42 protein-coding genes (1 of these 42 running past the window's edge) are annotated in these 48,253 nt (G+C 49.7%); all 42 read left to right on the top strand.

Going from position 1 to position 48,253, the window contains the following annotated elements:
* Positions 1 to 307 precede the first annotated feature (307 nt).
* Complete coding sequence (locus tag V8F51_RS23940; protein ID WP_337103022.1) at positions 308 to 4,621, top strand: PolC-type DNA polymerase III; 4,314 nt, start codon at positions 308 to 310, stop codon at positions 4,619 to 4,621.
* Between the two features lie 272 nt (positions 4,622 to 4,893).
* The gene (gene rimP, locus V8F51_RS23935; RefSeq protein ID WP_337103021.1) at positions 4,894 to 5,355 is read left to right on the top strand and encodes a ribosome maturation factor RimP; all 462 of its coding nucleotides are present in this window, start codon (positions 4,894 to 4,896) and stop codon (positions 5,353 to 5,355) included.
* A 42-nt stretch (positions 5,356 to 5,397) separates the two neighbouring features.
* A complete protein-coding gene (gene nusA / locus V8F51_RS23930) occupies positions 5,398 to 6,495 on the top strand; it encodes a transcription termination factor NusA (RefSeq protein ID WP_337103020.1) in 1,098 nt (365 codons plus the stop codon).
* Positions 6,496 to 6,543: 48 nt separating this feature from the next.
* The gene (gene rnpM, locus V8F51_RS23925; protein ID WP_337103019.1) at positions 6,544 to 6,858 is read left to right on the top strand and encodes an RNase P modulator RnpM; all 315 of its coding nucleotides are present in this window, start codon (positions 6,544 to 6,546) and stop codon (positions 6,856 to 6,858) included.
* Entirely contained in the window at positions 6,845 to 7,177 is a 333-nt protein-coding gene (locus V8F51_RS23920) for a L7Ae/L30e/S12e/Gadd45 family ribosomal protein (protein ID WP_337103018.1), read from the top strand. Before rnpM ends, V8F51_RS23920 begins: the two co-directional genes overlap by 14 nt.
* Complete coding sequence (gene infB, locus V8F51_RS23915; RefSeq protein WP_337103017.1) at positions 7,167 to 9,920, top strand: translation initiation factor IF-2; 2,754 nt, start codon at positions 7,167 to 7,169, stop codon at positions 9,918 to 9,920. The genes V8F51_RS23920 and infB overlap by 11 nt, the downstream gene beginning before the upstream one ends.
* A gap of 7 nt (positions 9,921 to 9,927) precedes the next feature.
* Positions 9,928 to 10,284, top strand: coding sequence for a 30S ribosome-binding factor RbfA (rbfA, locus tag V8F51_RS23910; protein WP_337103016.1), 357 nt, complete (start codon positions 9,928 to 9,930; stop codon positions 10,282 to 10,284).
* On the top strand, positions 10,281 to 11,270 hold the full coding sequence (locus tag V8F51_RS23905) for a DHH family phosphoesterase (RefSeq protein ID WP_337103015.1): 990 nt from the start codon (positions 10,281 to 10,283) through the stop codon (positions 11,268 to 11,270). Before rbfA ends, V8F51_RS23905 begins: the two co-directional genes overlap by 4 nt.
* Before the next feature lie 3 nt (positions 11,271 to 11,273).
* Positions 11,274 to 12,200 (top strand): tRNA pseudouridine(55) synthase TruB, encoded by a 927-nt coding sequence (truB, locus tag V8F51_RS23900; RefSeq protein WP_337103014.1) that lies wholly within the window; start codon positions 11,274 to 11,276, stop codon positions 12,198 to 12,200.
* A gap of 35 nt (positions 12,201 to 12,235) precedes the next feature.
* Positions 12,236 to 13,180 carry a bifunctional riboflavin kinase/FAD synthetase gene (locus V8F51_RS23895; RefSeq protein ID WP_337103013.1) on the top strand — a complete coding sequence of 315 codons (945 nt, stop codon included), beginning with the start codon at positions 12,236 to 12,238 and terminating at the stop codon, positions 13,178 to 13,180.
* 167 nt (positions 13,181 to 13,347) lie between these two features.
* Complete coding sequence (gene rpsO / locus V8F51_RS23890) at positions 13,348 to 13,617, top strand: 30S ribosomal protein S15 (protein ID WP_307204092.1); 270 nt, start codon at positions 13,348 to 13,350, stop codon at positions 13,615 to 13,617.
* A 135-nt stretch (positions 13,618 to 13,752) separates the two neighbouring features.
* On the top strand, positions 13,753 to 15,849 hold the full coding sequence (gene pnp / locus V8F51_RS23885) for a polyribonucleotide nucleotidyltransferase (protein ID WP_337103012.1): 2,097 nt from the start codon (positions 13,753 to 13,755) through the stop codon (positions 15,847 to 15,849).
* 188 nt (positions 15,850 to 16,037) lie between these two features.
* Positions 16,038 to 17,045 carry a polysaccharide deacetylase family protein gene (locus V8F51_RS23880; protein WP_337103011.1) on the top strand — a complete coding sequence of 336 codons (1,008 nt, stop codon included), beginning with the start codon at positions 16,038 to 16,040 and terminating at the stop codon, positions 17,043 to 17,045.
* A gap of 36 nt (positions 17,046 to 17,081) precedes the next feature.
* Positions 17,082 to 18,350, top strand: a complete 1,269-nt coding sequence (locus V8F51_RS23875; protein ID WP_337103010.1) for a M16 family metallopeptidase — start codon at positions 17,082 to 17,084, stop codon at positions 18,348 to 18,350.
* A complete protein-coding gene (dut, locus tag V8F51_RS23870) occupies positions 18,331 to 18,777 on the top strand; it encodes a dUTP diphosphatase (protein WP_337103009.1) in 447 nt (148 codons plus the stop codon). The genes V8F51_RS23875 and dut overlap by 20 nt, the downstream gene beginning before the upstream one ends.
* A gap of 123 nt (positions 18,778 to 18,900) precedes the next feature.
* Positions 18,901 to 19,800 carry a dipicolinate synthase subunit DpsA gene (gene dpsA, locus V8F51_RS23865; protein WP_337103008.1) on the top strand — a complete coding sequence of 300 codons (900 nt, stop codon included), beginning with the start codon at positions 18,901 to 18,903 and terminating at the stop codon, positions 19,798 to 19,800.
* Positions 19,797 to 20,387 carry a dipicolinate synthase subunit B gene (locus V8F51_RS23860; protein ID WP_337103007.1) on the top strand — a complete coding sequence of 197 codons (591 nt, stop codon included), beginning with the start codon at positions 19,797 to 19,799 and terminating at the stop codon, positions 20,385 to 20,387. Before dpsA ends, V8F51_RS23860 begins: the two co-directional genes overlap by 4 nt.
* Positions 20,388 to 20,573: 186 nt before the next feature.
* On the top strand, positions 20,574 to 21,803 hold the full coding sequence (gene dapG, locus V8F51_RS23855) for an aspartate kinase (protein WP_337103006.1): 1,230 nt from the start codon (positions 20,574 to 20,576) through the stop codon (positions 21,801 to 21,803).
* Between the two features lie 146 nt (positions 21,804 to 21,949).
* On the top strand, positions 21,950 to 22,825 hold the full coding sequence (gene dapA, locus V8F51_RS23850) for a 4-hydroxy-tetrahydrodipicolinate synthase (protein WP_337103005.1): 876 nt from the start codon (positions 21,950 to 21,952) through the stop codon (positions 22,823 to 22,825).
* 512 nt (positions 22,826 to 23,337) lie between these two features.
* On the top strand, positions 23,338 to 25,017 hold the full coding sequence (locus V8F51_RS23845; RefSeq protein ID WP_337103004.1) for a ribonuclease J: 1,680 nt from the start codon (positions 23,338 to 23,340) through the stop codon (positions 25,015 to 25,017).
* A gap of 198 nt (positions 25,018 to 25,215) precedes the next feature.
* Positions 25,216 to 25,986 carry a ClpP family protease gene (locus tag V8F51_RS23840; protein ID WP_442956479.1) on the top strand — a complete coding sequence of 257 codons (771 nt, stop codon included), beginning with the start codon at positions 25,216 to 25,218 and terminating at the stop codon, positions 25,984 to 25,986.
* The gene (locus V8F51_RS23835; RefSeq protein ID WP_337103003.1) at positions 25,983 to 26,201 is read left to right on the top strand and encodes a YlzJ-like family protein; all 219 of its coding nucleotides are present in this window, start codon (positions 25,983 to 25,985) and stop codon (positions 26,199 to 26,201) included. The genes V8F51_RS23840 and V8F51_RS23835 overlap by 4 nt, the downstream gene beginning before the upstream one ends.
* Before the next feature lie 76 nt (positions 26,202 to 26,277).
* Complete coding sequence (locus V8F51_RS23830) at positions 26,278 to 29,001, top strand: FtsK/SpoIIIE family DNA translocase (RefSeq protein WP_337103002.1); 2,724 nt, start codon at positions 26,278 to 26,280, stop codon at positions 28,999 to 29,001.
* A 119-nt stretch (positions 29,002 to 29,120) separates the two neighbouring features.
* Positions 29,121 to 29,918 (top strand): spore cortex-lytic enzyme, encoded by a 798-nt coding sequence (gene sleB / locus V8F51_RS23825; protein WP_337103001.1) that lies wholly within the window; start codon positions 29,121 to 29,123, stop codon positions 29,916 to 29,918.
* Positions 29,919 to 30,090: 172 nt separating this feature from the next.
* Positions 30,091 to 31,365, top strand: coding sequence for an EF-P 5-aminopentanol modification-associated protein YfmF (yfmF, locus tag V8F51_RS23820; protein ID WP_337103000.1), 1,275 nt, complete (start codon positions 30,091 to 30,093; stop codon positions 31,363 to 31,365).
* Positions 31,366 to 31,369: 4 nt separating this feature from the next.
* On the top strand, positions 31,370 to 32,656 hold the full coding sequence (gene yfmH / locus V8F51_RS23815; RefSeq protein ID WP_337102999.1) for an EF-P 5-aminopentanol modification-associated protein YfmH: 1,287 nt from the start codon (positions 31,370 to 31,372) through the stop codon (positions 32,654 to 32,656).
* 14 nt (positions 32,657 to 32,670) lie between these two features.
* The gene (ymfI, locus tag V8F51_RS23810) at positions 32,671 to 33,399 is read left to right on the top strand and encodes an elongation factor P 5-aminopentanone reductase (RefSeq protein ID WP_337103030.1); all 729 of its coding nucleotides are present in this window, start codon (positions 32,671 to 32,673) and stop codon (positions 33,397 to 33,399) included.
* Positions 33,400 to 33,510: 111 nt separating this feature from the next.
* A complete protein-coding gene (locus tag V8F51_RS23805) occupies positions 33,511 to 33,762 on the top strand; it encodes a DUF3243 domain-containing protein (protein WP_337102998.1) in 252 nt (83 codons plus the stop codon).
* Between the two features lie 203 nt (positions 33,763 to 33,965).
* Positions 33,966 to 34,733 carry a DUF3388 domain-containing protein gene (locus V8F51_RS23800; protein ID WP_337102997.1) on the top strand — a complete coding sequence of 256 codons (768 nt, stop codon included), beginning with the start codon at positions 33,966 to 33,968 and terminating at the stop codon, positions 34,731 to 34,733.
* A 25-nt stretch (positions 34,734 to 34,758) separates the two neighbouring features.
* A complete protein-coding gene (locus V8F51_RS23795) occupies positions 34,759 to 35,685 on the top strand; it encodes a helix-turn-helix domain-containing protein (RefSeq protein ID WP_337102996.1) in 927 nt (308 codons plus the stop codon).
* A 23-nt stretch (positions 35,686 to 35,708) separates the two neighbouring features.
* On the top strand, positions 35,709 to 36,200 hold the full coding sequence (locus tag V8F51_RS23790) for a YajQ family cyclic di-GMP-binding protein (RefSeq protein ID WP_337102995.1): 492 nt from the start codon (positions 35,709 to 35,711) through the stop codon (positions 36,198 to 36,200).
* Between the two features lie 251 nt (positions 36,201 to 36,451).
* Positions 36,452 to 37,027 carry a CDP-diacylglycerol--glycerol-3-phosphate 3-phosphatidyltransferase gene (gene pgsA, locus V8F51_RS23785; protein WP_337102994.1) on the top strand — a complete coding sequence of 192 codons (576 nt, stop codon included), beginning with the start codon at positions 36,452 to 36,454 and terminating at the stop codon, positions 37,025 to 37,027.
* A 91-nt stretch (positions 37,028 to 37,118) separates the two neighbouring features.
* Positions 37,119 to 38,369 (top strand): competence/damage-inducible protein A, encoded by a 1,251-nt coding sequence (locus V8F51_RS23780; protein WP_337102993.1) that lies wholly within the window; start codon positions 37,119 to 37,121, stop codon positions 38,367 to 38,369.
* Positions 38,370 to 38,624: 255 nt separating this feature from the next.
* Positions 38,625 to 39,695, top strand: a complete 1,071-nt coding sequence (gene recA / locus V8F51_RS23775) for a recombinase RecA (RefSeq protein WP_337102992.1) — start codon at positions 38,625 to 38,627, stop codon at positions 39,693 to 39,695.
* A 131-nt stretch (positions 39,696 to 39,826) separates the two neighbouring features.
* Positions 39,827 to 40,516: a RecX family transcriptional regulator gene (locus V8F51_RS23770; protein WP_337102991.1), complete on the top strand. Its 690-nt coding sequence runs from the start codon at positions 39,827 to 39,829 to the stop codon at positions 40,514 to 40,516.
* A 212-nt stretch (positions 40,517 to 40,728) separates the two neighbouring features.
* Positions 40,729 to 42,270 carry a ribonuclease Y gene (rny, locus tag V8F51_RS23765; protein WP_337102990.1) on the top strand — a complete coding sequence of 514 codons (1,542 nt, stop codon included), beginning with the start codon at positions 40,729 to 40,731 and terminating at the stop codon, positions 42,268 to 42,270.
* A 91-nt stretch (positions 42,271 to 42,361) separates the two neighbouring features.
* The gene (locus tag V8F51_RS23760; RefSeq protein ID WP_337102989.1) at positions 42,362 to 43,162 is read left to right on the top strand and encodes a TIGR00282 family metallophosphoesterase; all 801 of its coding nucleotides are present in this window, start codon (positions 42,362 to 42,364) and stop codon (positions 43,160 to 43,162) included.
* 136 nt (positions 43,163 to 43,298) lie between these two features.
* A complete protein-coding gene (locus V8F51_RS23755) occupies positions 43,299 to 43,559 on the top strand; it encodes a stage V sporulation protein S (protein ID WP_006036664.1) in 261 nt (86 codons plus the stop codon).
* A 129-nt stretch (positions 43,560 to 43,688) separates the two neighbouring features.
* Positions 43,689 to 44,624 carry a dipeptidase gene (locus V8F51_RS23750; protein ID WP_337102988.1) on the top strand — a complete coding sequence of 312 codons (936 nt, stop codon included), beginning with the start codon at positions 43,689 to 43,691 and terminating at the stop codon, positions 44,622 to 44,624.
* A gap of 402 nt (positions 44,625 to 45,026) precedes the next feature.
* Positions 45,027 to 46,784 carry a 2-oxoacid:acceptor oxidoreductase subunit alpha gene (locus V8F51_RS23745; protein ID WP_337103029.1) on the top strand — a complete coding sequence of 586 codons (1,758 nt, stop codon included), beginning with the start codon at positions 45,027 to 45,029 and terminating at the stop codon, positions 46,782 to 46,784.
* Entirely contained in the window at positions 46,762 to 47,628 is an 867-nt protein-coding gene (locus tag V8F51_RS23740; RefSeq protein ID WP_337102987.1) for a 2-oxoacid:ferredoxin oxidoreductase subunit beta, read from the top strand. The genes V8F51_RS23745 and V8F51_RS23740 overlap by 23 nt, the downstream gene beginning before the upstream one ends.
* A 94-nt stretch (positions 47,629 to 47,722) precedes the next feature.
* Positions 47,723 to 48,253 carry the 5' portion of a phosphate propanoyltransferase gene (pduL, locus tag V8F51_RS23735; RefSeq protein WP_337103028.1) on the top strand. 42 nt of this gene lie beyond the right edge of the window, so only the first 531 of its 573 coding nucleotides appear in the window; it begins with the start codon at positions 47,723 to 47,725; its stop codon lies off the right edge, out of view.

The following is a 48,253-nucleotide window of genomic DNA, read 5'->3' as shown; positions in this document are numbered from 1 at the left end:
TTCAATCTGCCATACTTTCTCTATATTTCTCCGGAATGAAACGCGCAGCGCCGCCAATGGACGGCGCTGCGCGTTTCACCTTGACGTATAGGAAAGTATATAATTTTCTCATACTTTTTCTATACGTTTCGACGAAACGATGACGTCTATAGAAAGGACGCCGTTAGGCGTTTCTTCTTAAAGTATAGGAGTATATCGTTTCACTATTATACTTACGCCTATACTTCTCCGGAATGAAACGCGCTGCACCGTCAAAAGACGGCGAAAGCCGTTTCACCTTGGGATTGGATCATAAGGAGTGATAAACATGAGCCAAACCGGTGACAAGCGGCAGCGCTTCGAGCTGTTATTGCAGCAAGCAGGACTGCCGCAGGAACTTATACAATCTTATTTTCAAGACGGCTATATTGATCAAGTAATCGTAAGCAACAGCAATCGGGAATGGACGTTTTGCATCCGCAAAACGTCCATGGTGCCTTTACAGGCGTATAATGGCTTCTGCCAAGCTGCGAAAATGAAATTCGAGCATATTGCCGCCGTTTCTTTTCAGCTTATCTATGACCCCATTGTCGAGACGGAATCGATTTTACAGCAATACTGGGGCTTGTTCATGGAATGGGCGCAGCGCGAGATTGCATCGGTTAACGGATGGCTGCAGAAGGCAACGATTGATGTAGAGGGAGACCTGCTTACGCTGTCGCTGCTCGATACAACGGGGCTGGAGCTGGCGCGCAAGAAGAGACTTGATGAGGAGATCGTCCGTTTCTACGAAACGAGCTTTCACCGCACATGCAAAGTGAAGATGATCGTGAGCGAATCCCGCCAAGAAATATTGGACGAGTTCAATCTGAAGCTTGTTGAAGAAGAACGTGAAGTTGTGCAGCAGCTGATGGCCAGCTCGCAATCGGAATACTCATCTTCAGGTGACGACGAGGAATCCGTTAAGCTTGCTGTCGGCTACGACATTCGCGAAGAAGCTGTGCCGCTTATGAACATACAAGAGGAAGAGAAGAAAATAACGGTACAAGGCGCGGTGTTCGGGCTTGATATGAAGGAGCTTCGCAACGGCAGCACGTTGTTTACGTTCAACGTAACGGACTTCACGGATTCCATTGCGATGAAGATGTTCGCGAAGACGAAGGATGACGTGAAAGTGCTGAGTCAACTCGCTAATGGCAAATGGGTGAAGGCGCGCGGCAGGATCGAATACGACCGCTTCATGCAAGAGCCTGAGCTTGTCATGATGCCGAATGACCTGCACGAGATTGGTTCTCCGCCGGAACGCAAGGACAAGGCCGAGGAGAAACGTGTCGAATTCCATCTTCATACGACGATGAGTGTCATGGATGCTGTAACGCCGATCGGCGATTACGTGAAGACGGCTGCGAAATGGGGACATAAGGCAATCGCCGTTACGGATCATAGCAATGTCCAATGTTATCCCGACGCGTTCAAAGCGTCTAAGAAGCATGGCATTAAAGTTATGTTTGGTTTGGAAGCGAACGTTGTCAATGACGCTGTGCCGATGGTATTGCAATCAAGAAGCGAAGCTCTCACAACTGCTACTTACATCGTATTCGATATTGAGACGACAGGCTTGTCTGTTATTAATAATAAGATTATTGAGCTTGCCGGAGTGAAAATGCGGGAAGGGAAAGAAATAGACCGTTTCTCGACCTTCATTAATCCGCATGAGAAAATACCTTACAATATCCAGCAGCTTACGAATATTAACGATGATATGGTGAAGGATGCGCCGGAGCTGGAACCGAAGCTGCGCGAGTTCATTGCGTTTATCGGCGATGACGTATTAGTCGCGCATAACGCGCGATTCGATATAGGCTTCATTCAGGCATCCTGCAAAGCATTCGGTATGCCTGAAGTGATGAATCCAGTGCTCGATACGCTTGAATTGGCTAGATTCATTCATCCGACGCTTAAGAACCACCGACTGAACACACTCTCCGACAAATATAAGATCAGCTTGGAAAACCATCACCGGGCCATCGATGACTCGATTGCGCTTGGCGGGGTTCTGTTCGGCTTGATTGGTGACGCGGCGGAGCGCAATATTACCGATCTTCACCAGCTTAACGATTATGTAGGTATGGACCTATCTAATTCACGTCCATTCCATTGCAATATTTACGCACTTAATGCAGTAGGCAAAAAAAATCTGTACAAGCTCATTTCGATGTCCCATACGCAGTATTTCAAGCGCGTCCCTACGATTCCGAAGAGCAAGCTCGTCGAGCTGCGGGAAGGACTATTAGTCATCTCCGGCTGCGAGAAGGGCGAATTTTTCGAGACGGTGCTTAACAAGTCGGAAGAAGAGGCAACCGAGGTTGCCCGCTTCTATGATGTGCTGGAAATTCAGCCCATCGACTTCTACATGCATTTAGTTGAGAAAGGCTTGGTCGGAAGCCGGGCGGAGATCGAGCAAGCGCATCGCCGCATATGCCAGATTGGCGATGAGCTTGGCAAACCGGTTATAGCAACAGGGAATGTGCATTACTTGAACCCGCGAGATAAGATGTACAGGGACATTACGATAAATGGCATTACAGGTTTTAGTCCGCTCAAGGCACAGCGCAAGCCGGATGCACACTTCCGTACGACCGAAGAGATGCTGGAGGAGTTCGCGTTCCTTGGGGAAGCTCGCGCACGCCAAGTTGTCGTAACGAACACGTCTGAACTCGCCGATCGGTTCGAATCGTATGATTTGTTCCCAAGCGAGCTGTTCACGCCGATAATTGAAGGTGCTGACGAAGAAATTCGGAATACTTGCTATTCGACTGCTAAGGGGTTTTACGGAGAAGATCTACCGCAGGTTGTAATCGACCGTCTGGAGAAGGAGTTAGTTCCGATTATTAAGTTCGGCTTCTCTGCCAACTATCTCATTTCCGAGAAGCTGGTGAAAAAGTCGAATGCGGACGGTTATCTCGTAGGGTCAAGGGGGTCGGTCGGCTCTTCGGTCGTGGCGACGTTCCTCGGCATTTCCGAAGTTAATCCGCTTCCTGCTCACTATATGTGTAAAAACCAGGATTGTCGCCACAGTGAATGGTTCTTAGACGGAAGCGTGCCGAGTGGATTTGACTTGCCGGCTAAGATGTGCCCGAAATGCGACCAGCCGATGAAGGGTGAAGGACAAGATATCCCGTTCGAGACATTCCTAGGCTTCAAGGGAGATAAAGTTCCCGATATCGATCTTAACTTCTCTGGCGAATACCAACCCGTTGCCCATAACTACACGAAAGTTCTGTTCAGCGAGAAGGCCGTATTCCGAGCAGGAACGATCGGTACTGTGGCGGAGAAGACAGCCTACGGTTTCGCGAAGAAATATGAGGAAGAGAATAACAAGAAGTGGCGCGGGGCGGAGCTTGCAAGGCTCGCCAGCGGCTGTACGGGCGTTAAGCGAAGCACTGGACAACATCCCGGCGGTATCGTTGTTGTTCCCGATTATATTGAGGTCGAGGACGTAACTCCCGTGCAATATCCTGCGGATGATCAGAATGCCGAGTGGAAGACGACGCACTTTGACTATCACGCCTTCGAGAGCAATCTGCTCAAGCTCGATATACTCGGACATGACGATCCGACCATGATGCGGATGCTTCAGGACTTGACCGGAGTCGACCCGACGACGATTCCGATGAACGACCCGAAAGTCATGAGCATGTTCAACTCCACGGCGTCGCTCGAAGTCGCACCAGAAAAGATTCGCTCCTCAGTGGCAACTTACGGAGTGCCGGAGATGGGGACGAAGTTCGTTCGTCAGATGCTTCAGGAAACACAGCCGTCTTCATTCGCCGACTTGCTGCAAATATCAGGTCTGTCGCATGGTACGGGCGTATGGCTTGGCAATGCGCAAGAGCTGATTAAGAACGGAACCTGCAACATCAAGACCGTAATCGGTTGTCGTGACGATATTATGTTGTATCTGATCTACAAAGCCGGCATGGATGCCGGACTAGCGTTCAAAATTACCGAGAGCGTTCGTAAAGGTAAAGGGTTAACGCCGGAATGGATCGAAGAAATGAAGCGCTGCAAAGTGCCAGCCTGGTATATTGATTCCTGTCTGCGCATCGAGTATATGTTCCCGAAGGCGCATGCTGCGGCTTATGTTATTTCGGCTGTGCGTACCGCCTTCTTCAAGCTCTATTATCCGATTCATTATTACGCGACCTACTTTACGGTTCGTGCCGACGACTTCGATTTGGAGCTGCTCTGCCAAGGCTATGACGCCATACTGGCTAAGTTGATTGAGATCGAAGCCAAAGGGTTCAATGCGCTTCCGAAAGAGAAAAATATGGTGTCGCAGCTCGAGATGTCGCTCGAGATGACGGCCCGCGGTTTCTCGTTCAAGCCGATTGATCTATATCGATCGGATGCAACGAAATTCCAGGTGGAAGGCGATTCTCTTATACCTCCATTTGCAGCGATTGCTGGTATCGGCGAGAATGCGGCGCGCAATATTGCTGCTTCGAGAGAAGATGGCGAATTCCTGTCAATCGAGGATTTCCAAATGAAATCGAAAGCAACAAAAACGATTGTCGAGGTGCTCGGATCTATGGGTTGTTTCCGCGGCCTGCCTGAATCTAACCAGCTTTCCTTGTTCTAAAATATAAGACTTTATAAGCTTCAAACTTATAACGAGTCTTATATTTCACCGCGAAACGATTGCTTCCACACCTGAGGACAGCGCAGCCGTTTACGCTTGGTTTGAAAAAGGACTTGAAAACATTTCTTGTCACTCTATAGCGGTTATGTTATAATTTTTGTGGCAATGATGATGATAAAGGCTCTAATGCAGAAGAGTGGGGAAACCCACTCTTTACGTTTTGTATTCGGCAAAACAGGCATACCGCGTAAAATACAGGAGGTCAAGTCAATTTGAGCACATCCAAAATCAAAACCGTTGTTGAGGAAATGATTTCACCATTTCTTGACAGCCTAGGATTTGAACTGGTCGATATTGAATACGTGAAGGAGGGCAGCAACTGGTTTCTCCGGATTTTCGTAGATAAGGAGGGCGGAATCGACATTGACGATTGCGGCCGAATTAGCGAACACGTAAGCGAGCAGTTGGATAAAAATGATCCGATTACGGATGCTTATTTCCTCGAGGTGTCCTCCCCTGGTGCGGAGCGCCCGCTCAAGAAGCCGGAGGATGTGCGTAAAGCCGTCGGGAAACACGTTTACATAACGACATACGAACCGATCAGCGGCGCTAAGGAGTTTGAAGGGCTGCTGCTTTCGTTTGACGGCGATAACGCCGTTGTTGCTGTGGGGAAAAAAGAGCATAGTATTCCATATTCGAAGGTTGCAAGCGCTCGTTTGGCAATCGTGTTCTAACATTCGTTTTTTTTCTATTTTGAAAGGGGGAACTCCATTCCAATGAGCATGGATTTTATTGAAGCGTTACAGGAAATCGAAAGAGACAAAGGCATTACGAAGGATGTGCTGTTAGAGGCTATCGAGGCAGCGCTTATTTCCAGCTACAAACGCAATTTTAATACCGCACAAAACGTAAGGGTTGATATTAACCGCCATACCGGCGTTATCAAAGTATATGCCCGCAAGACCGTCGTCGAGGAAGTTCTTGACCCGCGACTGGAAATTTCGGTTGAAGCTTCCCGCGAGATTAACGCGCATTACCAGCTGGACGACGTTGCCGAGATCGAAGTTACGCCTCGAGACTTCGGGCGTATTGCCGCACAGACGGCGAAGCAAGTTGTTACGCAACGTATTCGCGAAGCAGAACGCGGACTGATCTATAATGCCTTTATCGACAAAGAAGAAGATATTGTTAACGGCATCGTTCAGCGCCAGGATGTGAAGAATCTGTTCGTCGATCTAGGTAAGGTAGAAGCGGTATTGCCGCTTACTGAACTTATGCCGACTGACAAGTTCAAGCATGGCGACCGTGTCAAATCGTATATTACAAAGGTTGAGAACACAACCAAAGGGCCTCAAATTATTTTGTCCCGTACACATCCTGGCTTGTTGAAACGTCTATTCGAGCTTGAAGTGCCGGAAATCTACGACGGTGTTGTCGAGATTCGCTCCGTTGCACGGGAAGCGGGCTTCCGCTCGAAAATTGCCGTTCATACGCGCAATAGCGAAGTCGATCCTGTCGGCTCCTGCGTAGGTCAGAAGGGCGTGCGTGTTCAAACGATCGTCGGCGAGCTGAAAGGCGAGAAAATCGATATCGTTCGCTGGTCCGAGAATGTGGAGGAATATGTGGCGAATGCGCTCAGCCCATCCAAAGTGCTTGAAGTAATCGTCTTCGAGCAAGAGAAGATGGCGCGCGTCATCGTACCTGACTACCAATTGTCGCTTGCGATTGGCATCAAAGGGCAGAATGCTCGTCTTGCCGCGAAGCTGACAGGCTGGAAAATCGATATTAAGAGCGAGACGCAAGCCGAGCAGGAATACGGACGTCCAAGAACAACGACAGGCACGATGCATCAGGACTCCGTCTCGATCGATTAGTATAGAGCAACACGATTGTCAATGTAACTCGCAGAGGAGGGGTGCGCGGTGAGACCAAGAAAAGTGCCGCTTCGCAAATGTGTCGCTTGTCAAGAGATGATGCCGAAGAAGGAACTTATCCGGGTTGTGCGGACGCCAGCCGAAGAGGTTCAGATTGACCTGACGGGCAAGAAGGCTGGACGCGGAGCATATCTGTGCGGCAAAGTGAGCTGCTTCAAGCTTGCTAAGAAAACAAAGGCGCTTGATCGTGCGCTTAAGCAGCCGGTAGGCGATCATATTTACGATCAATTAGAGCAGGACTTCGTAGCCGTCGAGGATCAGTTCATTGCCGGCAAGGAGCTGAGCGCCGATGAAGACGAATAAAGCATTGTCGTCGCTTGGCATGTGCATGCGTGCCGGCAAGCTCATCACCGGCGATGAAATTGTGGAGAAGGCGGTAAGGCAGAAACAAGTGCATCTGGTCATTATTGCCGGAGATGCTTCTGCCAATACGAAGAAGAAATTCAACGATAAGTGCAGCACCTACGGGATACAACTCGCCGAAGCATTCGACCGTGAGCAACTAGGAAAGGCGATAGGCAAGCCGGATCGAGTCGTGCTTGCGGTAACCGATGCGCAGTTCGGAAAAATGATTGCGAGTCATCTGAGCCATAATACGGAGGTGGATAATATTGAACAATAAACAAGACAGCAAGGACAATAAAGATAAACTCCGCGTATATGAATATGCGAAGTCGCTCAATATGAGCAGCAAAGAAATTATTACGATTCTTAAACGGTTGAACCTGCCTGTAAACAACCATATGAGTGTTATGGAAAACGAAATGGTTCACAAGGTTGAAGGCTTCTTCCGTGATATTAAGGCGAATGCAGCGGCTAAGCGCGCACAGGAATCATCCGGGGGCGTGTCCGTATCTTCGTCTGCTTCTGCTAAGCAAGGCGCTAACCGTCCGCCGTCGCAGCAATCGCAGCAGCCTCAGCAACAGCAGCAGCAAGAGCGAAAGCCACAGCCACCACAAGCGGCACAAGCGCCACAATCTTCTCAGGCGACGCAAGGGCCGACAAGCAATAATCCAAATCATGACAGACAGGGGCCTACGAATTCTATTAATACGAAAACACCATCTACCCAACAGCAAAGCGAACAACGACCAGCAGGACAACAAAGCAACAACCGTCCAGCGCAATCTCACAATAATCGTCCGGCACAGTCCGGAACCAATCCAAATCGTCAAGGCGGTCAAGGTGGACAAGGCCAAGGCGGCAGCGGCAATCGCCCTGCTCAATCCGGCTCGAATCCGAATCGCCCAGGCGGACAAGGCGGCGGATTTAACCGTCCTTCTTCGCAAGGTCAAGGCAGTCGCCCAGCACAGGGAGGCCAAGGCGGAGGTCAAGGCGGCTTCAATCGTCCAAGCGCTCCTCGTCCAGACGGCGGCGGCAATCGTCCGGCGTCCGCGCCAGCTGCGCCTAGCCGTTCGTTCGAATCCAGATCGACACAAGCTCCGAATCGCGGCGGCAACGATGCGAAGGATAAGAACGGCCGCTCGAATACGAAGCGTTTCGATGATGGCAAGCCTAACGGCTACAGAGGCGGCAACAGCAATAACCGTGGTCCGAAAGGACGCGGCGGCAGATATCAACAACAGCAGCCTGCTCGCGAGAAGATCGACAATACGCCTAAGAAGATCATTGTGCGCGGTACGATGACGGTAGGCGAACTCGCCAAGCTGCTCCACAAGGATGCTTCCGAAGTCATTAAGAAGCTGATCTTCCTTGGTGTTATGGCAACGATTAACCAAGAGATCGATATGGACGCGATTCACCTGCTCGCGAGCGACTACGGCGTGGAAGTAGAAGTGAAAATTCCAGTCGAAGAGGATTCCTTCGAGACCGTTGAAGAGACGGATGAAGAAGGGGATCTGGAAGCTCGTCCGCCAGTCGTAACTATTATGGGTCACGTCGATCATGGTAAAACGACGCTCCTTGACGCCATTCGCAAGACGAACGTAACGGGCGGCGAAGCCGGCGGTATTACACAGCATATCGGTGCTTACCAAGTCGAAATTAATCATAAGAGAATTACGTTCCTTGATACGCCTGGTCACGAAGCGTTCACGCTCATGCGTGCCCGCGGCGCACAGGTAACGGATATTACGATCATTGTCGTAGCTGCCGATGACGGCATTATGCCTCAGACGGTTGAAGCAATCAACCATGCGAAAGCAGCTGGCGTTCCAATCATCGTTGCAGTCAACAAGATCGATAAGCCGGAAGCGAACGTTGATAAGATTAAGCAAGAAATGACCGAGTATGAACTCGTTCCTGAAGAGTGGGGCGGCGACACGATCTTCGTTGAAGTATCGGCGAAGCAGCGTATCGGCCTTGAAGGCTTGCTCGAGATGATTCTTCTTGTTGCAGAAGTGAACGACTACAAAGCGAACCCGAACAAACGTGCCCGCGCAACGGTTATCGAAGCCGAGCTGGACAAGGGCAAAGGCCCTGTTGCACGTATTCTCGTGCAGCACGGTACGCTCAAGATCGGCGATGCATTCGTTGCAGGCAACTGCTTCGGCCGCGTAAGAGCAATGGTCAACGACAAAGGCCGCCGCTTAAAAGAAGCTGGACCATCTACACCAGTGGAAATTACGGGTCTTACGGAAGTTCCGCAAGCCGGCGATCCGTTCATGGTATTCGAAGATGAGCGTAAAGCGCGCGCAATTGCTGACCGCCGTTCGATCAAGCATCGTCAATCGGAGATGGGCGCGAATACACGCGTTACACTCGATGACCTGTATAACCATATTAAAGACGGTGAAATTAAAGACTTGAACGTTATTATTAAAGCAGACGTTCAAGGCTCGGCCGAAGCACTTAAAGGCTCGCTCGCGAAAATCGATATTGAAGGCGTACGCGTTAAGATTCTTCATAACGGCGTAGGCGCAATTACGGAATCGGATATTATTCTAGCTTCCGCTTCGAACGCGATCGTAATCGGCTTTAACGTTCGTCCTGATCCGCAAGCGGAATCGACGATCGCGCAAGAGAAGGTAGACGTGCGTATGCACCGCGTTATTTATAACGTCATCGACGAGATCGAACAAGCGATGAAAGGCATGCTTGATCCGATCTACAAAGAAGTCGTTATCGGCCATGCGGAAGTTCGTAACGTATTTAAAGTGACGAAGGTTGGCGCGATTGCCGGTTCTATGGTTACTTCCGGCAAAATGTTGCGTTCGGCAGAAGCAAGACTTATCCGCGGCGGCATTGTCGTTTATACAGGGAAGATCGATTCCCTCAAACGTTTCAAGGATGACGCGAAGGAAGTTGCGCAAGGCTACGAGTGCGGCATCACGCTAGACCGTTTCAGCGATGTCAAAGAAGGGGACATTATTGAAGCGTTCGTCATGGAAACGGTAGAGAGGTGATTACGGCATGGCAAAAATTCGTGTAGGGCGGGTCAGCGAGCAAATTAAAAAAGAGCTGAGCCAAATTATTCAAATGGAGCTTAAAGATCCAAGGATCGGCTTTATTACCGTAACAGGGGTAGAGACGACTAGCGATCTTTCGCAAGCGAAAGTATATTTGAGCGTGCTTGGCAGCGAAGAGCAGAAGGAAGAGACGCTTAAGGCAATAGCCCGCGGCACCGGATTTCTTCGCTCCGAGCTTGGCAAGCGAATGAAGCTGCGCCACACGCCCGTGTTGCTGTTCAAGTTCGACAGCAGTATCGAGTACGGCAGCCGAATTGAATCATTGCTCGACGATATCAATAACGGAAACGATGCTCGATGATCGGGTCCGCGAGCTACTTGAAGCAGTTGGACGAAGCACTCGCTTTCTTGCGAGAAGGAGACAACTTTCTAGTCGTATCGCATGTACAGCCTGACGGTGATGCAATCAGCTCTACGGTAGTCGTAGGCTGGTTGCTTCATAAGCTGGGCAAAGCAGTCACACTCATCAACGAAGGCGAGCTGCCTTCGCGCCTAAACTACTTGCATCGTTCCTCGGAGATCGTTCATTATCGGGCGAATCCTCTAGAGCAGTCATTTGCTACGGTCGTATCAGTCGATTGCGCTGACTTCCGCCGAATAGGTGACGTTGCAAGCAGCTTTACTGAAGGCGTGAAGCTGCTTAATATCGACCATCATCCCACGAATAACGGCTTCGGCACCGTTAATGTCATTCGTGACAACGCGGCGGCTACCGTTGAAATTTTATATGATTTGATCGAGCATGCCGGCATTGAACTCGACCTTGATTGTGCGACGGCCATTTATACCGGTCTGCTCACCGATACAGGCGGATTCCGATACTCCAATACGAGTCCACGAGTGATGGAGATCGCCTCCAAGCTGCTCGCCATTGGCGTATCAGGCAATCAACTCGCCGATCATTTGCTCGAGAAGATGACTATAGCGAAGCTGAACCTGTTGAAGCTGTCGCTTAATCGGCTAACCTTCACTGACGATTTGAAGATCGGTTGGGTTCACATTGGCAAGGACGATATTCGTACGACGGGGGCCGTTCCAGAGGACCTTGAGGGAATCGTTAACTATGCGCTTAATGTGGATGGCGTTGAAGTAGGCATTTTATTCAAGGAAACGGAAGACGGCGCAGTGAAAGCAAGCTTGCGTTCGGCTGGCAAAGCTGATGTAGCGGCAATTGCCCAATCATTCGGCGGCGGCGGACATGTCAGAGCGGCAGGCTGCCGGCTTGACTGCTCGCTTGATGCTGCGCCTAGTCTTCTAGTGGAAGCAGTTCGAAAGGCGTTGGTTTAATTCATGGACGGCATTTTGGCGGTATGGAAGCCGGAGGGCTGGACATCCCATGATGTAGTAGCAAAGGTAAGGCGCATATTGCGGATGAAGCGGATCGGCCATGCTGGTACGCTTGACCCGATGGTAACAGGCGTGCTTCCGTTATGCCTTGGCCGCTCTACACGGGTCGTCGAGTACTTGCAGGAGCGTCCAAAAGCGTATGAGGCGGTACTTAAGCTCGGTATAGCTACCGACACGGAGGATGTAACAGGCGCTGTTCTCGAAGATCAGCCGTATCCGCAAGTGACGGAGGATGCTGTGCGCAAGGCGCTGCGTCAATTCGTTGGTCAGATCGACCAGATTCCGCCTATGTTCTCTGCCGTTAAGGTAGACGGCAAGCGTCTGTACGAGCTAGCGCGTGAAGGGAAGACAGTAGAACGGAAGTCAAGAACGGTGACGATCTACCAGTTGGAGCTTCTGGACATGAAGCTGGATCTGCAGTATCCGGAAATTAGGTTTTCCGCTGTATGCTCCAAAGGCACTTATATTCGCACATTATGCGTTGATATTGGCAAGGCACTAGGCGTTCCAGCTACGATGGCGAGCCTTACGCGCTCGATGTCTGGCGGTATTACTCGCGAGCGTTGCTTGACGCTTGAGCAGATTGAACAATTGCAGCAATCAGGCCAACTTAATGAGCATCTCATTGACGCTGATGAAGCAATCGACCATCTGCCAATCGCCGAAGTACCTGCCGCTGTTGGCAAGCTGGCATTGCTGGGGCAGAAGATAGTCTTAGCCCAGGCTGTTATAGCTGACAGTTCAGTTGCTAATAATGGTGGACTAGTGCGTTTATATAATGATCAACGGTTGTTTATTGGAATCTTTCAGATCGATACGGAAAACGCGCTGCTGAAGCCGATTAAGGTATTCTCCTCAGTCGCCGAGTAAATTAAAGCTTATTAGGAAATGCAGGTGTATCAGCGTTGAAGATAATATCCCTTCAATATCCGTTAGACGATTTGTCCGCATTGTCGCTGGACAAACCGCTTTCTATAGCTATCGGCCACTTTGACGGTGTACACCGCGGCCATCAGAACGTGATCCGCAGAGCCGTGGTCGAGGCAAAAGCTGCAGGTCAGTTGTCAGCGGTCATGACCTTCGATCCGCATCCGAAAGAGGTGCTGGGACAAGGCGATCATTATTACCGCTGCCTGACTCCGCTGCACATCAAGACGAAGCTGTTCGAGGAGCTTGGTGTCGATCTTGTATTTGTAATGAGCTTCGATACCTCATTCGCCTCAGTTACACCAGAGCGATTCGTTGACGAAGTTCTTCTCGGTTTAGGCGCGAAGCAAGTTGTCGTCGGCTTTGATTTCAGGTTCGGCAGCAAAGGTGCAGGCAATGCGGAAGCTCTCATGCGTCTTGGTGCGCCTAACATTGCCGTACACATCGTTGAACCGCTCTACGAGAATGAATCCAAGGTTAGCAGTACATGGGTTCGTGAGTCGTTGGAGAAAGGTGATTTGGATACTGCTTCGCTGCTGCTGGGCAGAACCTACGAAGTTACGGGCACAGTTGTACATGGGGATGGCAGGGGGAGAACGATCGGTTTTCCAACAGCTAATATCGATTTCGATTATCCTTATGTATCGCCAAGACTTGGCGTATTCGCTGTCATTGCATGGCTGGAAGGCAAGCCGTACCCAGGTGTCCTTAATCACGGCATGAAGCCGACTTTCAATAAGGAAGGCGTTCAGCCCGTTATGGAAGCCCATCTGTTCGACTTCAACCGGGATATCTATGGTGAGCCAATCCGAATCGAGTTCAAATCCTTCATAAGGGCTGAGCAGAAGTTCAGCTCGGTGGACGAACTTATTAAGCAGATTGGACGGGATTCCGACCAAGTAAGACAACAATTCAAGGCGTAGTAAACCAACGCCTCGACAAAAGCCTAATCGATATGATATACTGTACAACGTTGTGACTTATTATACAGTTTGTATATACGGGCACATACTTAACCTTAGCTTGGTTGTCCGCTCTCACCGGCGGCGCACGAGGCTAACGGCGATTATGAAGAAGGAGGTGAATTAGGATGGCAATCACGCAAGAACGTAAACAGGAATTGATCGACACTCACAAAACGCACGCGAACGATACGGGTTCTCCGGAAGTTCAAATCGCTATCCTGACTGAAAACATCGTTAACTTGACGCAACATTTCCGGGAGCACAAGAAAGACCACCACTCCCGCCGTGGCTTGCTCAAGATGGTAGGTCAGCGCCGTAAGCTGCTTGCATACCTGAAAAACAAAGATGTTAGACGTTACAGCGCATTGATCGAAAAACTCGGCCTTCGCCGTTAAAAACATGCGTAATGAAAAGCAACCTGGCTGTCCTGCCGTCCGGGAATATCGGATAAGCGGATTCGGGTTGCTTTTTGTAATATGAAAAGTTTCCGAGAGATTTGCCAAAAATGTAAGGTATAGGAGGGATAACAGATGGTACATAGCATTGAAATGACTTTAGGCGGCAGACCGCTCACAATTGAGACAGGCCGTCTTGCAAAGCAGGCGAACGCTGCGGTAACCGTCCGATATGGCGATACGGTTATATTGTGTACAGTTACAGCATCAAACGAACCGAAGGACTTGGACTTCTTCCCGTTGACCGTTAACTACGAGGAACGTCTATACGCGGTCGGCAAAATCCCTGGCGGCTTCATTAAGCGCGAAGGACGTCCAAGCGAGAAGGCGATTCTGTCCAGCCGTCTGACTGACCGTCCGATTCGACCTTTGTTCCCAGAAGGCTTCCGTAACGATGTGCAAATTGCGAATATCGTGATGAGCGTAGATCAAGATTGCCCGCCTGAGATTGCGGCAATGATCGGTACATCTGCAGCGCTTTCGATCTCCGACGTTCCGTTCAGCGGTCCAATCGGTGGCGTAAGCGTTGGTCGTGTGAACGGTCAATTCGTGATCAACCCGACGGTTGAGCAAGAGCAAGCAACTGATATTTTCGTAGTGGTAGCAGGTACGAAAGATGCCATTATGATGGTAGAGGCTGAAGGCAATGAAGTGTCTGAGGAAGTTATGCTGGAAGCGATTATGTTCGGCCACGACGAGATCAAAAATATCGTTGCGAAGATCGAAGAGCTTCAAGCTGTAGCAGGCAAACCGAAGATGGCTGTAAAACTTCATAGCGTTGATGCGCAAGTAAATGAAGAAGTTCGCGCATTTGCTTCCAAAGGTCTTGAAGAAGCGATTAAGATTGCGGAAAAGCATGCACGCCAAGAAGCAATCGATGCCGTGAACAGCGAAACGATTGCTCACTTTGAAGTGAAGTATGCGGATTCGCCTGAGCTTCTGTCCGATGTGAAGGAAGTGCTGTACGATATCGTGAAGGAAGAGGTTCGCCGCCTTATTACTCATGATAAAGTTCGTCCTGACGGACGCGGATTGGACGAGATTCGCCCAATCGAGTGCGATGTGGCACTGTTGCCGCGTACACACGGTTCCGGTCTGTTCACTCGCGGTCAGACGCAAGCGCTCAGTATTTGTACGCTTGGCGCAATGGGCGACGTTCAAATATTGGACGGTATTTCCCCTGAGGAAACGAAACGTTTCATGCACCATTACAACTTTCCGCCATTCAGCGTAGGCGAGGCTCGTCCGCTCCGTCCTCCAGGACGCCGCGAGATTGGCCACGGCGCACTCGGCGAACGTGCATTATCGAAGGTTATTCCTTCTGAAGCTGACTTCCCGTATACGATTCGTCTTGTATCCGAGGTTCTTGAATCGAACGGTTCGACATCCCAAGCAAGTATTTGCGCGAGCACGCTTGCTATGATGGATGCCGGCGTACCGATCAAAGCACCGGTTGCAGGTATCGCAATGGGTCTCATCAAAGACGGCGATCACTTCTCGATCTTGTCCGACATTCAAGGGATGGAAGATCATCTCGGCGATATGGACTTTAAGGTTGCAGGTACGGCTGAAGGCGTAACGGCTATTCAGATGGATATTAAGATCGACGGCATCGACCGCAGCATTTTGCAACAAGCGCTTGAGCAAGCTCGTCTTGGACGCCTGTTCATTCTTGGTAAAATGACAGCAGTTATGTCGCAATCACGTACAAACCTTTCCAAATATGCTCCGAAAATTTTGACGCTTCGCATTAACCCGGACAAAATCCGTGACGTTATCGGCGCAGGCGGCAAAATCATCAATAAAATTATTGAAGAAACCGGCGTAAAAATCGACATCGAGCAAGACGGTATGGTATTCATCGCTTCCTCGAATGAAGAGATGAACCAAAAGGCGAAAGCGATCATCGAAGGCATCGTGAAAGAAGTTGTCATCGGCGAAGTTTATCTAGGTACGGTTAAACGTATCGAGAAATTCGGCGTATTCGTTGAAATCTTGCCGAACAAGGACGGTCTTGTGCACATTTCGCAGCTTGCGAATGAGCGTGTTGCCAAGTGTGAGGATGTTGTGGCCATCGGTGACCAAATTACGGTTAAAGTAACTGAGATCGACCAACAAGGCCGTATCAACCTTTCCCGTAAAGCTGTTCTTACACCTGAGACTGCGCAATAAGGCGGTTGGGACGACTATATCGCTTCAAACGAAGAGTCAGATTCGATCTGTCTCTTTTTTGTTTTGCTCCGCTTTTAGGTATGCTTCATAATCTCGTCCCACGATTCATACATATGTGTAAAGCGTGTCCGCGTCTTGCAGCAAGAAGAATAGCGGGGAGCGCAATAGGCTATGCGGGAGTTGGGGCTATGGCGATTCGAAAAGCGGCAATCATCGCGGCAAGTATGCTGATGCTGATTGTTTTCGTTCGTATAAACGGTGACGTATCTGCTTATCTAACGGCAGTCAAATCAGGAGGCGCAAGTCTAGCGATAGGCAACGTTGAGCGCAGCGATGAGGAAAAGCGGCTGCTCTATGATACAATTGTTGCCGAAGCTGCGAATAAGCGGGAAGCTCCCGTCAATGCAACGATCGATCGCGTATGGCGAGCGATCCCCGGCTATAACGGCATCGAAGTTGATGTCGAACGAACGTTTGAAGCCGCGTTGCGTTTGCCGGATAACAGCGCTATCCCATACCTATTCAAGGAAATAGAGCCGTCTATAAAGCTCGAGGACCTTGGAGCGCATCCCGTATATCGCGGTAACCCGAATAAGAAGATGATTGCGCTAATGATTAATGTAGCATGGGGCAATGAATATATTGAGCCGATGTTGAAGACGCTCGAGCAGGAAAATGTGAAGGCAACCTTTTTCCTCGATGGCAGCTGGTTGAACAAAAATGCCGATATGGCACGCAAGATTCAAGCAGCCGGACATGAAATGTCCAACCATGCATACTCCCATCCGAATATGAGCGAATTAAACCGTGGAGCGGCGTATACGCAAATTTCGAAGACGGAGGAGCTGCTGAAGTCAACGCTTGGCGTTAACAATCGATGGTTCGCGCCGCCTTCCGGCGATTTTAATCAAATGACCGTTCAAGTCGCCAGGGAGCAAGGTCTGCAAACGGTATTATGGACGATTGATACCGTGGATTGGAGGAAGCCACCAGCGGAATCAATCATTCGCAAAATCAATGCCAAGCTTGAGCCAGGCGCATTAATCTTGATGCATCCGACGGCATCCAGCAGGGATGCGCTGGCTGGGATGATTGCAAGCGCCAAGGCGAAGGGATATGCGCTGGGAACGGTTAGCGAGACATTGTCTTCGAGCAGAATAACACCCTCCGTTGTTGAGGGAGCGGACTTATTCTGATATAGTGATATCATTCATGTTGTAGGAGGATACTTGGTGAACAAATATACGCTTAGTAATGGATTACGCGTTGTCGTTGAATACATACCGCATGTCAGATCGGTATCGTTCGGCATATGGGTAAAGACCGGTTCGCGCAATGAGACGCCGGAGAACAACGGCATTTCACATTTTATCGAGCATATGCTCTTCAAGGGCACGGACAAACGGTCTGCTAAAGATATTGCTGATTTATTCGACGGCATTGGCGGTAATGTGAATGCCTTTACAGCGAAGGAATACACGTGTTACTTCGCTAAGGTGCTAGATGAGCATCTGCCCATTGCGGTAGACGCGTTGTCAGACATGTTTTTCAATTCGCAGATGGATCCGGAAGAGCTGGCGAAAGAGAAAAACGTTATTTTGGAAGAGATTTCGATGTACGAGGATACGCCCGACGACAAGGTGCATGACGAAGCATCGAGAGCATCGTTCGGCGATCACCCGCTTGCCTATTCGATTCTCGGCCTTGAAGAAAGACTGACGGCAATGGGACCGGATACGCTTCGGGGCTATATGAAAGAGCGTTATACGATTGATAACACGGTCATTAGCGTTGCAGGAAACGTAGAAGAATCGACTCTGCTGGAGCTGCTTGAGAAACAGTTCGGCGGCTTTAAGAACAACTCGGGCATTATCGTTGGCAACGAGCCGCCGGTATTCCACGGAGAATACAACTTCTTTAAGAAGAAGACGGAGCAGAATCATATTTGCGTCACCTTCCCTGGCTGCTCGATTACTGATTCCAAGTTGTATGCAATGATCCTGCTCAACAATGCGCTCGGCGGCGGCATGAGCTCAAGACTGTTCCAAGAAATTAGAGAGAAGCGCGGACTTGCCTATTCCGTGTATTCCTACCATACGTCCTATGCGGATTCCGGCTTGTTCACGATCTATGCCGGCACCGCTCCTAAGCAGACGAAAGAAGTGCTTGATCTGACGATGGAGCAGATCGGCGAGCTGTCCGTGAAGGGATTATCCGAGGAAGAGCTTCATCGCGGCAAGGAGCAACTGAAAGGCAGCTTGATACTCAGCCTTGAAAGCACAAGCAGTCGGATGAACCGTCTTGGCAAAAACGAGCTGATGCTCGGACGCCACTACACGCTTGACGATTTGCTGCAGCGTATCGATACGGTGACGATGGAAGATGTACAATCTGTAACGAAGCAAATGCTGTCCGTTCCTTTTGCCGTTGCGATGGTAGGATCCAATGACAAAGCAGCTGCGCAATTGGGGAGGAATCGATTTGTTCCAGGTACAGTTTAAACGATTAGAAGGTAATGAGGATATAGCTGTGCCTCGCAAAATGTCTGAGTGGGCAGCAGGCTTCGACCTGCAGGCTGCGGTCGGCGAACCTATTGTGCTGGCACCGGGAGAGCGCAAGCTGATCCCGACAGGCTTCGCGATGGCGATGCCTGGCGAGCTTGAGGCACAAATACGGCCGCGCAGCGGTCTAGCGTTCAAGCATGGTATCACTTGCTTGAATTCTCCGGGTACAATTGACGCTGATTATCGCGGAGAAGTAAAGGTGCTGCTCGTTAACTTAGGGCAAGAGCCATTCACGATTACACGAGGCGAACGCATTGCGCAGATGGTATTCCAGGTAGTGCCTGCCGTAACGATTGTAGAAGAAGCGGGCGAATTACCGGCAACGGTGCGGGGAGCGGGCGGCTTTGGACATACAGGCGTGTAACGCACACGATAAATATACGAGAAAGATCGGGGAATTTTACCCGATCTTTTTTTCTTTTTCACCCCGATTTGGGCGATAGCATAAGATGATACATATCCAGTTGCCAGAAAGGAGTGAGGCCTAATGCTAACAGGCGTTCAAGTGCTGTTGCTTGGGGGTGATGCAAGGCAGCTTGAAATTATCCGCAAGTTAACGGAGCTTGATGCAACCGTTACGGTATGCGGCTTCGACGGACTGCATTCCTCGCTAGACGGTGCCGTGCATGCGGAATTCGACGAGCAGCTGTTCGAAGGAGTGGATGCGCTTCTGCTTCCTGCAGTAGGAACGGATGATCAGGGCATTATTCATGCCGTGTTCAGCGACCGTCAGATGAAGCTGACCGAAGCTCATATTGCGAAGCTGCCGAAGCATTGCAAAGTATATGCAGGCATGGCGAAGCCCTATTTGCGGCAGCTATGCGAGCAAAATCATATTGCTTTAGTTGAGCTGTTCGACCGTGATGACGTTGCGATCTATAATTCCATACCGACTGCTGAAGGCGCCATTATGATGGCTATTCAGAATACCGATTTTACGATTCACGGGTCTACGTCCATGATTCTTGGACTGGGGCGAACCGGGTTCACACTAGCTCGAACGCTTCAGGGCTTAGGGTCAAAAGTGAAGGTTGGCGTGCGTCGTTCCGAGCACTTTGCACGTGCTTCAGAGATGGGTTTTGAGCCCTTTTATATGGGGGTTTTGCAGCAGCAAGTGGGTAATATTGACTTGCTTTTTAATACAATTCCGACTATGATAGTCACAGCGCAAATTATCGCAAATTTGCCATCGCGAGCGGTCATTATTGACCTTGCATCGAAGCCTGGCGGGACTGATTTCCGCTTCGCTGAGAAGCGTGGCATCAAAGCGTTGCTTGCACCCGGACTTCCCGGTATCGTCGCACCGAAGACAGCTGGACGTATCATAGCGGATTGCTTGACACAGTTGATTTTGGACGATTCGATTAAGCGGGGGAATGGGTCATGAACTGGAATGGAATTACGGTGGGCTATGCGTTGTCGGGCTCACATTGCACGTTTGCTGAAGTCATGCCAGAAATTAAACGGTTCGTCGACGCGGGTGCCAATGTTGTACCGATCGTATCGAATACGTTAATGACCACGGATACTAGATTCGGCAAATCCGAAGATTGGCAAGCGCAATTGAAGTCGATTACCGGTAATGAGTTGATCTCCACGATTGTGCAGGCAGAGCCGCTTGGCCCTTCGAAGCTGCTCGACGTGCTCGTTATCGCGCCATGTACCGGCAATACGACAAGCCGACTGGCTAACGCACTGACAGACAGCGCAGTCTTGATGGCTGCTAAGGCGCAGATGCGTAATGGCCGTCCGGTCGTGCTCGCTATATCTACTAATGATGGATTAGGGTTGAATGCCGCTAACATTGCGAAGTTGCTAGTGGCTAAACATATTTATTTCGTGCCTTTCGGTCAAGATAATCCGGTGCAGAAGCCGAATTCGCTTGTTGCCAAGATGGATCTTGTTATGGAAGCCTGCGAGGCAGCTTTACAGGGCAAGCAGCTTCAGCCGCTGCTCATTGAACGCTATAATTAACAACTGCGATTAGTAAGGTGTCAAGCAGTTGCTGGCGGCCTTAATACGTGGATGGTCTTTGATAACCTGCTCGAATTGCAGCATGATACGTCATACGAATCGCCGAAATGAACGCAATAGGTACATGTATTAAGAGAAGGGTAGTAGACTGCTTCATCTTGCGATCGGCTACGGAGGCTAGCTTACATGCGCATCCTGATTCAAAAATTCGGGGGCACCTCATTATCATCCGATCATGCCAGAGAACATGTCATTGACCACATAAGAAGAGAACGAAGCAATGGATACGCGGTTGTCATCGTCGTGTCCGCGATGGGGAGAAAGGGCGATCCGTACGCTACGGATACGCTTCTTCAACTTATCAGGGATAATGGCGATCGATTGCCGGATCGTGAGAGAGATATGCTGCTGGGCTGCGGGGAGATCATATCTGCAGCCGCTTTATGCAGTTTACTTGTAGCGAGAGGTATTCCTGCTGTTGCGCTAACCGGCGGACAGGCGGGCATTATAACGGATGAACAGTATGGCCATGCACGTATTAAGGAAATACGGCCTGATCGCATCGTCAGCCTGCTGCATTCTGGCGTTGTCGTCATTGTGACAGGTTTCCAAGGCATTACTGCGCAAGGCGATACAACAACGCTCGGTCGAGGCGGAAGCGATACGTCGGCAACGGCGCTTGGCGCTGCGCTGCGAGCTGAGATGGTTGATATTTATACGGATGTCAGCGGTATTCTGACAGCCGATCCGCGCATTGTAGAGGAAGCAAAGCCTTTACCCCGTGTCAGTTACGCTGAAATATGCAATATGGCGCGGCAAGGCGCAAAGGTCATACATCCTCGCGCGGTTGAGATCGCTCAGCACGCGAAGATCCCGTTCCGCGTTCGTTCAACATTCAATACAGACCCGGGGACACTCGTTACCGATAGGTCATCGGATCGTTCAGAGCATACGGTGAGGGATCGACATGTGACCGGCATTGCTCATGTATCAGGCATAACGCAAATTTCGGTCAAAGCGATTGAAGGTCGCAGCGATGTTCAGCTTCAAGTGTTTCAGTCAATGGCTAAGCATCGTATTAGCGTCGATTTTATTAATGTTACGCCGAGCGGAGCCGTGTATACCGTATTCGATCAGGACGCTGAGCGAGCTGTTAACGTGCTCAGGGAAAGCGGATTCACTCCAGCAGCGATCAATGGCTGCGCGAAGGTATCTGTAATCGGTGGCGGGATGAACGGCGAACCGGGCGTAATGGCCCGAATTGTCGAAGCATTGACAGAGCAAGGCATTTCGATTATGCAATCGGCGGATTCGAATACGACGATCTGGGTGCTTGTACGCGAAGCGGATATGGCGGCTGCGCTTCGGGCGCTGCATGCAAAGTTCGAACTTCATCTACCGCTTTATTCGCAATAGTGTGCAACGTTAGCGATATATATTGGTTTCACAGATTAATCACGTATTCGATGAAGTCTTAATCATAGCTGTTAACGATGTTGGTTTTGCCCAATCGAACTTCGATGTGAACAGGCAAAGCTCTTATACTTATAGGAGGAGATCAGATGGACTTCGGAAGACTAATTACCGCCATGGTTACGCCGTTTGACGCAAACGGACAGATTGATTTGGAGACAGCAGCACGTTTAATCGATTACTTGATTGACGTGCAACAAAACACGAGCATCGTAGTATGCGGAACAACCGGAGAATCTCCGACGTTGTCCGACGAAGAGAAGCTGGAGCTGTTCCGTTTCGCTGTTCAGCATGCGGCAGGCCGCGTCAAAATTATTGCAGGAACAGGCAGCAACAATACGGCCCATACGATCCATCTTACGAAGGAAGCGGAAGCTTGCGGCGTGGATGGCATACTTCTTGTGGCCCCTTATTACAACCGTCCTAGCCAGGAAGGCTTGTACCAGCATTTCAAAGCAACTGCAGAAGCAACGAAATTGCCGATTATCCTGTACAACGTTGAAGGGCGCACTGGCGTCAATATTTCCGCAACAACGACGATTCGACTAGCACAGATTGACAATATTGTTGCGACGAAGGATTGCGCATCGACCGATCAATTGACGCTAATCATTGCCGGAGCGCCAGAAGGCTTCGTCGTGTACAGCGGAGACGACAGCATGACTTTGCCTGCGCTTGCAGTTGGCGCTTACGGAATTGTCAGCGTGGCGAGCCATATCGTCGGCTCAGAGATGAAGAAGCTGATCGACGCTTACTTGAGCGGCAACGTTCAGGAGGCCGCGCGTATTAACGGTCGATTGTTCCCTGTATTCAAAGGTTTGTTCAACTGTCCTCATCCCGTTCCTAATCCGGTTGCAGTGAAATATGCTCTAGGGCTCAAAGGAATTCCGGTAGGCGAAGTAAGGCTCCCGCTCATTCCGGCAACGGAACAGGAAGCAGCTTTCATCCGCGATTTGATTCAGTAAATAACGCAATTATTTAACGACAGCCGGTGCGTCCAGCATCGGTTTTATTTTTTGGGGAAATCTAAATAATATCGCTAAATCGGGTTTCACTTGTATTCCAGCTTTTTCATCATGTATAATGAGTTCAAGTGACTGGGTGCGGCAAATATTTGAGAACGAAAGTAATAACGTCGGAACGGCGTCTGACGATAGAAGCGCATACGTAAACTCATATTTGCATTTTCGGTTTGCAACGATCGAGAATACGCTTTCGAAGCTATATAAGCTTCGGTACTTTTCGTATGATTTTTCGTGGCGACTTATGGTTTCACAGAGCCGAATGGCTGTATTCGTATGATCGGCTCACCGCTTTACATTTCCAAAGAATAGGCTTTCGAGGAATTTTATGCTTGATAAGCCACACTATATGCTTTCCCTGAAGCTGTCATAGGCTTCACCATACTTACCAACAAATTATAATGCTTACGAAGCAGCAAGCTGCTTCGCATAACCTTAAGGAGGTCTAGATCCACTTGTCGAAGAAGAACAACCAGGATAAGCTGCTCATATTTGCACTAGGCGGCGCAGGCGAAATCGGAAAAAATATGTACGTCATTCAATATAACAACGACATTGTTGTTGTTGACTCGGGATTGAAGTTCCCGGAAGAGGACATGCTCGGAATCGATATCGTCATTCCAGATATATCCTACCTCACAGAGAACCGCGACAAAGTTCGCGCCATTCTCATCACGCATGGTCATGAAGACCACATTGGCGGTTTGCCTTACGTGTTGAAAAGTTTGAATGTACCGGTATATGCAACAAAACTTACGCTTGGACTAATCGAAGGCAAGCTGAAGGAAGCGGGCTTGCTTGGCGAGACGAAGCGTATTCTTATAAACGCTGAATCCGAAATTCAGTTCGGCTCGATTCGCGCATCCTTCTTCAAAACGAACCACAGTATCCCGGATTCAGTCGGCGTAAGCTTGGACACGCCTGAAGGCACTGTCGTTCACACAGGTGACTTTAAGTTCGACCATACGCCGGTTAACGATCAGTTCGCCGATCTGCAGCGGATTGCTGAGATTGGAAGCAAAGGCGTACTTGCCTTGCTGTCCGACAGTACGAATGCTGAGCGTCCTGGCTTCACGCCTTCGGAGAGCAACGTAGGGGAAGAGCTCGAAGATATTTTCCGCAAATCGACGCAACGCGTTGTAGTTGCCACATTCGCATCCAACGTACACCGTATTCAGCAAATTATTAACGCTTCGATAGCAACTCGCCGCAAAATTGCTGTCGTAGGCCGCAGTATGGTCAATGTTGTAGGAATCGCTTCCGAGCTTGGTTATTTGAACATTCCTGAAGGTATGTTGATCGAACCGGAAGAAGTGAATAAGCTTGCTGCTGACCGTGTCGTTATTCTGTGCACAGGAAGCCAAGGAGAGCCGATGTCGGCACTTACTCGGATGGCGCGTTCGACACATCGCAAAGTCGATATTTTGCCTGGCGATACCGTCATCATCGCAGCAACACCAATCCCTGGTAATGAGCGTTATGTAGGACGTACGGTTGATGAGCTATTCCGTCTAGGCGCTAACGTCATTTATGGTCCAGGTTCCGTATCCGGCGTTCACGTATCCGGTCACGGCAGCCAAGAAGAATTGAAGCTTATGCTTAACCTGATCAAGCCGAAATATTTCATTCCTATCCACGGTGAATATCGTATGCAGCGTCAACACGCTAAGCTGGCTGAATCGATCGGTATTGAGCGCGAGAACATCTTCATCATCGATAACGGCGATACGGTTGAAGTTCAAGGCGGCGTAGGCCGTAAGGGCTCGAAGGTACAAGCCGGCAACGTATTGATTGATGGACTCGGCGTAGGCGATGTAGGCAATATCGTATTGCGCGATCGCAAGCTGCTGTCCCAGGACGGGATTCTCGTTGTTGTCGTTACGCTAAGCAAGCAAGACGGCGCAATACTTTCCGGCCCGGACATCATCTCGCGCGGATTCGTCTATGTTCGTGAATCGGAAGGACTTCTTGATGAAGCGAACCGTATCGTCACCTCGACGCTCACGAAACTAATGAATGACAAAGTAAATGAATGGGCTTCGCTTAAGACGAATGTGAAGGATGCGCTTGGCCGCTTCCTGTATGAGCAAACTCGTCGCCGCCCTATGATTTTGCCGATTATTATGGAAGTGTAATTTCCATTTCCATTCCGGATAAACAGAGGATCGCAAGTGTTCGCAGTTTAGGCTGCTTATGCTTGACGGTCCTCTTTTTTTCGCGCAAGGCTATCCATTTCTCCTCCTCCCAAATGAAGCGCAGCCGTATAAATTCAGCCATCAGCCCCATACTATGACGAGTTGCAGGTTATGAGCACAGAGGGGGATATGGATTAAATGACAACGATCAGAATGGATGATTTGACAGCAGAACAACCCGAGCCGGCTGGAGCAGATGAGAAGAAAAAAGCGGCTGCGACTGTTGTCGAAACGATTCAGCAGCTAGGCCAAACCTCTACACCGGTTAATGCGGAGTCCAACATCTTCTGTATGACGATTATCGGTCAGGTGGAAGGGCATATCGTGCTGCCGCCTCAGAATAAGACAACTAAATACGAGCATCTAATTCCCCAGCTTGTTGCGACGGAGCAGAATCAGAAGATAGAAGGCATTCTCATTGTCCTCAATACGGTAGGAGGCGATGTAGAGGCGGGCCTTGCCATTGCCGAGATGATTTCCTCCTTGTCGAAGCCGACGGTTACGCTCGTTCTCGGGGGCGGACATTCCATTGGCGTACCTATTGCGGTAGCCGGCAACTTATCCATCATTGCGGAGACGGCCACGATGACGATTCATCCGATTCGATTAAACGGTCTAGTGATCGGGGTGCCGCAAACATTCGAGTATTTGGACAAAATGCAGGAGCGAGTCGTTCGGTTTGTCACCTCGCATTCCAAAATACCGGAGTCTACGTTCAAGGAGCTGATGTTCAAGACTGGAGAACTGACACGCGATATCGGTACCACTGTGATCGGCGCGGACGCAGTCAAACACGGCTTAATCGATCGTGTAGGCGGATTAGGCGATGCTTTGAAGGAGCTTAATCGGTTGATTGATGAACGGAGAAATGAGACGAAACGAAAAGTTGGGGAGGCTGCAACCGTATGACGCTTTATACAAGTATGCCGCTAGAGATCGTGCTGGAAGGATTCAGCGAAGAGATGGAGCCACTGCAAGAGGTGTGGGCACTGGGGGTAAAGATGCTTGTTACGCCTGTCGCGCCAGGGATGGGCAAGATCGTACGCTTACTTGAATGCTCGCTTGATGATTACTTGAACCCGAGACTTAATCCGGGCATGATTATCAACTACGATTACGTATAACGGCTATTGCAAGTACCATCGTCTCATAGGAACATTTCCCCACCTATGGTATAATGTTTTACTAGAGGTGACGGAATTGGCGAAGAGAAGAAAACGTAAAAAATCGATAGCAGCACAACTAAAATATGAGGTTTACGGCATTTTGCTTATAACGATTTCCATCATCGCGTTGTCAGGCGAAGCAACTGTCGGGCGATCATTATCTAAGTTATTCGGACTTATACTTGGCAAGTTCTATTTCGTGCTTGCTTTAATCGGCATATACGTCGGGCTATATGTGATGGTGAAACGGATATGGCCGAAAGGCTGGTCGAATCGGAAGACGGGCTTGTTTATATTGGTGTTGGCATTGACCTTGTGGAGCTCGGTAACGGAGATCGATAAGAAGCTTCGCCCGACGACAGAGCTTTCGGGAAGTCTTATATTGACTCAATTAAGTACGGATATCCGAATGGGATTGCTATCGGCTCCGGATGCTGAGGTTGCGGCTGACCCCGACGCGCCGATTAAAGATAGGGCAATTAGCGGCGGGTATGTTGGGGCACTACAATATTCGATGCTGTTCTCATTATTCGGATACTACGGATCTGTGCTTATATTACTCGTTATGTTCGCAATCTCCATTATGCTGATGACCGGGAAATCTTATGTCGAGCTTGGCCGCATTATTCAGAAACGGTCAGGCAATATGATTAAGCTGCTAATGGCCAAATGGGCAAAAAGGTCCTCGCTCCGTGCGGCAGCAGCTGCATCTAACGGTCCGGTCGCCGTAAACGGAGATGACGATCAGACGATTGATGATGATGATGAATACGCTGATTATGAAATCGTGAAGCCGAAGAAGAAAAAATCTTTGTTCTTCTCATGGAGACAAGAACAGTCACAAGAGGCTCATGTCGATAAGGATGTGTCATCGGACGAGTGGATATTCGAGCAGGATGACGATACACGTCATTCTGGAAGCAAGCCGTCTTGGCAGTCGGACAATGATGAGCAGACTTGGGAGAAGTCCGGTGAAGCGGGAGACGCGGTAGAGCCGGATGCCGACCTTGCTCCTTGGGAGCAAGGCGAGACTATTAATCATTCTCCAGAATTAATCGAGTCTGAACTTGAACGTCATGAAGAGGCTGGCCGCGGCGAATGGCCACAGGCAGTTGAAGAGCCGCTGCCATGGCAGCAGCAGCCTAATGGCGGTGAAGATTCAACCAATGACACTGATGAAGACGATGTTATGCTTCGAGACGGAGCAGCTGTTCCTAGCGAGGTTATAAGCGCAAGTATAGGCTCGGTGGAAACATCGGAAGCTCTCGTTGTATCTGTGAGCGGCGATGAGCATGCGCCCCGCAGGCCGATAGCGGAGGAAAGACCGGTAGAAAAGCCATACTTGCTGCCGCCATTCTCGCTGCTGACAAAGCCAAGCTCCATAGGCAAGGGAGCTGATGCTACCGATAAATACGATTCGAAGCGCAAGCTGGAGGCGACACTGGAAAGCTTCGGTGTCAAAGCAACCGTGCTTGACGTAGTTCGCGGACCAGCTGTAACACGCTACGAGGTTCAGCCTGCTACAGGCGTGAAGGTCAGTCGTATCGTCAGCTTGACGGATGACATTGCGCTTGCTCTTGCAGCTAAGGATATTCGGATGGAAGCGCCGATTCCCGGCAAGTCGGCAATCGGTATTGAAGTGCCGAATATGGAAGTGTCGGTCGTTACGATGCGCGAGGTCATGGAGACCGTCCCGTTCCAAAATGCAACTTCAAGACTATCCATTGCATTCGGTCGAGATATATCTGGACAGCCTATCATCGGCAACTTGGCGAAGATGCCCCATCTGCTCGTTGCAGGGGCAACGGGATCAGGCAAGTCCGTATGTATCAATGGTATCATTACGAGCATTTTGTACAAAGCAACGCCGGACGAAGTAAAGTTTCTTATGATTGACCCTAAGATGGTTGAGCTTAACGTATACAATGGGATTCCGCATTTGCTTGCGCCTGTCGTAACCGATCCGCGCAGAGCTTCGCTGGCGCTTAAGAAGATTGTTGTTGAGATGGAGAAGCGGTATGAGCTATTCTCCAAGTCAGCGACGCGCAACATCGAGGGTTACAACAACTTGGTGGCGGACAACCCATCCGCTGTATTGCCATACATAGTCGTTATCGTAGACGAGTTAGCTGATTTAATGATGGTTGCAGCGAATGATGTAGAGGATTCAATCGCGCGTCTTGCCCAGATGGCGCGCGCTGCCGGCATCCACTTGATTATTGCGACGCAAAGGCCTTCCGTTGACGTTATTACCGGTGTCATTAAGGCGAATATACCGTCCCGCATTGCTTTCGGTGTTTCTTCGCAGGTAGATTCCCGCACCATTCTCGACATGGTTGGAGCGGAGAAGCTGCTCGGTCGCGGCGACATGTTGTTCTTGCCTGTCGGCATGTCGAAGCCGATAAGGGTGCAAGGCGCATTTCTTTCCGATCAAGAGGTCGAGGTCCTTGTTAATTACGCCCGAGGACAAGCAGAAGCGGAGTACAAGGAAGATCTCGTTCCCGAGATCGACGACGACACATCGAGCAATGACATGCAGCTTGACGAGCTGTACGATCAAGCTGTGCAGATCGTACTGGAAGCGAAGCAAGCGTCCGTCTCGTTGCTGCAGCGACGGATGCGAATCGGCTATACGAGAGCTGCAAGGCTAATCGATCAGATGGAAGCGAAGTCGATTGTCGGTCCTTATGAAGGCAGCAAGCCGCGTGAAGTATTAATGACGATGGAGCAGTTCCAAGCTGGCAAAACGGGCTCTTAAGCCGCCCTTCTATTGGGTTAGCTGGAAGAGGTGCATAGAAGCAGGATTACTTTCTCATAATAAGGTTAGGTAACGCTCACTTCAGCGAACTAACTTGCAAGAGAAAGGCAGATCCCTTCATGAAAAATCGTTTGATTGTAGTGACCTCGGTCATTGTGCTGATCTTGTTCGGCACCTTCTCCTTGCTGCGAAGCTATTCGAATGAAGCAACTGAAACATTTAGCAGCGCAACACTCAAGGTGGGCTCCTCGGGCTCGGATGTATACGAATTGCAAGGTCGATTGAAATATTTGGGCTATTATAACGGCAAGATCGACGGGCAATTCGGTACAACGACCAAAAATGCGGTAACGTGGTTTCAATGGAAATTCGGACTTAAGTCGGACGGAGTCGTCGGCGCGAAGACGAAGCTGAAGTTATGGGAAGCCACGAAGTCGTGGAAGCCGACTGCTGCGAATTCGCCTTCAACAGGCGGCAGTAGCGGCGGTAGTGGTAGCGGGCCAAGCAAAGAGACGGCAACCGGCGATGCTACTTCGATCGGTCAATCGAATCGGCTTGGCTTGACCGACAACGATCTGAAGATTATGGCGAATGCCGTATATGGAGAAGCGCGCGGCGAGCCTTATGAAGGCCAAGTTGCGGTTGCGGCTGTCATCTTGAATCGTCTGAAATCAGAGAGCTTTCCGAATACAATCTACGGCGTCATATTTCAACCCGGCGCTTTCACTGCAGTTGCAGACGGCCAAATTTATTTAACGCCGAACGAACGTGCCAAAGATGCAGTAGAGGATGCGATTAACGGCTGGGACCCATCCGGCGGCTGTCTCTACTACTTCAATCCGGTCACAGCGACGTCGAAGTGGATTTGGACGCGAACGCAGATTAAGACGATTGGCAAACACATATTTTGCATGTAATCTACATCGCAACAAAGAGAGGAAGCAGCCGTTACTGCCTTGCGCAGCGTCGGTTGCTTCTTCCATTTCTTATAGGTTAGAATGGTATAGCAGATGGTCATTTGGAATAGATTATGTTTAAAATCGGTCAACGTGCTTACATAACTGCAAGAGCGAAAGGAGCTAACCTTTAGTGACCCAATTCGAGAGAGGGCAGTTGGAGCGTATTCGGCTTCATGTATTGCCTACGAAACGATTCAAAACGTTTGCTATATCGTTATTTGCAGGACTTCCGCTTGAGGAAGACAACGTAACGCCTGTAGCTCTTATTCCGTTCGTGCTGCGCAGAGGTACAGCAAGCACCCCGGAGACGATTGCGTTCCGTGAACGGCTTGACGACTTGTATGGCGCAGGCTTCGGTTTTGATGTATATAAGCGAGGCGATGCACAGATCGTGCAATTCCGTCTCGATGTGATTAATGATCAGTTCGTCTCGAGCGACGTTCCGCTTTTGGACGAATCGATCACTTTCCTTGGCGAAGTGTTCACTGATCCTGCGAAGGAGCGGGAAGCGTTCAGAGCCAAATATGTGGATGCCGAGAAGGAGACGCTTCGCAAGCGGCTCGAGTCAATCGTCAACGATAAGATTCGATATGCGGCTGAGCGCTGCCTCGAGGAAATGTGCAAGGATGAGCCTTATAGGCTTCATCCGCTAGGTAAGCTTGCGGAGATCAGCGAGATCACGCCGACGTCGCTCTTCGAACACTATGAGCGCTGGCTGGAGCAAGCAGCGCTTGATTTGTATGTCGTAGGAGATACAACACTGGAGGAAGTGACTCAGCTTGTCGCAAAGGCTTTCCAGTTGAAGCCTGGCACACCCGCAGGCTATAGCTTGCCGGATGTTAAGCATCAAGTAAGCGAAGTTAAGACTGTCATCGACAAAATGGACGTTAACCAAGGCAAGCTTAATATGGGTCTTCGCACAGGCGTAGGCTACGCAGACGACGATTACCCTGCAGCGCTTATGTATAACGGGATTCTTGGCGGTTACCCGCATTCGAAGTTATTCCTTAACGTGCGTGAGAAAGAAAGTCTCGCCTATTACGCAGCTTCCCGTCTGGATGGTCACAAGGGTATCTGCACGATTCAGTCCGGCATCGAAATCAAAAACTACGAAAAAGCCGTCACCATAATAAAGGAACAGCTTGAATCGCTGCGCCAAGGCCAAATTTCAGAGCTGGAGCTCGATCAGACGAAAGCGATGATTGCGAATCATTTGCGGGAATTGCAGGATTCGGCTTACGAAATGATCGCGTACGACTTCAACGGTGTGCTGACAGGCAACGAACGCAGCGCGAAGCAACTGCTGGAGCAGGTTCAAGCGGTTACGGCTGAGGACATCGTGCGCGTAGCGAGCCGTGTACAGCTTGATACCGTCTACTTCTTGCGCGATCGAAAGGAGGCATAATAGCGTGGAAACGTTGAACTATCCGAATGTACAGGAGACGCTTTATCGCGAAATATTGGATAACGGCCTGGAAGTGATTGTGTTGCCGAAGGAAGGCTTCCAGAAGACGTATGCCACCTTCTCGACGAAATACGGCTCGATCGACAACAACTTTGCGGTCGGCACAGAAGAACCCGTGAAAGTCCCCGACGGTATTGCGCACTTTCTGGAGCACAAAATGTTCGAAGAGCCGACCGGCGACATCTTCGCCGTATTCGCCGCACAGGGTGCTTCGGCGAACGCCTTTACGAGCTTCGACCGAACCGTCTATTTGTTCTCGGCGACCGAACAGATTAATGCCAATCTGGAGACGCTCATTAATTTTGTTCAAAATCCGTATTTCACCGATACGAATGTCGATAAGGAAAAAGGCATCATCGAGCAGGAAATCAACATGTACAGGGACAATGCCGACTGGCGAGTATACTTCGGCTTGATTGACGCCTTGTATCACAATCATCCCGTGCATATCGATATTGCCGGTACGGTTGAGTCCATCTACCAGATCGACAAGGAAACACTGTATCGCTGTTACGAAACCTTTTATCACCCGTCCAACATGCTGCTGTTCGTGGTTGGCGGCGTAAAGGCCGATGAAGTGTTTGATCTCGTGCGAGCTAACCAAAGCAGCAAGACGTTCAGGCCGCAAGGCGAAATACGGCGCTTCTTTGACGATGAGCCTTCTTCGGTCAAAATAAAGCGTAAAGTATCCGAGCTTCCTGTCTCGCTTCCGAAAGTGATGATCGGCTTTAAGGAGAAAGAGGTTGGTCTCGAAGGCGAAGCGCTGCTCCGCCAAGAGGTCGAGACGAAGCTTATGCTTGACGCGCTGATCGGCCCTAGCTCGAAGCTCTATCAGAGTCTGTATGAGCAAGACTTGATCTCCGATTCATTCGGTCATGAATACAATTCTAGCAGCGGTTATTCATTCTCGGTTGTCGGCGGTGATACGCCGAAGCCCGATGAGCTGATTGCTCAAATCAAGCAAGCGGTCGAAGCGCTACTGGAGTCTGGTATCGAGCCTGCGGCGTTCGAGCGATCCAAACGCAAAAAAATCGGCGGATATCTCCGGATGCTTAATTCCCCAGAAGCGATTGCCGGCGAGTTTACGAGATACCGCTTCCGCGACAGCGATATGTTCGATGTGCTGGCATTCTACGAAAGCTGCACATTAGATCAAATTAATGAACGTCTTCGCGGGCATTTCGACTTTAATCAAATGTCCGTGTCGATCGTGCAATCGCCTGCGGAGTGAAGACTTTGCAGCAAATGACGGTTTTGATTACCGGGGGAAGCCGCGGCATCGGGGCGGCCATCGCCAAACGATTCGCCGCGGAAGGCGTCAATATCGTCATTCATTATTTGCATTCGCATGAAGCGGCTAACGAAACGGCTCGCACATGCATGGCGCTAGGCGCAAATGTATTAACCATCTCCGCCGATCTGCGCTCCAAAGAACAGCTTGAGCGGATGCGCGACAAGCTGAAAAGCCATCATATGCTGCCTGATATTTTAGTTAACAACGGAGGCATATCGCATTACGGCATGTTAATGGATGTCACCGAGCAAGACTGGGACGACGTCATGGCTGTTAATTTGAAAGGCATGTTTCTCTGTTCGCAGCTATTCATGCCTCATATGATTGCGGAGCGTTTCGGTCGTATTATTAACGTATCGTCCATTTGGGGCATCTCAGGCGCCTCCTGCGAGGTTCTGTACTCGACGACCAAGGGCGGCATGAATGCATTCACGAAGGCGCTGGCTAAGGAGCTGGCGCCCTCTGGGGTGACGGTGAACGCGGTTGCGCCAGGAGCTGTTGATACGGTCATGATGGATAGCTTCAACGAGGAAGAGAAGGCTGCGCTGCAGCAGGAAATTCCGGTCGGACGCTTCGGGTCGCCTGAAGAGATTGCATCGCTCGTCTATTTCTTATCGTTGCCGGAATCATCGTATATAACAGGGCAAATTATTAGCCCGAACGGCGGATGGCATACGTAGGACAAGCATCCAATGTTGTGCAATGCCCGTTTGTTGAATAATCAAGACCTCAATATCGCATCATAAGGACTGTTGCTTATTCTTTTCCACACCCACAGGAGGCGAAGAGTCATGTCAACCGTCCTAACTAACTTTGCTACATGGAAGCATTTCTTGGCTGATCGCGTATCGCAAGCTAAGAAGATGGGGATGACCGAGGAGACGATTGCGAGCTTAGCATTCGAGATCGGTTCATTCTTGGATGAGAAGGTCGATCCAAAGAACGAGGAAGAACGTCTTCTGAAGCAGCTTTGGGATGCCGGCGATGAAGCAGAGCGCAAAACGCTCTCTTGCTTGATGGTGAAGCTCGTCCAGGAATCTTAGAACCGCAGGCTGTGTCCTAAACAGCCGTAATCGTCGCAATCAAAGTGAAGCAGCAGAGAAGCCTCCGAAATGGAGGCTTTTCTGCAATGTTTCATGTGAGGTTGCAGGATTGTGATGAAAATTGTAGAATAATGCTTTATGACGTATAATTTTCCGCACAACCATTACGATTATGTTCAAATTTAGGACGGTGACAGCAGGCAATGGAAAAAAAACAGTGGTATATGGAGTACAAAATACATAAAAACCGTCCGGGATTGCTCGGAGACATCGCTTCTTTGCTCGGGATGCTCGAAGTAAACATTATGACCATTAACGGAGTCGAGGATCGTACCCGCGGCATGCTGCTGCAGACGGACGACGATGAGAAGATCGAGCTGCTGGGCAAAATGCTGCAGAAGGTTGACAACATTACAGTCAACAAGCTTAGAACGCCTACGATTGTCGATATATTGGCCGTTCGTCACGGTAGATATATCGAGCGAGATTCCGATGACCGCAAGACGTTCCGTTTCACGAGAGACGAGCTTGGCATATTGGTTGACTTCCTTGGCGAAGTGTTCAAGCGCGACGGCAATCAAGTGATCGGGCTGCGCGGCATGCCGCGTGTCGGCAAGACCGAGTCGATCATTGCGGGCAGCGTGTGTTCCAATAAACGTTGGACCTTCGTATCCTCGACGCTGCTTAGGCAGACGGTTCGCAGCCAGTTGTCTGAGGACGAGATGGGGCCAAACAATATTTATATCATCGATGGTATCGTAAGCACGATTCGTTCCAATGAGAAGCATCATGCGCTGCTTCAAGAGATTATGGCCATGCCATCGACGAAGGTCATTGAGCATCCGGACATTTTCATAAAGGAGTCCCATTACGATTACAGCCACTTCGATATTATCGTTGAACTGCGCAATTCTCCTGATGAAGAGATTTCTTATGAGAAATTTACCGCAAATTATACAGACGACTTCTAAAGCAGGGTAGGAAGGAGGTATTTCAATGTCTGATTTGGGCGCGCTGCTTCGCAAGGCGAGGGAGCAGCGAGGGTTGTCGTTGGATGATATTCAAGAGACTACGAAGATTCGCAAAAGGTATCTGGAAGCGATTGAAAGCGGAGATCATAGCATTCTGCCAGGCAGCTTCTACGTAAGGGCATTCGTGAAAAACTACTCCGAAGCGGTCGGACTTGATCCCGACGAAGTGCTGCGGCTCTATCAGCATGAGGTGCCTGCAGCCCAGAAGGAACAAACCGCAGAACCGATTCCTGTACGGGCGCCTCGCAGAGTGAAGTCGCAATCGTCGGAGCGTATGGGGAAAATCGGCTTTAACGTAATGATGTGGTGTTTTCTAATCCTTATTTTTGTTGTGGTGTGGATGTTTGTCATTAATCGTGACCCAAATCCGGCAGACAAGCTCGATCAGAAGACGCCGATTACCGATGCTTCGCACCCTCCAACGGACAATAACGAAGGAAACGGCACAAGCACGGACAATCCGGTGCCTACTGCAACACCGGAACCGACTCAGGTTCCGACGACGGTTACTTTCGCAAGTAAAGTCGGCAAAGCGGATAAATACGATATCGGTCCTGAGGGAACGCATAAGTTGGAGATTAAGGTTAGCGGCGGCAAGAGCTGGCTTGAGATTCGCGTAGGCGGCGCAGGCGGCGAGAAGCTGTATTCGGCCAATGCGGATGACGGGACGATTGAGACGCACGATCTAACGCAGACTTTGTATGTGAATGTCGGCCGGGCTGACCTCACGGAAATTACGGTTGACGGCGTGCCTGTTCCTGACGGCGACCGTGCCGGATCGAAGAAGCTGCTAATTAATCCGATCGTCTCAGCGGGACAGCCGACCGATACGAGCGAAACAGGAGAAACTGGCGGAGCGGGCAACGAGCCGGACTCCGTAACATCTGAATAGAAGTACGAGAGGAGAGAATATAGTTGAGTTCAGAAAGTTCATTTGACATTGTATCAAAGGTTGATATGGCAGAGCTCGTTAATGCGATATCGCAAGCCGAGAAAGAGATCGAGACGAGGTTCGACTTCAAGGGCAGCAAGAGCAGTATTGCGCTTGAGAAAGAAGAGCTTGTTATCGGCTCCGATGATGATTATAAGCTGAAGGCAGTTATAGACATCTTGTTGTCCAAGATGGTTAAGCGCGGCGTACCGATCAAAAATATGGATTACGGCAAAATCGAAGGCGCCTCGGCAGGTACGGTCCGCCAAAAGATTAAGCTAAGACAAGGCATCGAGCAGGATGTGTCCAAAAAAATCAATATTTTGATTCGCGATTCGAAGCTTAAAGTAAAGAGCCAAATTCAAGGCGATCAAATTCGGGTGACGGGCAAGAGCCGCGACGACCTTCAAGCGGTTATGGCACTTTTGCGCGGAGCGGAATTGCCGATTGAGCTGCAATTCATGAATTATCGATAACTTTGCATCTAGAGCTGCACAACGTTACATAGCCGCCTTGAGCCTCGCTTTGTCGATCGTTCGCAAAGCGGGGTTTTGCAGTTTTTTATATACTATAAGATGAAAAAAACTGCATTGGCTGTTTTTGACACATAGAAAACCATGTATTATACTTGAACTCGAAGTATTTGTAGGCTGCATGAAAATGGTTCGATCCATAAGGTACGTGTTACGCACACCTTTGAGTTTGACATGTCCGGGGAGGTAATTGCATGAATCTGGCGAACCGCATAACGCTTGCCAGAATTTTTTTGGTACCAGTTATTATGTTGTTTTTGCTGATGAAAGTTGATCTAGGGTCGCTTACAATAGCCGACTTCACCATTACATACAATCAAATCGTTGCGGCGCTTATTTTCATAGTGGCGGCGAGCACGGATGGTCTTGATGGTTATATTGCCCGTAAGAACAAGATCGTCACCAATCTAGGCAAGCTGCTCGATCCGCTCGCAGACAAGCTGCTTGTGGCAGCCGTACTTATCTCGCTCGTTGAAATGGACAAGTTGAGCGCATTGATTGCGATCATTATCATTAGCCGTGAATTTGCTGTGACGGGCTTGCGTCAAGTCGCTTTGCTCGAAGGTTCGGTAATGGCCGCCAGCAAATGGGGCAAATGGAAGACAGCCATTCAGATTACGATGATTATTGCGCTGCTTATTAACAACTTCCCATTCGCCTTCATCGATTTTCCTTTCGATGTCATTGCGAGCTGGATAGCAGCAGCAATAACGGTATACTCTGGCGTTGATTACTTTGTGAAGAATAAGAAATTAATTCCCGTAGAATAGCCGATAAGCATCTTTCCGATTAAAGGAAGGGTGCTTTTGCATATAGTAGGATATTAGAACGCTCACACATGTAGCAAAGGAGAGGCTGCGGATGAAGGCAGAAATTATTGCGGTCGGCACAGAACTGCTGCTTGGCCAAATTGTAAATACGAATGCGCAGTATTTATCGCAAAAGCTTGCTTCGCTTGGCATCGACGTATATTATCAAACGGTTGTTGGCGACAATGCCGCAAGATTAAGGAAAGCAATCGAAATTGGACGCGCGCGCGCAGATCTGCTTGTCTTCACAGGGGGACTTGGTCCTACGCTAGACGATCTGACGAAGGATGTGCTGGCCGACTACTTGGGAAGAGGACTATATCTTCACTCCTCATCAATGGAGCGCATTGAGCACCTGTTCGGTTCACGAGGATTGCATATGGTCGAGAGCAATCGCCGCCAAGCAAATATGATCGAGGGCAGCGATGCGATTGACAATAGCGCCGGTCTTGCGGTCGGCAATGGTCTGGACGTAGACGGTACGCTTTATTTGCTGCTGCCTGGCCCGCCTAAAGAGATGAAACCGATGATCGATGGTCCTGGCGAAGCGTGGCTTCGAACGAAGCTGATTGATGAGCAGCCGCTATATTCGCGTCAGCTTAAGTTTGCCGGTATTGGGGAGTCGAATCTCGAAGCGAGGCTTATCGATCTCATTGAAGCTCAAAGCGATCCGACTATCGCCCCTTATGCGAAGGAAGGCGAAGTGGCGGTACGCGTGTCCACGAAGGCGGCAACGCTTGCTGAAGCAGAGCGGAAGATCGACGATATCGTCGAGCAGATCAAAGCTAGAATCGGAGAGCATTTGTATGCGCAGGATGACATCCCGCTGGAGGAGGCTATCGTACAGCTCCTGAGAGGCTCGCGACGCAAGCTGGCAAGCGCGGAGAGCTGTAGTGGGGGATTGTTCGCGGAGCTCGTTACGAACGTTCCTGGCAGCAGTGGCGAGTTCGTGGGAGGTGTCGTAACCTATACGAACGAGATGAAGCATCGGTTGCTCGGCATTCCGATGTCGCAGCTCGAAGGAGACGGCGCTCCTGGGGCGATCAGCGAGTCGACAGCCGCTCTCATGGCTGAACGTGTCAGACAATTAGCCGATGCCGACTTCGGCGTCTCGCTTACTGGCGTTGCCGGACCTTCCGAGTCGGAGGGCAAGCCGGTTGGTCTTGTCTACTTCGCCATTGCGGAACGGGGCAAGGATACGCTCGTGCACACTGCGAACCTAAGCGGAGATCGAGCGATGATACGCTTAAGAGCGGTGAAAGCTGCGATGTACCGACTCTGGCAGGCTCTTCGGGAGCAGTGATCGGGAGCGGGATGTAACGAAGAAGCTAAGCAGCCGATCTTTTTACTGGCTAACACTGATGCTGAAAAAAAGCTTGTCTTTTGTCGAAGGCAGATCTATAATCGAAAGTAGTTATCGGAAGAACCGTGGCGAAGAATACTTTGCTGCGGTTTTTTTATTGTCCTCTGGCATGTGCATCTAGAAAAAAAGCGAATGTATGTTCGAAAAAAATGCTTGGCAAGCAGTCACAAGTAAGGTATCATACAAATATAAACGATGAAGGATGTGAGTTTCTTGTCGGACCGTCGCGCTGCGTTAGAGATGGCTTTACGCCAAATCGAGAAACAATTTGGTAAAGGTTCTATCATGAAATTAGGTGAATCTACACACATGCAAGTAGAGACCGTTCCTAGCGGTTCGCTTGCTCTAGATATTGCGCTTGGAATCGGGGGCTTACCTCGTGGTCGCGTTATTGAAATATATGGACCTGAATCGTCCGGTAAGACGACAGTTGCTCTTCATGCCATTGCAGAGGTACAACGTATTGGCGGACAAGCTGCTTTCATCGATGCGGAGCATGCGCTTGATCCCCTCTATGCCAGCAAGCTTGGTGTTAACATTGACGAGCTGTTGCTCTCGCAGCCTGATACAGGCGAGCAAGCACTCGAGATCGCCGAAGCGCTTGTACGAAGCGGCGCAGTTGACGTTATCGTCATTGACTCCGTTGCCGCACTCGTTCCGAAGGCAGAGATCGAAGGGGATATGGGGGATTCGCACGTCGGCCTTCAAGCTCGCTTAATGTCGCAGGCGCTCCGCAAGCTGTCCGGCGCGATTTCGAAGTCGAAGACGATTGCGATCTTCATTAACCAACTGCGTGAGAAGGTTGGCGTTATGTTCGGCAATCCGGAGACAACACCGGGCGGACGCGCATTGAAGTTCTACTCCAGCGTACGTCTTGATGTACGTCGCGTTGAGACGCTGAAGCAAGGTAATGATATGGTCGGTAACCGTACGCGTATCAAGGTCGTGAAGAACAAGGTTGCGCCTCCGTTCAAGCAAGCAGAGATCGATATTATGTACGGCGAGGGCATCTCGAGGGAAGGCTCCTTGATCGATATCGGCGTTGAGATGGATATCGTTCAGAAGAGCGGTGCTTGGTTCTCTTATGAAGGCGAGCGTCTTGGACAAGGCCGCGAGAACTCGAAGCAATATTTGAAGGACCACAAGGACATTGCTGCTGTTATCGAGAAGAAGATTCGTGATGCCAGTAATCTATCGGCTACGGCGCAACAAGCGAACTTTGACCAAGAGCCGCAAGAAGAAGATGAATTCGAAGATTTGGAATAGAGCTGTAACAGTAATATGAGAATCTATAGCTAATGTCGCTTCGCCGTCCCGTAGGGGCGGCGAAGCTTCGTTTAAAGCGACTTAACCGCCTAATGGCAGTCACGTCAGCTTGTCAGGAGGTAGTCAGCACAGTGGATGAGCAGCATTCGGAAGATGATGGATGGATTATTTTATCCGTTAAGCAAGACAAGAAGGTACGTCGGAGATACCAGTTGTTCGCAGGATCAGAGGAGCCGCTATTAAGTGTCCATGAGGATATCCTTATAAAGTTCAGTCTTATGAAGGGCCGATTGCTTACGGAGTCGGAGCTGGAAGAGATAAGAACGGAGGACGAGCGATATCGCGCTTATGCATTAGCGGTTTATTACTTGGGCTCAAAGCCGAGGACTAGAAAGCAAATCGAGCAGTATTTATTAAGGAAGCAATTCGATGAAATGAATATTCGTTATGCGCTCGACCGTTTAGAAAGCGAGCATATTGTGGATGATGAACAATATGCGCTTCAATTCGCTGCTCAGCGGTTGAAGAGCGGTCTTAAAGGTAGACATTGGATTAAGCAGGAGCTGCAGCAGCATGGCATCTCGCAAGAGTTGGCCGGAGAAGCGCTGCGTACGCTGAATGGAGAAGCGGAGTTAGCATCCGCAACTGCAGCTGCTGGAAAGAAATGGCGTTCTCTCAAAGGCACGCCGAAGGAGAGAAAACAGAAGCTGATTGTCTTTTTGCTTAGGCGCGGATTCCCCAGCGACATCGCTAGAGAAGCCGTGAAGTCAGTTGATAGTGATGAAGATGAGGATGCTTTCGACATGGATGAGGAGTACTAAAGGAAGCTGTAAGCCGTTTTCGCTTGACAATTGATTTTACGAAACGATAAAATGAGGATGTATTCCTTCTATTTGAATCAATTTTCCTTCCAAAAGTTGATTCGAAACGATTATTTTCGTCAAAATGGTAGATGAGAAACGGTTTGGAAACCGATTGAAAACCTAATATCATCCCAGGTGCAAGCTTGGTGTGCAACAAGGAGGTGAACAAGATGCATAATGCATATTGGATCTTGATCTGTCTCTTTGTTGGCGTAATTTTCTTTGTGATTGGTTATTTTATTCGAAAGTCGATTGCAGAGGCTAAAATTTCGAGTGCTGAGCAAGCCGCAGTCCAAATCGTGGAAAACGCGAAGAAGGAAGCGGAGGCACAGAAAAAGGAAACCGTACTTGAGGCAAAAGACGAAGTCCACAAGCTCCGTTCGGAAGCCGAGAGAGACATTCGTGAACGACGCAATGAGGCTCAACGTCAAGAACGACGTTTGCTCCAAAAAGAGGAGTCGTTGGATAAGAAAATAGAAGCGCTAGAACGCAAAGAAGAATCTGTAGCCAACAAAGAGAAGCGGATCGAAGAAACGCAGGAGCAGATCGACTCCATCTATAAGCAGCAGCTCAGTGAACTTGAGCGTATATCTAGTCTGACGATGGAAGATGCGAAATCAATTATTTTGTCGAATGTTGAACAGGAAGTACGACATGAGACAGCACAAATGATTAAAGAGATCGAGCAGCAAGCGAAGGAAGAAGCGGACAAAAAAGCGCGAGACATTATTTCCCTAGCTATTCAACGCTGTGCGGCGGATCATGTGGCAGAGACGACGGTATCAGTCGTAACGTTGCCTAATGAAGAGATGAAAGGCCGCATTATCGGGCGCGAAGGCCGCAATATCCGTGCTTTGGAAACATTGACCGGTATCGATCTCATCATCGACGATACACCGGAAGCGGTCATTTTGTCTGGATTTGACCCGATTAGACGTGAAATTGCTCGTACATCCTTGGAGAAACTTGTGGCTGACGGACGTATCCACCCTGCCCGCATCGAAGAGATGGTCGAGAAATCCCGCAAAGAAGTGGATGAGCGTATCCGTGAATACGGTGAGCAGGCTACTTTCGAGGTTGGGGTGCATGGCTTGCATCCAGATCTAATCAAGATTCTGGGCCGATTGAAATATCGGACGAGCTATGGTCAAAACGTATTGAAGCACTCCATGGAGGTTGCTTACCTGACAGGTCTGATGGCTGCCGAGCTAGGCGAGGATATTACACTCGCGAAGCGCGCAGGCTTGCTGCATGACATCGGGAAAGCGCTTGACCACGAAGTGGAAGGCTCACACGTGGAGATTGGCGTAGAGCTTGCTAAGAAATACAAGGAGCATCCTGTTGTTATTAACAGTATCGCTTCCCATCACGGCGATTGCGAGGCAACTTCCGTTATCGCAATGCTCGTTGGAGCAGCTGATGCTTTGTCGGCTGCGCGTCCTGGAGCACGTCGTGAAACGCTTGAGACGTATATCAAGCGACTGGAGAAGCTTGAAGATATCTCCGAGTCGTTCGAAGGCGTTGAGAAGTCGTACGCGATTCAAGCTGGTCGTGAAGTGCGCGTTATGGTACAGCCAGAGAAGATCGATGATACGGAAGCGTTCCGACTTGCACGCGACATTACGAAGAAAATCGAGAGCGAACTCGATTATCCGGGGCATATTAAAGTCACCGTTATTCGTGAGACAAGAGCGGTCGAATACGCGAAATAAACAACGAACCACATATGCAATACCGAAAAGTGGCTGCTCGTCAGCCACTTTTTCTGCATATAGCGTACAAATAGAAGGAAGTGGATTAGAAGTGAGCACGAACGTATTATTCATCGGCGATATTGTAGGCAATGTAGGAAGAAGCGCACTTAAGCGGGTATTGCCCGCGCTGAAGAGCAAATATAATCCGCATATTATAATTGTGAATGGCGAGAATGCAGCCGCCGGCAGAGGCATTACGGCGAACATAGCGAAGGAATTTTTCGAATGGGGTGTCCACGGCATTACGATGGGCAACCATACGTGGGATAATAAAGATATATTCGAATGGATCGACGATGAGCCAAGACTTGTGCGTCCGGCCAATTTCCATGAGAGTGCGCCAGGTCAAGGCATGGCTTTCATTAAAGCGGGCGGCAAACAGCTGGCCATCATTAATTTGCAAGGAAAAACGTTCCTGCCACCAATCGATTGTCCGTTCGCCAAGGCGGATGAGCTGGTAGAGCAAGCAAGCCAGAAGACAAACAACATTTTAGTTGATTTTCATGCAGAAGCGACCTCTGAGAAAATCGCTATGGGTTGGCATTTAGACGGGAGAGCGTCGATTGTTGTCGGCACCCATACCCATGTACAAACGAATGACGATACGATATTGCCCGGCGGCACAGCTTACTTAACCGACGTGGGCATGGTTGGCCCAAAAGAAGGCGTTTTAGGTATGGAACGCAACGCAGTCCTTCATAAATTTATTACCCAAATGCCTGTTCGTTTTGTCGTTGACGAGGGAAAATGGCATTTGCATGCCGTATCCGTTCAGCTAGACGATGCTACGGGAAAAGCGACGAAAATGCAAAAAATTCGACTAACCGAGGACGAATGGCTGCTTATGTAAGGCTCGAAATCTTTGAAAAGTGCGACTATTCAGAATAGCTTGTAAAGTGTGACGAATAAAGCAGGAATTTTTTAACCTCCCTCGAATACTATTTAGAAGTGGAATCCATCCAACATTCCCAGGGGAGGTACTTTTCATGGATGTATTAAAAGTTTCAGCAAAGTCCAATCCAAATTCCGTTGCAGGCGCATTGGCTGGTGTTCTCAGAGAGCGCGGCGGCGCTGAATTGCAGGCTATCGGCGCAGGGGCGCTCAATCAAGCGATTAAAGCAGTAGCAATTGCACGAGGGTTCGTCGCTCCCAGCGGGGTAGATCTCATCTGCATACCGGCTTTTACAGACATCGTTATTGACGGCGAGGATCGAACGGCAATTAAGCTGATCGTGGAGCCACGATAATAACGAAATAGTAGAGCGGCGGCGGAATGTCTGGATGACCGATCAAATCGTTCGCCTGTTTACGTCGTAGACAGGTTTTTTTGAATGCATAGGATTACACATATATAACTTGGATATGCGAGGTGTCTTATGAAAGTCGTTGATTTCCATTGTGATGTGCTTTGCAAGCTGCTGGAAGACGAGCAGTTGACCTTTCAAGGCGGCAAGCCAGGTACACTCGATGTTACATACGAAAGGCTGCAGGCTTCGGGCACGGTGCTCCAAACGTTTGCGATATACATACCGAGGGCGGTAAGCGGAAGACTGGAACCGATACTGGAAAGCATCGACCGATTTCACGAGCAGGTTCTGACATGCGATAATATGGCATGGGTACGATCGGCCAGCGATCTGGAGCATTGTCTGGAAACGGGCAAAATCGGAGCGTTGCTCTCGCTTGAGGGAGTGGACGGTCTGCAAGGGAATATGTCCATGTTGCGCACCTTGCATAGGCTTGGCGTTCGGGCGGCTGGCATGACTTGGAATAATGCGAATTGGGCAGCGGATGGCGTGATGGAACCGCGAGGCGGCGGCTTGACAGGCCTCGGGCGTCAATTCGTTGACGAATGCGATAAATGGGGAATCCTACTGGATGTATCTCATTTATCCGAACAAGCCTTCTGGGATACCGCAGAGCGGACGAAGAGACCGATAATCGCTTCGCATTCCAATGCTAAAGGGGTATACGATCATCCACGCAACTTGTCGGACGAGCAAATTAAACGCATTATCGCCAAAGACGGCATGCTCGGCATCACGTTCGTGCCTTATTTCCTATCAGAGTCAGAGCGGGTAACGATCGACGACGTTGTGCGGCATATTGAATATATGTGTGAGCTGGGCGGAGAGCGATCGATCATGTTAGGTTCGGATTTTGACGGTATCGATGCCTATGTGGAAGGACTAACTCATCCTGGTGAGCTCGTTAATCTAAAGGAAACGCTGCTAAAGCGTTATACGGAGCAGCAGACAGAGCGGTTTTTCAGCGGAAATGCGATTGATTTTTTGCTGAAGCAGCTGCCTTAACGAAATAAACATCTACGATCTAATTGCGGTATTGATTTCATCTAAACAAACTATCGTTCCCTATAAGCGTTTACATCTTGCATTTTGGCACTTTGACCTTTAAAATTGTTGTGACTGTTATAAGAAGATACACATTTATCGCTAGATCATGTCGAAATACGTTTCATTTTTAAAATATAAGAAAGTATAAATTTGCTGTTTATACTGTGCTTATATTTCAACGCGAAACGTAAGTTGTTGCTGCCAAAGGAAGGCGACAGCCGTTTACGCTTGGGTAAACCGGATCCGTATTTTTCGATTTTACGATGGAAATAAACTTGATGTCGTCAGAGGGCGGCGACGATCGTTTACGCATGCCATTTTAGAAAGCGCTGGAATGGCTACAAAGAGGAGATGGGCATTTTGATCAGTCAATTGTCTTGGAAGATCGGGGGGCAACAAGGGGAAGGCGTCGAAAGTACAGATCGGATCTTCTCCACCGCGCTCAACCGGTTGGGCTATTATTTATATGGTTATCGTCATTTCTCTTCAAGGATTAAAGGCGGACATACAAACAACAAAATTCGCATCAGCACAACACCGATTCGCGCGATTTCTGATGACTTGGATATATTGGTTGCTTTCGACCAAGAGAGTATCGATCTGAACGCGATAGAGCTTCGTCCTGGCGGAGTTGTGGTAGCGGATGCAAAGTTCAAACCAACGATTCCTGACGGGATCGACGCGAGATTATTCGCAGTACCGATTACGGCAATGGCCGAGGAGCTTGGTACTTCATTAATGAAGAACATGGTTGCTTCCGGCGCTTCGTGGGCGCTGCTCGGCTTGCCGCTCGAAGTATTCAATAAGGCGGTGGAAGAAGAATTCGGCCGCAAAGGCGCAGCCATCGTCGAAAAAAATATTGAAGCGGTTAAGCGCGGCGCAGAATTCGTTCTTGCGGAAGCTGGCGGACCTATAGATGCATTCAAGCTGGATGAAGCGGACGGCAAGCAAAAGCTGTTCATGATCGGTAATGAAGCGATCGGACTTGGATCGATTGCGGCAGGCTGCCGACTCATGTCGGCTTATCCGATTACACCGGCATCGGAAATTATGGAATATTTAATTAAGAAGCTGCCTAAGTTCGGCGGTACGGTCGTGCAAACGGAGGATGAGATCGCTGCGGTTACGATGGCGATCGGCGCCAACTATGCCGGCGTTCGCACAATGACGGCATCCGCTGGCCCTGGTCTCGCGCTCATGATGGAAGCAATCGGTCTTGCAGGCATGACTGAGACACCTCTAGTCATTGTCAACACGCAGCGCGGCGGTCCGTCTACCGGTTTGCCGACGAAGCAAGAGCAATCCGACTTGAACGCGATGGTGTACGGAACGCACGGTGAAATTCCGAAGGTCGTTATTGCTCCAGCCTCGATCGAGGACTGCTTCTACGATACGATTGAAGCGTTCAACGTCGCTGAACAATATCAAGTGCCGGTCATTCTTATGACCGACCTTCAATTATCTTTAGGCAAGCAATCCTGTGAGCAGCTTGATTACAGCAAAATCGAGATCAAGCGAGGAAAGCTCACCGTCAATACACCTGCACTCGAGGGACCAGAGCTGTTCAAACGCTACGAGCTTACAGAAGACGGCGTCTCGCCGCGCGTCCTGCCAGGCGAGAAAGGCGGCTTGCACCATGTAACGGGCGTTGAGCATGATGAAGTCGGCCGTCCATCCGAGAGCGCGGTCAACCGTCGCAAGATGATGGATAAGCGCCTGAACAAGCTGAACAATATGTACATTCGTGATGCGATTCGCGTGGATGCTCCGCATCAATCGCCTGACCTGCTCATTATCGGCATGGGCTCGACAGGCGGCACAATTGATGAAGCTAGGATGTCGCTAGCGAGTGATAGCGTAACGACGAATCATATTACGATTCGCCAAATCCATCCGTTCCCAACGGAACTGCTGCTGCCGCACCTGCAAAGCGCGAAAAAAGTGGTCGTCATCGAGAACAATGCGACGGGACAGCTTGCATCACAAATAAAAATGCACGCCGGCTTCGCTGAGAAGATCGAGAGCCTGCTCAAATATGACGGCAATCCATTCCTGCCCGCACAGATTTACAAAGCCTGTAAGGAGCTGATCGAAGATGGCAACATTCAAAGAGTTTAGAAATAATGTTAAGCCGAACTGGTGTCCAGGCTGCGGCGACTTCTCGATCCAAGCTGCCATTCAGCGCGCTGCTGCCAATGTCGGATTGGAGCCGGAGGAGCTGGCTGTCATTTCCGGTATCGGCTGCTCGGGTCGTATATCCGGCTACATTAACGCTTACGGCTTCCATGGCATTCATGGCCGTGCGCTTCCAATTGCACAAGGCGTGAAGCTTGCTAACCGCGAGCTTACGGTTATTGCTTCTGGCGGTGACGGGGACGGCTTCGCAATCGGCATGGGCCATACCGTTCATGCGATCCGCCGTAACTTGAACGTCACATATATCGTAATGGACAACCAAATCTACGGTTTGACCAAAGGTCAAACGTCGCCGCGAAGCGCGGAAGGGTTCAAAACAAAATCGACGCCTGAGGGCTCGATTGAAACGACCCTTTCACCGCTTGAGATTGCTATGTCAGCCGGCGCTACATTCGTCGCGCAGTCGTTCTCCAGCGATCTGAAGCAGTTGACGAGCTTGATCGAGCAAGGCATCAAGCATGAAGGCTTCTCGCTAATCAACGTGTTCAGTCCGTGCGTAACGTTCAACAAAATCAACACCTACGACTGGTTCAAAGAAAATATCGTTAATTTGGAGCAATTCCCAGAATACGATCCGGCGAATCGAGTTGCAGCGATGAACAAGATTATGGAGACGAACGGCATGCTTACCGGACTTATCTATCAGAATACGACGCGCAAGTCTTACGAGGATATGATTACGGGCTTTAAGCAGGAGGCACTGGCGAAACAAGATATGATGATTTCGCAGGATGACTTCCAGAAGCTTGTCGCAGAATTCAAATAAATGGTATGATGAGCATACGGTCTGCGGACCGTATGCTTATTTTTCGCTACAAAAACGTACCTAATTATTAAAGAACAGGGAGTGTGACGATATGATACATAAGCTAGTGCCAATCGGCGTATCTGCCAGACATATCCACCTATCCGAGGAGCATGTCGAAGCATTGTTCGGCGCTGGATATACATTAACGGAAATGAAGCCGTTGTCTCAGCCAGGTCAGTATGCAGCCAATGAAACGGTAGCTGTGATCGGGCCGAAGGGACAATTCGAGAAGGTGCGTATTCTCGGACCGGTAAGAAAGCGGACGCAGCTTGAAGTATCGCGTACAGACGCCTTCGCCTTAGGCGTGAAGCCGCCAGTCCGCGAGTCGGGAGATATTGCTGGATCAGCAGGCATCAAACTTCAAGGGCCTGCAGGAGAAGTGACGATTGAAGAGGGCGTTATCGTAGCAGCCAGACATATTCACTTCCATTCGAGTGATGCGGAACGCTGGAATATCGAGGACAAGCAGCGGCTGCGCGTTCGTGTCGGCGGTGATCGAGGCGTCGTATTCGAGAACGTCATCGCCCGCGTATCGGATGATTTCGCTCTCGATATGCATATCGATACAGATGAAGCCAATGCC

The sequence above is a fragment of the Paenibacillus sp. YIM B09110 genome, from assembly GCF_037167145.1.
Classification (GTDB): domain Bacteria; phylum Bacillota; class Bacilli; order Paenibacillales; family Paenibacillaceae; genus Pristimantibacillus.
Note: the sequence above shows the minus strand (reverse complement) of the source record. Positions and strands in the feature narration are given on the sequence as shown.

Coding starts and splice junctions, on each gene's coding strand:
- V8F51_RS23940 (WP_337103022.1), top strand. CDS start 308: ATGAGCCAAACCGGTGACAAGCGGCAGCGCTTCGAGCTGTTATTGCAG.
- nusA (WP_337103020.1), top strand. CDS start 5,398: ATGAGCATGGATTTTATTGAAGCGTTACAGGAAATCGAAAGAGACAAA.
- V8F51_RS23920 (WP_337103018.1), top strand. CDS start 6,845: ATGAAGACGAATAAAGCATTGTCGTCGCTTGGCATGTGCATGCGTGCC.
- rbfA (WP_337103016.1), top strand. CDS start 9,928: ATGGCAAAAATTCGTGTAGGGCGGGTCAGCGAGCAAATTAAAAAAGAG.
- V8F51_RS23905 (WP_337103015.1), top strand. CDS start 10,281: ATGATCGGGTCCGCGAGCTACTTGAAGCAGTTGGACGAAGCACTCGCT.
- truB (WP_337103014.1), top strand. CDS start 11,274: ATGGACGGCATTTTGGCGGTATGGAAGCCGGAGGGCTGGACATCCCAT.
- rpsO (WP_307204092.1), top strand. CDS start 13,348: ATGGCAATCACGCAAGAACGTAAACAGGAATTGATCGACACTCACAAA.
- pnp (WP_337103012.1), top strand. CDS start 13,753: ATGGTACATAGCATTGAAATGACTTTAGGCGGCAGACCGCTCACAATT.
- V8F51_RS23880 (WP_337103011.1), top strand. CDS start 16,038: ATGGCGATTCGAAAAGCGGCAATCATCGCGGCAAGTATGCTGATGCTG.
- dpsA (WP_337103008.1), top strand. CDS start 18,901: ATGCTAACAGGCGTTCAAGTGCTGTTGCTTGGGGGTGATGCAAGGCAG.
- V8F51_RS23860 (WP_337103007.1), top strand. CDS start 19,797: ATGAACTGGAATGGAATTACGGTGGGCTATGCGTTGTCGGGCTCACAT.
- dapG (WP_337103006.1), top strand. CDS start 20,574: ATGCGCATCCTGATTCAAAAATTCGGGGGCACCTCATTATCATCCGAT.
- dapA (WP_337103005.1), top strand. CDS start 21,950: ATGGACTTCGGAAGACTAATTACCGCCATGGTTACGCCGTTTGACGCA.
- V8F51_RS23840 (WP_442956479.1), top strand. CDS start 25,216: ATGACAACGATCAGAATGGATGATTTGACAGCAGAACAACCCGAGCCG.
- V8F51_RS23835 (WP_337103003.1), top strand. CDS start 25,983: ATGACGCTTTATACAAGTATGCCGCTAGAGATCGTGCTGGAAGGATTC.
- sleB (WP_337103001.1), top strand. CDS start 29,121: ATGAAAAATCGTTTGATTGTAGTGACCTCGGTCATTGTGCTGATCTTG.
- ymfI (WP_337103030.1), top strand. CDS start 32,671: ATGACGGTTTTGATTACCGGGGGAAGCCGCGGCATCGGGGCGGCCATC.
- V8F51_RS23805 (WP_337102998.1), top strand. CDS start 33,511: ATGTCAACCGTCCTAACTAACTTTGCTACATGGAAGCATTTCTTGGCT.
- V8F51_RS23800 (WP_337102997.1), top strand. CDS start 33,966: ATGGAAAAAAAACAGTGGTATATGGAGTACAAAATACATAAAAACCGT.
- V8F51_RS23795 (WP_337102996.1), top strand. CDS start 34,759: ATGTCTGATTTGGGCGCGCTGCTTCGCAAGGCGAGGGAGCAGCGAGGG.
- pgsA (WP_337102994.1), top strand. CDS start 36,452: ATGAATCTGGCGAACCGCATAACGCTTGCCAGAATTTTTTTGGTACCA.
- V8F51_RS23780 (WP_337102993.1), top strand. CDS start 37,119: ATGAAGGCAGAAATTATTGCGGTCGGCACAGAACTGCTGCTTGGCCAA.
- recA (WP_337102992.1), top strand. CDS start 38,625: ATGAAGGATGTGAGTTTCTTGTCGGACCGTCGCGCTGCGTTAGAGATG.
- rny (WP_337102990.1), top strand. CDS start 40,729: ATGCATAATGCATATTGGATCTTGATCTGTCTCTTTGTTGGCGTAATT.
- V8F51_RS23755 (WP_006036664.1), top strand. CDS start 43,299: ATGGATGTATTAAAAGTTTCAGCAAAGTCCAATCCAAATTCCGTTGCA.
- V8F51_RS23750 (WP_337102988.1), top strand. CDS start 43,689: ATGAAAGTCGTTGATTTCCATTGTGATGTGCTTTGCAAGCTGCTGGAA.
- V8F51_RS23740 (WP_337102987.1), top strand. CDS start 46,762: ATGGCAACATTCAAAGAGTTTAGAAATAATGTTAAGCCGAACTGGTGT.